Raw genomic sequence first — 57,257 nt, forward strand, 5'->3', positions numbered from 1 at the left:
GGCGCAGAGCGCCTTGCCCGGGCTACAGGTTCGCACGGTCTGAAGGTTGGGTAGCCCGGGTATGGCGTCAGCCGCAGCCCGGGGGATGTTGATGCTGATCTGCCTTTCCCGGGGGCGGCGCAGAGCGCCTTGCCCGGGCTACAGGTTCGCACGGTCTGAAGGTTGGGTAGCGAGTAGCCCGGACAGATGCGTAGCATCGCCTCCGGGAGCCGTTTACAGCTTCAACACCGCGCGCGAGTACGCGTCTATCGCCAGCGCCACATCGTCGGCGGTGACCGACTCGGCGGGGTGATGGCTGATGCCGCCTTTGCAGCGCACAAACAGCATCGCTGACGGCCAGCGCTCGGCGATAGCGATGGCATCATGCCCGGCGCCGCTCGGCAGGCTAACTGCCCCCCCCTGCACCTCCTGCACCGCCTCGTTTAATACCCGCTGCAATTCGCTATCGCAGGCGGTGGCGGCAATGCGGTAAAACTCTTCGGCGCTGAACTGCAGCTGGCGGCGGGCAGCAATTTCCTGCGCACTCGCTAGTAGCCTGTTCAACAGCGCATCGAGCGGCTGGTCGTTCGGCCCGCGAATATCGAGGGTCAGCGTCACTTCGCCGGGGATCACGTTAACCGCGCCGGGGGCGCAGCGCAGCGTCCCTACCGTAGCAACCAGATTTCCACCCTGCTCGCGGGTCAGAGTCTCTACCAGCACCATCCACTCAGCGGCGGCGGCCAGCGCATCTTTGCGATGGCTCATCGGCACCGTCCCGGCGTGCCCTGCCTCGCCGGTAAAGCAGCAGTTCAGGCGGCGTGCGCCGTTGATAGCCTCCACCACGCCCAGCGCCAGCCCTTCCTGCTCCAGACACGGCCCCTGCTCGATATGCAACTCCAGATAGGCGGCAATCTCCTCCTGGCTGCGGGCGGCAAGGTGAATACGCGCCGGATCCAGCCCGGCCAGCACCATCGCCTGCGCCACGCTAACGCCATCGGCATCGCTCTGCGCCAGCCAGCTCTCAGGCCAGGTACCGGTCAGCCCGCGGCTGCCGAGCAGCGTAATGCCAAACCGCGTCCCCTCTTCATCGCAAAAACCGACAATCTCGATAGCCTTTTTCAGCCGCCGCCCCTGTTGGTGCAAACTGTGCACCACCTCAATCGCCGTCAGTACGCCGAGCATGCCATCGTAGCGCCCGGCGTTGCGCACGGTATCAAGATGCGACCCCAGCAGGATAGCCGGTGCGCCTTCCTGTTCCCCTTCGTAGCGCCCGCAAATATTGCCGACGCTGTCCTGCCAGACGGTCATTCCGGCCTGGGTCATCCACAGCGCCGCCTGCTGGTTGGCCTGCAGATGCTGGGGCGACAAATAAACCCGGGTCAATCCCTCCGGCGTTTCGCTGATCGCGGCCAGCTCATCGGCGCGGGCCATAACCCGCGCTGCGGCCTGCTGCATCTCCGCCTGCTGGCGTGTTGTTTGACTCATTGCGCGCTCTCGCTGCGATAGTGATCCCACGCGGCCTGCATCGCGGCCCCCTGAGTGGTCGAGAATTTGAGATAGTTGAGCACCGACTCCAGCGCGCTGAGGGTGGTCATTACGCAATCCTTACGCGCATTGTAGCCCATGGTGCCGATACGCCACACTTTGCCGTGCAGCGGGCCGAACGAGGTACCGATTTCAATGCCGAAATCTTCCAGCATCAGCTTGCGCGCCTGGTCGCCGTTGATCCCCTGCGGGATCACCACCCCCAGCACGTTGTTCATCTTATGTTTCAGATCGCCGAAGGTCTCCAGCCCCATCGCCTGGATGCCTTTTACCAGTGCGTCACCGTGCAGCTTATGGCGGGCGATACCGTTATCCAGACCTTCCTGCAGGATCAGACGTGCGCATTCGCGAGCAGCAAACAGCGCCGAAGTGGCTTCGGTATGGTGATTCAGGCGCTCCGGCCCCCAGTAATCCATAATCATGCCGAGGTCGAAGTAGTTGGAGTAGATCATCTCTTCGTCGCCGTCGCGATGGGCATCGGTACGGATCCCCTCTTCCACGCATTTACGGCGGCGAATGGCCTCTTCCATGCGCGCGCTGAGCGTCACCGGCGACGTCCCGGACGGGCCGCCGAGGCATTTTTGCATCCCCGCCGACACCGCATCCAGCTGCCAGGCATCGGTTTCCAGCGGGTTGCCGCCCAGCGAGGCGGTGGCGTCGGTGTAAAACAGCACGTCGTAGCGGCGGCAGATTTTCCCCAGCTCCGCCAGCGGTTGCAGCATGGTGGTTGAGGTATCGCCCTGTACCGTCAGCAGCAGGCGCGGGCGCACGCGTTTGATGGCATCTTCAACCTGATCCGGGGTAAAAACTTCACCCCACGGTACTTCTATGGTGTGTACTTCCGCCCGGCAGCGGCGGGCGATTTCACACAGCAGATGACCAAAGCGGCCAAACACCGGCACCAGCACCTTGTCGCCGGGACGAATAGCCGAAATCAGAATCGCTTCAATCCCCGCCCGCGAGGTACCGTCCACCAGCATCGTCCAGCGGTTTTCGGTGCGAAATACGCCACGGTATAGCGCCATCACCTCATTCATATAGTGGGTCATCGCCGGGTCATACTGGCCGATAAGCTGGCTCGACATGGCGCGCAGCACGCGCGGGTCGGCGTTAATCGGGCCAGGCCCCATCAGCAGGCGTGACGGCGGGTTGATTTGCGAAAACTGAGTGATATCCATCTTTAAGTCCTTATTGATTGAGGCCGCGCACGGATGAAATAAACTGCTTCAGCTCGCTGGTCTGCGGATTGGCAAACAGCGTTTTGCTGTCGCCCTGCTCCCAGACCCGTCCCTGATGCATAAACACTACGCGGTCGCCCACTTCGCGGGCAAAATTCATTTCATGGGTCACGAGAATCAGCGTCATACCTTCCGCCGCCAGCTGCTCCAGCACTTTGAGCACTTCGCCAACCAGCTCTGGGTCCAGCGCCGAGGTTATCTCGTCACAGAGTAAAACTTTTGGCGACATCGCCAGCGCCCGGGCAATCGCCACGCGCTGCTGCTGGCCGCCGGAAAGACTGGACGGGTAGTAATCAAGCCGGTCGCCAAGCCCCACCTTTTCCAGCATCCGCTGGGCCAGTTCACGGCACTCGGCGGCGCTCTTTTTCAGTACCCGGCGCGGTGCCAGCATGACGTTTTCCAGCGCCGTCATATGCGGGAACAGGTTAAAGTTCTGGAACACCATACCGATAGAACGGCTGATTTCCCGCGCCTGGGAATCGCGGTCGGTGATGGTCATCCCGCCGAGCTTAATGCTGCCTTCCTGATAGCCTTCAAGACCATTAATACAACGCAGCAGCGTGCTTTTTCCGGACCCGCTGCGGCCGATAATCGAGATAACTTCGCCCATATCGATATCCAGATCGACGCCCTTGAGCACGTGGTTATCGCCGTAATACTTCTGCATCTGATTAATGGTGATGAGAGGCATTGAATTTGTTCTCCAGATAACGGCTGTAGCGGGACAGCGGGTAACACAGAATGAAATAGCCCAGCGCCACCAGCGCAAAGACTTTAAACGGCTGATACGTCACGTTGGTCAGCATCGTGCCCGCTTTCGTCAGCTCGACGAAGCCGATAATCGACGCCAGCGCCGTGCCCTTAATCACCTGGACGGCAAAACCCACCGTTGGGGCGATAGCGATCCGCAGCGCCTGCGGGGCCACCACCCGGCATAGAGTCTGACCAAAGCTCAACCCCAGGCAGCGCGACGCTTCCCACTGCCCTTTTGGTAGAGCGCGAATGCTGCCAAACCAGATATCGAGCAAAAAGGCGCTGGTATAAAACGTTAGCGCCAGCGACGCCGCGGTCCATGCCGAAACGTCAATGCCGAACAGCGCTACGCCGAAAAAAGCCAGAAACAGCTGCATCAGCAGCGGCGTTCCCTGAAACAGTTCGATATAGCCGCGGATCAGGCGTTTTACCTGGCGTCCACCGGTCATACGCAGCAGCAATAACGGCAGAGTGACCAGCGCACCGCCGATAAACGCCACCAGCGACAGCAGCACCGTCCAGCGCCCGGCGAGCAGCAGATTGCGGACTATGTCCCAATCAGTAAAGGTGGTCATCATGCCTGCACCCCCAGCCATTTACGCCCTGCCGCCATCAGCAGCTGGCGCATCGTTATCGACAGCACTAAATAAATGCCCGTCGTCACCAGATACACCTCAAAGCTGAGGAAGGTGCGCGACTGAATCAGGTTGGCGGCGAAGGTCAGCTCTTCATAAGAGACCTGCGACACTACCGATGAACCGAGCATCACGATAATGCACTGGCTAACCAGCGCCGGATAAATACGCTGTAGCGCGGGCGGCAAAATCACCTGAATGAAGGTCTGCGTTCGGGTCAATCCCAGCACGCGCCCTGCCTCCCACTGCCCTTTCGGCGTCACCTGAATTCCGGCGCGCACGATCTCGGTACTGTAGGCCCCGAGGTTCACCACCATCGCCAGCAGCGCGGCCTCGCCCGCCGTCATCTTTAGCCCCAGATTCGGTAAGCCGAAGACGATAAAAAATAGCTGAACCACAAACGGCGTGTTGCGAATCAGTTCGACATACCCGCCCCAAATTCGGCTGAACCACGAGGTGCGCCCGCTGCGGATAGCCGCGCCCAAAATGCCTATCGTCAGGCCGCCGATGGTCGCCAGCACTGTCAGCTGAATGGTCACCCACAGCCCCGCCAGCAGCTCCGGCCAGTGCGGCCAGAGCTCAGAAAAATGAAGTTGCTCCGTCATGCCCGGGCCTTACGCGCCAAGGTTGGCAGGCAACGGCGCTTTCAGCCACTTTTCAGACAAATCGTTCAGCGTGCCGTCTTTGACGCCTTGCTCAATCAGCGCATCCACTTTCGCTTTCAGCGCCGGTTCATTCTTTTTCAGCCCGATAAAGCACGGCGAATCTTTCAGCATAAAGCTCGGTACCGGCGCTTTATCCGCGTTCTGCCGCGAGATAGCCGCCACCACCAGGTTGCCGGTTGCCACATATTGCACCTGGCCGGAAAGATACGCCGACAGCGTGGTGTTGTTATCTTCGTAGCGCTTAATCTGCGCTTCTTTCGGCGCCACGCTGGTCAGCACCATGTCTTCCACCGCGCCGCGGGTCACGCCAACGCTTTTCCCGCTCAGCGCCGCCGGGTCTTTCAGCTCAGCGCCTTTCGGGCCAAACACGCCGAGGAAGAACGGCGCGTAGGCGCGGCTGAAATCAATCACCTTCTCGCGCTCGGCGTTTTTGCCGAGGCTGGAAATCACCAGATCCACCTTATCGGTTTGCAGATAAGGTACGCGGTTGGCGCTGGTGACCGGCACCAGCTGCAATTTGAGCTTCATCTCTTTGGCGAGGTAGCGCGCCATGTCGATGTCATAGCCCTGCGGCTGAAGGTCGGTGCCCACCGAGCCAAACGGCGGGAAATCCTGCGGCACCGCAATACGGATAACGCCGCGTTTTTCAATATCCTGGAGCTGGTCAGCCTTCGCCGCCGACAGGTTGGTTAACAGACAAGCGGCCCCGGCCAGTGCGATCAACAGTTTCTTCATGATGTTTACCCGTTACGTTAGCATGAAACAAAAGATTCTTTAAAGTCACTTTTGCAACTAATGTGCCAGATAAATCTCAGCGTTAAGCCATTAACCGAAATTCAGTTAACTACCGGGAATAAAAGAGAAAGAGATGAATTAAGAGGAAACGGAGGCGCGTCTCCTCGTTTTTTTAGCGCACCAAAACTATGCAAAGCACCACGCTGGCGCCCCATTATCGTTGTTCCAGTTCGTCCAGTTGTTGGTAAAGGGTCGCTATGTCGTGAATGCGCGGACGCCCTTTATCGAGGATTTCATGCAGGAAAGCGTTCGCCAGCAGATTGATCAGGCTGTTGACCGAGGCGTAGCTGTCGTAGGCCGATACGCTATCCAGCGGCGCGCAGAGCTGCCAGCGCGCGAGCGGAAACAGGCCATGAGCCTGCGGCTCGCACATCAGCAGAACCGGGATCCCGCTGCTCTGTAGCTGCTGCAACAGCGGGCGAATAATCCGCGGGCGTCGGCGGAACGCCATCACCACCACCAGATCTTCGGCGGTTAAATCCACCAGCTCTTCGCTTAAGCTTTGTCCTGGCTGCGGCAGCACCAGCACCTGCCCGCGCGCCTGTAATAGCTGCTGGCGCAGGTGCAGCGCCGCAGGATAAGCATTGCGCATACCGACAATAACAATACGCCGGGCGGCAACCAGCGCCTGAATCGCCTCGGCGAACTGCTGCACATCCAGCGCGTTGACCCACTGGGTCAGATTCGCCATCTCCTGTTTATAGTGGCGCGCCAGCAGCGTGTTACCCTGCACCGCATCGCGGTTGTCGGTCAGCGGCATGCCGCTCTGGCGCAGCGTGCGCAGCTCATCGCGCATATCTTTATATTTCTCATAGCCCAGACGCTTGAACAGACGGCTGACCGTGGCTTTCGATACGCCGCTAAGCTGTGCCAGCTCTGCGCTGTTGTAACTAATCAGGTCATCAAAATGATCGAAAATAAAATCCGCCACCCGCTGCTCCTGGGGCGATAAAGACGCGTACTGCTCTTTTAGTCGTTCATCAAGCTGTTGCATAAGACCTCTGTAACTTTCGTTTCACCGCATCATAACCGTATCCGCTTTCATAATGCATGCCAGTTCCGCAAAAAATGCGCGGTGTCGACAGCGGTTGAAACTTTACGTTCAGACATGGAACAGCTTTTGCAACCCTCAGCAAACGATTCTGTTAATTGAGGACACTCCATGCAAAGTCATGTTGCCGCCCACGGGATGGCGGTCGCCCCCCATCATCTGGCCAGCCAAAGCGCGCTGGCGGTTCTGCGCGAAGGGGGAAGCGCGATCGAAGCCATGGTCGCCGCCGCCGCGACGATTGCCGTGGTTTACCCGCATATGAACGGACTCGGTGGCGATGGTTTCTGGCTTATCGTCCCGCCCGAAGGCGACCCCATTGCCATTGACGCCAGCGGCGCGGCGGGTTCGCGGGCAACGCCGCAGGCCTATGCCGGACTGGCGCACATTCCCCATCGTGGCCCGCAGGCAGCGCTGACCGTGGCGGGTACCGTTAGCGGCTGGGATGAAGCGCTGAAGATTTCGCGCGATTTAACCGCAAGTGGGCTGCCGCTGACGCGCCTGCTGGAGGACGCCATCGGCTACGCGGCAAACGGCATCCCGGTCACCGCCTCGCAGGCCAGCGCAACCGCCGGTAAATTCAGCGAGCTGTGCGACCAGCCCGGCTTTGCCGAAACGTATCTGGTCGACGGCCTGCCGCCGAAAGCCGGCAGCCGCTTTTTACAACCAGCACTGGCGAACACCTTGCGTCGTTTAGCAGAGGAAGGATTAGACAGCTTCTATCGCGGGCCGCTGGCGGAGCATCTGGCCCGCGGCATGGAAAAGTACGGGCTGCCGGTGACCCTCAGCGACCTACAACAGCATCGCGCCCGCCGCCCGCAGCCATTGAGGCTCGATCATCAGCACGGCGAACTGTGGAACCTCGCACCGCCGACTCAAGGGCTGGTTTCGCTGGCCATTCTCGGCATCACCGACCGGCTGGCGATGGCCGAGGCCGATGAGGCGATGACCGTCCACCGCATTGTTGAGGCCACCAAGCTGGCCTTCGGCCTGCGCGACGCGCATATCACCGACCCGCGCCACCTGGATGTCGATATTCAAAGCCTGCTGGAGCCCACCGCGCTACAGCCGCTGGCGGATAAAATTAACGACCAGCAGGCCGCGCCATGGGGCACAGGCAAAGGTCCGGGCGATACGGTGTGGATGGGCGTGATCGATAAAAACGGCCTTGCGGTTTCCTTTATCCAGAGCCTCTACCACGAGTTCGGCAGCGGCGTGGTGCTGCCGGATAGCGGGATCGTCTGGCAGAACCGCGGAGCGTCGTTCAGCCTTGACCCGAGCCACCTGCTGGCGCTGGCCCCCGGTAAACAACCGTTTCATACCCTGAATCCCGCCGCCGCACGGCTAAACGATGGCCGGGTGATGGTTTATGGCTCGATGGGCGGCGACGGCCAGCCGCAAACCCAGGCCGCCATCTTCACCCGCTACGTGCTGCAAAATGCGCCACTGCAGGAGAGCATCACCCGGCCGCGCTGGCTGCTGGGACGCACCTGGGGACAAACCTCTGACTCACTCAAGCTGGAAGGCCGCTTCAGCGCTGAAAGCATCGCCCAACTGCGCGAGCTGGGGCACGACGTTGAAGTTCTGGCCGATTTTAGCGAAGCCATGGGCCACGCCGGGGCGATTGTTCGCCACCCCAATGGCCTGTTTGAGGGGGCCAGCGATCCGCGCAGCAACGGCTCCGCCGCCGGATATTAGGAGCCGATAATGAACACACCGCACAACGAATGGGACGCTTATCTCACACAAATGGAACAGCTGCTGGCGCTGGAGCTGGACGAAGAACGCCGCGCAGAGCTCAGAGTGCAGTTCAGCCGCATTGCCGCGATGGCCAGGCCGCTGCTGGCCTTCCCACTCGACGAACGAGTCGAAATTGCCGGAGTGTATAAAGCATGAAGCTCAATGAAATGACGATTCACGAAATACAGCGCGCGCTGACCAGCGGTGAACTCAGCGCCAAAGAAATTGCCCGCCACACGCTGGAGAACATCGCGCGCGTTAACCCGCAGATCAACGCCTGGACCCACGTCAGCGAAAAGCGAATGCTGGCAGAGGCGGAGGATATCGACACTCTGCGACGGGAAAAAAAGCCTCTGCCCGCGCTGGCTGGCGTTCCCTATGCGGTGAAAAATCTGTTCGATGTCGCCGGGCACACGACCCTTGCCGGAGCGCAGCTGCTGAGCGACCGTCCTGCGGCGACTGCCGATAGCTGGGCGGTACGCCAGCTGCATAGCGCGGGCGCGCTGCTATCCGGCATGCTGAATATGGATGCCTACGCCTACGGTTTTACCACCGAAAACAGCCACTACGGAGCGACGCATAACCCGCACGATCTTTCGCGGATCGCCGGAGGTTCTTCAGGCGGATCGGCGGCAGCTGTGGCCGCCGGGCTGGTGCATTTTTCGCTGGGGAGCGATACCAACGGCTCTATTCGCGTCCCGGCCTCGCTGTGCGGGATATTTGGCCTGAAGCCGACCTTTGGCCGCTTGTCGCGCTCCGGTAGCCATCCGTTCGTCGCCAGTCTTGACCACATCGGCCCGTTTGCCCGCAGCGTTTGCGACCTTTCAGCGGTTTATGACGCGCTACAGGGCCGCGATCCCGCCGATGGTTTTCAGGCCGACAAGGCCAGCGAGCGCACGGCTAACCTGCTGCCGCGGGGCCTGGAAGGGCTGCGCTGCGCTACCCTCGGCGGCTATTTTTCAACCTGGTGCGATAACGATGCGCGTACCGCTGTCGCCCGCGTAGCCCAGGCGCTTGGGGCGCATGAAGAGTTGATCTTCCCGGAGGCCGAGCTGGCCCGGTCGGCGGCGTTTATTATGAGTGCCTCCGAGGGGGGAAATCAGTACCTGCCCGCCCTGCGCCGCGAACCTGAGCGTTTTGAGCCACACTCCCGCGAGCGCCTGCTGGCAGGGGCGATGATTCCAGCGTCCTGGTATCTCCAGGCCCAGCGCTTCCGCCGCCACGCGCAGCAGACGTTTAAAGCCCTGTTCGCCCACGCCGATGTGCTGATCGCCCCAGCGACGCCTTGCAGCGCCACGCTCATCGGCGCGCAGACGATGGAGATCAACGGCCAGCCGCTGCCCATTCGCGCCAGTATGGGAATGCTGACCCAGCCTATCTCTTTCCTGGGGTTACCGGTGACCACGGTACCGCTGCGCACGGCGAGCGGGCAGCCGATTGGCATGCAATTAATTGCCGCGCCGTTTAACGAACAAGCCTGCCTGCGCGTGGCGCGGGCGCTGGAAGAGATGGGCATGACCGATGCCCGCCCTGCGGAGATAGCAGCATGATGACGCAAGAGCATATTAACCGCCCGCTCGTCCTCGCCGAGGTAACGGCGGCGTTTTACCGCTATGAGGAGGCGCTGGTGAGCAATGATATTGCGGTGCTGGATGAGCTGTTCTGGCACGATAAGCGCACGGTACGGCTGGGAGCCGGAGAAAATTTATACGGTATCGACGAAATCCGCGCCTTCCGCGCCGCCCGTCCTGCGGCCGGTTTGCAGCGCGAACTGCGGCACACCACCATCACCACTTTCGGTGAAGATTACGCGGTGTGCAGCACGGAATTCACCCGAGCAGGCAGCGAGCGCATAGGCCGCCAGCAGCAAACCTGGGTGCGTTTCCCCTTTGGCTGGCGCATCGTCGCCGCCCAGGTCAGCTTGATGAGTTAAGTCCTTGCGCATTTCCCGGTGGCGCTTCGCTGACCGGGCTACGGGTCAATCGCCGTCTGCGGGCCGGTAGCCCGGACAGATGCGCAGCATCGCCTCCGGGAATGTGCCTGGTCTGAAATACTCTGCGGTTTGCTTCCCCGGTGGCGCTTCGCTGACCGGGCTACGGGCCCACCACCGTCTGCGGGCCGGTAGCCCGGACAGATGCGCAGCATCGCCTCCGGGAATGTGCCTGGTCTGAAATACTCTGCGGTTTGCTTCCCCGGTGGCGCTTCGCTGACCGGGCTACGGGCCCACCACCGTCTGCGGGCCGGTAGCCCGGACAGATGCGCAGCATCGCCTCCGGGAATGTGCCTGGTCTGAAATACTCTGCGGTTTGCTTCCCCGGTGGCGCTTCGCTGACCGGGCTACGGGCCCACCACCGTCTGCGGGCCGGTAGCCCGGACAGATGCGCAGCATCGCCTCCGGGAAATCCTGCAACACTCTGCGGCCTTCCCCCGGGGGCGGCGCGATGCGCCTTGCCCGGGCTACGGGCCCACCACCGTCTGCGGGCCGGTAGCCCGGGTAAGCCGATTGCGGCGCGATCCGGGGAACAACGTTACCCACCAAACGGATGAAATTCACGCCAGTGATCGGCAATCTGCTGACGGGTACAGATCCAAACCTGGTCGTGCTGTTGAACATAATCAAGGAAACGCTGCAGGGCGCGGAAGCGGCCCGGACGCCCAAGCAGGCGGCAGTGCATGCCGATAGACATCATCTTCGGCGCGCTGGCTCCCTCTTCATACAGCACATCGAAGCTGTCTTTCAGATAGGTGTAAAACTGCTCGGCGGTATTGAACCCCTGAGCGGTGGCGAAGCGCATATCGTTGGCATCGAGGGTATAAGGCACGATCAGATGCGGCTTACGCGTACCGTCGCTGCACGCCACTTCGCTCCAGAACGGCAAATCGTCGCCGTAATAATCGCTGTCATAATCAAAACCGCCGTGTTCAACCACCAGCTGGCGGGTATTGGGGCTATCGCGCCCGGTGTACCACCCGGTGGGCGGTTTGCCAAACAGATCGGTTAATACCTGCACCGCTTTATTCAGATGCTCCCGCTCCTGTTCGATGGGCATATTCTGGTAATGGATCCAGCGCCAGCCGTGGCTGACCACGTCATAGTTCGCCGTTTTAATCGCCTCGACCACCTCGGGATGACGCGCCAGCGCCATGGCGACGCCGAACACGGTCAGCGGCAGTCCACGCTTGCTGAACTCATTATGGATGCGCCAGAAACCCGCGCGGCTGCCGTACTCATATAATGAGTCCATCGACATATGGCGGTCAGGATAGCTGGCGGCACCGATGATGTCGGACAGAAACTGTTCGGAACCGGCATCACCGTGCAGCACATGGTTTTCCGAACCCTCTTCGTAGTTCAAAACAAACTGCACGGCAACCCGCGCGTTGTTCGGCCACTGCGCGTGCGGCGGCTGCCCGCCGTAGCCGCGCAGGTCGCGCGGATAATCGTCTGCCCAAAATGCCATCTGCCACCTCTTCAATTTAAAATGGATTTAATGCCTGAAATTTGCCACTCAACGCCTTAGCTTCGGGAAAGGCCAGATCGCCGTGCTTGCTGGTCGACAGACCCAACGCCACCAGCGACTCAACCATTTTGACCGCCGCGCTGACGCCATCAATTACCGGCACGCGCAGTTCGCGAGTCAGCTCCTGAGCGATCGTCGCCATCCCGCCGCAGCCCAGCACGATAGCCCCGCAGCCATCCTCCTTTAGCGCCTGAATACAGCGCGCGCGCACTTTCTCCTGCGCCAGACCGCTGCCGTCCTCCAGCGCCAACACCGGTAAATCAATCGCGTGTAGCGCAGCGCAGTGGTCGTGAAAACCATACTGATGCAGGAGATGACGAGCGATAATTAAGGTGCGCGGTAGCGTGGTCACGATGGAGAAACGGGTGGCGACCAGCGTCGCCATATGCATCGCCGCTTCCGCAATCCCCACCACCGGCCCTTGCGCCAGCTCGCGCGCTGCCAGCAGACCCGGGTCACCAAAGCAGGCAATCACGTGACCATCCACCCCCTGCTGGCGACCGGCTTTAATCTGCTCGAGCACGCCGACGGCGGCAATGGCTTCATCAAAATGGCCCTCTATTGACGGTACGCCCTCGCTCGGGCAGACCGCCAGAATTTCAGTTCCCGGCGCGGCAACCGCCCGCGCGGCGGCACCGATGGTTTCCGTCATCCCGGGGCTGGTATTAGGATTTATCACTTGTATACAAATAGCGGCCATTACGGCTCCTTATAATCGGCAAACAGCCGGGCAAAATCAGGTAAGGTCACGCCAGAACGCTCAAAACAGAGGCTGGCGACGATATGTTCAAAATGGTGCGTTAGCGCATCGCCCAGAGGCTGCAGCGCTTTGTCACGCAATAGCTGAATAAGCTGTTCATGATCGTCACAGCGGCAGCCCTGACGCCACGGCGATCCCCACGCAGCAATAACTAATGAAGAGCGCTGGCTCAGGCGGGTCACCATCTCGGTGAGCACTTGATTGCCGGAAATCGCCTGTAGCTGTATATGAAACTCGGCGGAGTAGCGGATCGCCGCCGGGCCGTTATAGCTTTCGTGCGCCAGCTGCTCCTGACGGGTGACGGTTTCCAGCGCCGCCAGATGCGGCGGCTGGCAGCGCGCCAGCACATCCGGCAAATTCGCCACCTCCAGCAACGCGCGGGTGCGAAAGATCTCCTGCGCTTCTTCGACCGTCGGGCTGGCGACCTGTGCACCACGTTTGGGCGTCAAAGTGACCATTTGCACAGTGGCGAGTCGCTGCAGCACTTTTCTGATCCCCGTGCGGCTCACGCCAAACACCTCTGCCAGGGCCTCTTCCGGCAGTTTGCTTCCCGGCGGCAGCTGATGCTCGACGATAGCGGTCATCAGCGCCTGATAGATTGATTCGTCTTTGTCGTGCAGCTCTGGCGCGGCCTGCAGGCGATCTTGGTTGTTCATTAACCACTCCAATTTTTACTTTCTGATGCCAAATCGTATACATAAAAATTAATTATTGCATACAAAATTAACTGTTTTGGCCTGAATCCTGCAACACCTCCTGCAATCCATTTAAACGGGTTTTCATTTACAGGAGCAGGTTTCATGCCAAATACACAAAATACGCACCAGGTTAAGGCCGCTGATCCCCACGCTGGATACAGCCCACGACTTTGCAATGAGGATCTGGCGCCGACGCGCGACCAGAACTGGAGCTGGTACAACATCTTTTCTTTCTGGATGTCGGATGTGCACAGCATGGGGGGTTATGTGGTTGCCGCGAGCTTCTTTACTCTTGGCCTTGCAAGCTGGCAGGTGCTGCTATGCCTGCTGGTGGGGATTTGTATCGTTCAGCTATGCGCGAATCTGGTGGCGAAGCCCAGCCAGATGGCGGGTGTCCCCTACGCAGTGATCTGTCGTCAGGCATTTGGCGTCTTCGGGGCCAATATTCCGGCGGTGATCCGCGGGCTTATCGCCTTCGCGTGGTACGGCATTCAGACTTATCTGGCGGCCAACGCGCTGATGCTGGTGCTGCTGAAGTTCTGGCCGTCGCTGTCAACGCTCACCGAGGCCAGCTTCCTTGGCTTGTCGCATCTGGGCTGGCTGTGCTTCGCCACCATGTGGCTGCTACAGGCAATGGTGTTCTGGCACGGGATGAGCGCCATTAAGCGCTTTATCGATATTGCCGGTCCGGCGGTCTACGTAGTGATGCTGGCGTTAGCGGGATGGATTGTATACAAAACTGGTTTTGACGGGATCTCCTTTACCCTCGCCAGCAAATCGCTGAGCGCCGGGGAGCAAACCTGGCAGATGATCACCGCCACCGCGCTGGTGGTCTCCTACTTCTCCGGTCCGCTGCTCAACTTTGGCGATTTCTCGCGCTACGGTAAAAGCATGGGCGAGATCCGCCGCGGCAACCGCTGGGGCCTGCCGTTCAACTTCCTGCTGTTCTCTATCGTGACCGTAGTGATTGTTTCCGGCACCCAGTCGCTGTTTGGCCGCATGATCACCGACCCGATTGAAACCGTCAGCCGCGTGGGCAACGACCTGGCGGTCGCCATTGGCCTGCTGACCATGATCACCGCCACCATCGGGATTAATATCGTGGCTAACTTTGTCTCTCCGGCGTTCGATTTCTCGAACTGCTCGCCGCAGAAAATCAGCTTCCGTACCGGAGGGATGATTGCCGCCGTCGGGTCAATCCTGTTGACGCCGTGGAACCTGTTTAACTCACCGGAGCTTATCCATTATACCCTCGACGTCCTGGGGGCGTTTATCGGCCCGCTGTTCGGCATCCTGATCGTCGATTTCTACATCATTAAGCGCGGGCAGGTTTCGATCAACGACCTGTTCGATGACACGCCTAAAGGCCAGTACTGGTACCGCAACGGCTTTAACCCGAAAGCTATCGCCGCGTTGGTACCTTCCGTTGCTATTGGTCTGATCATCAGTTTTATTCCGGCCCTGCACGAAGTGGCTAACTTTAGCTGGTTTATCGGCGTATTCCTGAGCGGCGCGGCCTATCGCTGGATTGCCCGCGACGAACGCATCGGCACCGCTGCCGGTTTTAGCGCCCTCGCCCAGAAAGAGTGATTCTCCTTCCCCCGCCGCGGCATCCTGTCGCGGCGGTTCTCCTCCTGCGCAAACTGGCATCAATCTTGCTCAATTAACCTATCCTTTCGCTAATCCACAAGGCAGCCAAAGATGATGGACTACCATGCCGCAGTTCGCGGCGCATTTTTCGATATCGCCGCTGTTGCCGATAGCGCTGACGATATCGCCCGCCACGCGCGCTATCTGGAGGATGGTATTTTGTTTCTCCGGGACGGATGCATTCAGGCGCTGCTGTCCTGGCAGGAGGGCGAACAATATTTGCATCCGCTGAAGGGCTATCGCGACCTGCGCGGTAAGCTGCTACTCCCCGGCTTTGTCGATGCCCACGTACATTATCCGCAGACCGAAATGATTGGCGCATTCGGCGAGCAGCTACTGGAGTGGCTCACTACCTACACGTTTCCGGTGGAGAGCCAGTTTGCCGACGCCGACTACGCCGCGGAGATCGCGCAATTTTTCGTTAACCAGTTGCTGAGCCACGGCACCACCACCGCGCTGGTATTTTGCACCTTGCATCCGGAATCGGTCGATGCGCTGTTTAGCGAAGCGCTACGGCTGAATATGCGCCTGCTCGCCGGGAAAGTGATGATGGACCGCCACGCCCCGGATTATCTGAGCGAAAGCGCAGAGCAAAGCTACCGACAAACTCGCGAGCTGATCCAGCGCTGGCACCAGCGCGGCCGCCTCGGCTACGCCATTACGCCACGCTTCGCGCCAACCTCGACGCCGGAGCTGCTGGCGGCGGTACAGCAGCTCCGGGAGGAGTTTCCCGATACCTGGCTACAAACGCATCTGAGCGAAAATCTCAATGAAGTCGCATGGGTAAAAAGCTTGTGGCCGGAACATGAGCACTATCTTGATGTTTACCATCACTATCAGTTGACCGGTGAGCGCAGCGTATTCGCCCACGGTATCCATCTGGCGGATGCAGAGTGGCAGTGCCTGCACGATACCGGTTCGGCGCTGGCCTTTTGCCCGACCTCAAACCTGTTTCTCGGCAGCGGGCTGTTTCGTTTACCGACCTGCTGGCAGAAAAAGGTGCGGATGGGTATCGGTAGCGATGTTGGCGCAGGCACGACGTTCAATATGCTGCGCACTCTCGGTGAGGCGTATAAAGTGAGCCAGTTGCAAAGCTATCGCCTGCGCGCCAGCGAAGCGTTCTATCATGCCACTCTCGGCGGCGCGCGCGCCCTGCGTCTCGATGAGAAGATTGGTAATTTCCAGCCTGGAAAAGAAGCCGATTTTGTGGTTATCGATCCGGCGGTCACGCCTCTTCAGCGCTTACGCAACGGGCGTTGCAAAGATATCTATGAGCAGCTGTTCGTCCTGATGACCCTGGGCGATGAGCGTAATATCAGCGAGACGTGGGTGAACGGTGAGCGCGTATGGGGTGATGCGGCTGCGGTATAGTTCTTTTCCCGGAGGCGGCACGTTGTGCCTGTCCGGGCTACCAGACCACAGACAGTGCCGAACGCGCAGCGCCGCCTCCGGGGGAATTTAGCTGCCGCGATAGGTCGACCAGCCACCGGGAGCAATTAAAAACGGTAGATGAAAATGGTCGTCCGTCGCCTTGCGGATGGCAAAATCAATCTGCGCCTTCAGATACAGCGTCTCGCGCCCGCTGGCGGCAAACCATTCGCCAATCTCGGCAACCAGCCGGTAACTCCCCACCGCCAGCGGCCCGGCCCCCAGCTCGCCAATGCGGCCATGACTATCGGTCACGCCGCTGGCAATCCGCGCCCCTTCTCGCTCCAGCACAACCTTAACGCCCTGCGCCGGGCGGCCGGTTGAGACGTCCAGAATATGGGTACTTAACGTGCTCATTCGCCAATAACTCCTTCCAGTCTTAATAAGGTGATTTCGCGCAGCTGCGCTAACGCGTCCTGTACTTCTTCGCTATCGCTGTTACGCAAACGACGCGACAGCATCTCTAAGATCTCATCCCCGCTGCGCCCTTTGGCGCGAATCAAAAAGACCCGACCAAAACGCGCTTCGTAGCGGGCATTACCCTCTTTCAGCGCCTGGGCCAGCCGGGCATCGCGATCGTTAACGTTCCCTTGTTCCTGACGTGAGAGCGCCGCATGCGCCTCTTGCCCTGCGGGCTTCTCGCCGATACGCGGATGGGCGCTCAGCGCCTCGTTCAATTCCGCCTCTCCCCACTCCTGCATCAGCTGCTGCGCGGTGCTGAGCAGCACGGCAAAATTCGCAAATGGTCGTGCCTGTATCAGCGACGCTGACCAGATTGGAAGCGCTACGCAGGGCTGAAGTACAGCGCGAGCATCGTCTTGACTGAGCTGATTAAAGCGTTCCAGAGAAATCATCGTGGCTCCTTTAGCCTCACTCACAACCTGAACCTTGCATAAACCACGCCAAACTCCCCCACATGAAACAATAGATTCCCCATAACTCAATTAGCAATTTTTGATTCATAAAAAGGCACTCACGGTGGCAAAACGCACTACTTTGGCGCATTTACGCCGCCCTTTGCCGTAAATATCGCCGTTCAACAGGGTGGTACGCAAATTGCTCAGCCAATAATGACCCAGGCAAAGGAGAAGAAAATGAAAGCATTAGTTATCGGCGGCGGAATTGGCGGCCTGAGCGCAGCGGTGGCGCTGAAAAATGCAGGTGTAGGCTGCGAAGTGTTTGAAGCAGTTAAAGAAATTAAGCCGGTGGGCGCGGCTATCTCTATCTGGCCCAACGGCGTGAAGTGTATGCAGCATTTGGGCATGGGCGAGATTATCGAGAACTACGGCGGCCCGATGCATTTTCTGGCTTACAAGGATTACCTGCAGGGAGAGAACCTTACCCAGTTCAGCCTTGCTCCGCTGGTGGAGCGCACCGGAGGTCGTCCCTGCCCGGTGTCCCGCGCCGAGCTGCAGCGAGAAATGCTCGACTTCTGGGGGCGCGATGCCGTGCAGTTTGGTAAACGGGTCACCCGCTGCGAAGAACACGCCGACGGCGTTCGCGTCTGGTTTACCGACGGGTCAACGGCTGAGGGGGATTTTTTAATTGCCGCCGACGGTAGCCATTCAGCGCTGCGCCCTTACGTCCTCGGCTTTAGCCCGGAGCGGCGCTACGCGGGCTACGTTAACTGGAATGGTCTGGTAGAAATCGATGAGGCGATTGCGCCGGGTAATCAGTGGACGACCTTTGTTGGCGAGGGCAAGCGCGTGTCGCTGATGCCGGTCTCTGATGGACGGTTTTACTTTTTCTTTGATGTGCCGCTTCCGACAGGGCTTGCTGAGGATCGCAACACGTTGCGGGCGGATCTCAGCCGTTATTTCAGCGGTTGGGCGCCGCAGGTGCAGAAGCTGATTGCCGCTCTTGATCCGCAGACCACCAACCGGATTGAAATCCATGATATTGAGCCGTTTGATAAGCTGATCCGCGGTAAGGTCGCCCTGCTTGGCGACGCCGGGCACAGCACCACCCCGGATATCGGCCAGGGCGGCTGCGCGGCGATGGAAGATGCGGTGGTGCTGGGAGATCTGTTCCGCCAGAGCCACGATATTGCCGGGGTATTGCAGCAGTATGAAGCACTGCGCCGCGACCGGGTTCGCGACCTGGTGCTGAAAGCGCGTAAACGTTGTGATGTGACCCATGGCAAAGATATGGCGCAGACGCAAGCCTGGTACCAGGAGCTGAAAATCGAGACCGGTGAGCGGATTATCAACGGTCTGTGCGAAACCATTCAGGGTGGCCCGTTAGGGTAAAGGCTGTGGTTCCGAGCCCTTCCCGGGTTGCAGACGGCAATAAACCCGTAGCCCCGGTAAGCACAGCGCCATCGGGGAAACAGGTTGCAGGAAATTTCGGATTAGGCACATTCCCGGAGGCGGCGCGTTGCGCCTGTCCGGGCTACCAGTCCGTAGTCGGCGGTGAACCCGTAGCCCGGGAAGCCGCAGCGCCACCGGGGAAGCAAAGCGTAGAGGATTTCAGGCCGGGTAGAATCCCGGAGGCGGCGCGATGCGCCTGTCCAGGCTACTCGTCCGCAGGGGACGGCGTCTGCATCTCCTCCATCACCGCGGTGAGTTTCTGAATCGCCATTTGCGCCGGGCGGGAAAGCTGGCGCGAGGGAGCGGTACACAGGGCCAGGGTGAGAGGTCGTAGCAGCTTGTTGCGCAGTGGGACAAACGCCAGCAGCCCGCTTTTTACCTCATCCAGCACGTCCAGGCGGCTGAGGACGGTCACGCCGCTGCCTTTGAGCACCAGCGACTTAATCAGCCGGATATCGTTGCAGCTGATGCTGTTCGCCGGGGAAAAATCATAATGCCGATAGAGCATCGCAACCCGTTCATGGACGATCAGCGGCGCACCGGGAAGAATATGCCGCTCCTCGCTTAGCTCCCCCAATGAGAGCCTCGCAGTATGCGCCTGGGGATGAGCTGGGCGCATCACCACGCCCATCTCCAACTCTGCAAAGGCCAGCACGCTTAGCCCGGCCTGGCCTTCGGGGTCCAGAATCAGGCCAAAATCGAGATCCGCTTGCCGCACCTTCTGGCTAACGGTATGGCTGTCCGCTACCTGCAGATTCAGCTCCAGCCACTGCCAGCTGGCAATGATCTCCGCCAGCGCGGCGGCAAAGCTCCCTTCCGCCAGCGCCTGCACCATACCAACGCTAACGGTACCGCGCTTCAGCCCCTGTAGCTCATCAAACTTCTGCCGTGTCAGATGAAACTCCTTTTGCCAGCGCAGCAGGTTGTCGTACAGCAACTCTCCGGCGGTGGTCATGCGCAGCCCTTCCGGCAGGCGCTCAAACAGCGGCGTGCCGAAATCCTCTTCCGCCTGCAAAATTTGCCGGTTAATGGCCGAGGCGGAAATATGCAGTTTTTCCGCCGCACGCCGCAGGCTGCCGCTGCGGGCCACCTCGGCAAAATAGAGAGCAAAACGCGAAAATGGGCTCATCTTTACCTGTTCTCTTTTTTGCAACAGCTAACTGAATTAATGGCGATGGATGTCAACACCCTAATATGGCAACAATAAACTCACAACAATTAAACAAATGTTTTTGTGAGCAGGAAGAGAAGCCATGAACAAACAACAACCCACCCCACCCGCCCATTGCACCTTTGAGCCTGAAGACTGGTTGCGCCTGGCAAAATGCTGGCACCCTGTCGCCCGCGCCTGCGATATCGGCCCCGCGCCGGTGAAAGCCGTTCTGCTTGATGAGCAACTGGTTATCTATCGAATTAAGGGACAGGTGGTGGTCGCTCGCGACGTCTGCCCCCATCGCGGCGTACCGCTGACGCTCGGTTTTCATGATGAAGAAGGGATCGTCTGCCCCTACCATGGCCTGCGCTTCGGCGAAGATGGCCGTTGTAACCGCATTCCTTCCAGTCCTGACCAGCCGGTACCGGCAAAGCTTAACCTCACCTCTTTTGCGGTGGAGGAGCGCTATGGTCTGATCTGGACCTGCCTGGCTTTCGACCCGGAAAATCCCATGCCGCTGCCGGTGATGCCGCACTGGCACGATGACGGCTTTCAGCAAATTAACTGCCCGGCATTTGAAGTCAACGGCTTTGCGGGCCGCCAGGTTGAGGGCTTTCTGGATGTCGCCCATTTTGCGTGGATCCATACCGATACCTTCGCCGACCCGGATAATCAGGTGGTGCCGAACTACAACCCACAGGAAACAGCGTTTGGTTTTATCGCCGATTACTGGAGTTCAGTCGGCAACTATCCCGCCAGCTCCGAATTTCGCGCGCCGGAAGGCTTCCAGTGGCTGCGTCATTTCGAGATGCATCTGCCGTTCACCGCCACGCTGACGATCCATTTTCCCGGTGACGCCAGGCTGGTGATTATGAACGCCGCCTCGCCGGTTTCCTCACGGATAACCCGAATGTTCGCGCCCATCGCACGCAATTTCGACCTGCACGTGCCGGTGGAAGATGTCCACGCGTTTAACCTGCGCGTCTTTGAGGAAGATCGCCTGATGGTGGAGACCCAGCGCCCGGAAAGATTACCGCTGGATTTAACCCTCGAAGCACATATCCCTGCCGATCGCAGCTCTATCGCCTATCGGCGCGGGCTGAAGAAAATGGGCTTCGGCGACTTTTTCCTCGTCTGAGTGGAGAATCATCATGAGCGATATAGTAGAAGTTATCGTTGACGGTCTCTGGCGTCAGGGGAGTCAGAGCCTCGCCGTCAGGCTGGTAGCGCAAAACGGTCAACCGCTTCCCGGCTGGCAGCCCGGTGCGCATATTGATGTGCATCTGCCCTGCGGGATTATCCGCCAGTATTCGCTTACCGGCCCTGAAAATCCTGATGACGGCTACCTGATTTGCGTCGCGCTGGAGAAAACGTCCCGCGGCGGATCGCGCTATATTCATCAGCAGTTGCGTCCCGGCCAGACGCTGCTGATTTCCCGCCCACGTAATCTGTTTCCTTTACACGCGGCGGAACGAGTGACGCTGCTGGCCGCCGGGATCGGGATTACGCCGCTGTATGCGATGGCGCTCAGGCTGGGCGCAGAACAGATACCGTTTACGCTGCACTATTACCTGAAAAACCGCCAACAGGGGGCGTTTGTACGCGAACTGCAGCAGCGGTTCAGTACTGAAAGCGTAGTGATTCACAGCTCTTACGAAGGAGATAGCGCCCGGCACAATTTGGCCGCAGCGCTGAAGGATGCGCATGACGGGCATCCGATATATCTCTGCGGGCCAGAGGGTTTTATGACCACCGCGCGTCGGGTGGCGCGGGAAAAAGGCTGGACCGAAGCGCTGATCCATAGCGAAGCCTTTCAGCCTATCGTAACGCCAACCAGTGCTCAGGAGGGTGAAACCTTTAACGTGACGCTGGCGTCATCGGGCGAACAGTGGCCGGTACCCCCGGATAAAACTATTGCTCAGGTACTCCAGGAGAACGGCGTCGCCGTCCCGCTCTCCTGTGAAATGGGGATTTGCGGTGCTTGCCTGACGCCGGTCATCGACGGGGTTGTCGATCATCGCGACACCGTGCAGTCGGAGGCGGAGAAATCCGCCAGCGCACAGCAGATTGCCCTGTGCTGCTCGCGCAGTCGGTCGGCAAATCTGTGCATTGATTTATGACGTTGCGACGTTAACCAACAAAGACTCGCGCCTTGCCCACGACGTCAATTCGCACCGCCGCCCCCACTCTCCAGCCGCGCTGGCTGACGGTTTTGACGATCAGCGGTTCATGTTGACCGGGAAGCGCCAGGGTTAACGTTGACAAGTGGCCGGTAAAATCGACATCGCGGATGGTCAGAGGCTTTTTATCTGCCGGGCAGGAGGAAATAACCAATTGTTCCGGGCGCAGCATCACCCGCCCCTGTCCGACGGCATCAGGATTGTCGGTGAACACTTCGCCAATCGCGCAGCTCGCACGTCCGCCGAGAAGCTCGGCAGGCAGCATCAGCGCATCGCCGAGAAATAGCGCGGTCTCTTCATCAACGGGATGGCTATATATCTCAAACGGCGTACCGACCTGGGCAAATCGCCCCTGACGCATTACCGCAACCTGGCTGGCAAAAGAGAGCGCCTCATTCTGATCGTGAGTCACCAGGATCGAAGCGACTCCAGCCTGTTCCAGGAGATCTGCCGTGGCTTTACGCGTGGTCGCACGCAGCCCGGTATCGAGAGCCGAGAAAGGTTCATCCAGCAGCATCAGGGCGGGCCGCTGGGCCAGCGCGCGCGCCAGAGCAACGCGCTGCTGCTGACCGCCGGAGATTTCATGCGGCCAGTGGTTCGATAGCTGACTGTCCAGCGACACCATCTCCATTAGCGCCGCCACCCGCAGGTATTTCTTCTGACGACTACCGTCGAGACCCCAGGCAATATTGTCCGCGACGTTAAGATGGGGGAACAGCGCGCCTTCCTGCGGGACGAAGCCTACCCCACGCTGATGGGCCGGGATAAATGTCCCCTGCGTAAATAGCGTTCGCCCCTGCAACACGATGCGCCCGCTGTCCGGCGTTTCGAAGCCCGCGAGGATCCGCAGCAGCGTCGTTTTACCGGAGCCGGAGGGGCCAACAATCGCCGTCCGGCTGCCTGCGGCCACCGTCAGATTCAGGCCATCGAGCACGCGCGTACCGGCAAAAGATTTTGAGATTGAGGAGAGTTCGAGCATTTTACAGGCCTGCGATTTTTTTCGACTGTACATAGAGAATACCGGTCAGCGGCAGCGACAGCAGAATCATCAGCATCGCGTAAGGCGCGGCGGCGACATAATCAATCTCGCTGGTTAAGGCCCAGAAGCCGGTTGAGAGCGTGCGGGTACCGAGCGGAGAGAGCAGCAGCGTGGCGGTCAGTTCATTGGTCACACCGAGGAATACCAGCGCCGCCCCCGCCGCCGCGCCCGGCGCCGCCAGGCGCATCGTCACGCTCCACAGCGCCCGACCGGGGCTGCGGCCTAAACTGCGGGCGACGTTTTCCAGCTCGACGGGAGCCTGAGCGACCCCGGCGCGCAGGTTGATAAGCGCCCTGGGCATAAACATCAGCAGGTAAGCCAGGAACAGCGTGATTTCAGTTTGATAGATGGGCCGCGCGTAGTGAATGGTGACCGTTACCAGCGCCAGCGCCGTAACGATGCCGGGCAGAGAGCTGGTCACGTAGTTACACCCCTCCAGCAGGCGAAAAAGACGCTGCGGATAGCGAACGCCCAGCCAGGCGATGGGGACCGCGCAGGCGGTGGTGAGGAGAGCGCCCACCGCGCCAAGAAATAGCGTTTGCCGCAGAGAGTGCCAAAGGTCGGCGTTCATCCAGCTCGCCATTCCGCCCAGCCATAGCCAGCGGCAGAGCACCATCAGCGGAACCCCCAGCGCCAGAATAACCAGCGTCAGCAGCGCGAGCTGTAGAGGGATCGCCGCCCGCAGGCTCAGCCGCCAGCGTTTTTGTTCGCGTGCCGCTCCAGACCCAATTCTGGCATAGCGCGCTTTGCCCCGCGATGCTCCTTCCAGCAGTAGAATGGCCAGACAGCAGAGCGCCAGCACTCCGGCCAGCATATTCGCCTCCGGGCCGCTGAAGGTCGACTGGAACTGGTCGTAAATAGCGGTCGTGAAGGTATCAAAGCGGACCATCGCAAACAGGCCGTACTCCGCCAGCAGGTGTAGCGCCACCAGCAGCGCGCCGCCGCATATCGCCAGCCTGAGCTGCGGTAAAACCACGCGCAAAAAGACGCGCCACGGCGGCGAGCCTAATGAAGCGGCGACATCTTCCAGCGTGGGATCCAGACGGCGCAATACCGCGGCAACCGGCATATAGATAAACGGATAATAGGCCAGCAGCGAAAGGAACACCCCGGCGGAAAGACCGTGCAATGAGGGCACCGCGCTGACCCAGGCGTAGCTTTGCACGAAGGCCGGTATCGCCAGCGGCGCAACCGCCAGCACCGACCAGACTCGCCGCCCGGCCAGCAAGGTCCGCTCCGTGAGCCAGGCCAGAGCAACGCCCAGCGCAATGCAAAGCGGTACCGTCAGCGCAATAAGCCACAGGGTATTACTCAGCAGCTCACCGACGCGCGGGCGAAATACCAGCGTTTTGATAGTTTGCCAACCGGTTTCAATGCCTACGGCAACGACAAATCCCAGCGGCAGCAGCGCCATCAGGGAAAACAGAATAGCTAAAGCGATCATCGGAAAGGCAGGACGCCTGCGCTCGGGCAGGCGTTGTGCTTTTTTTCCGAGCGCGAAACTCAGAGAAGACATGGCGTATTCACTTTTTCTGGCAATTACAGCAGGCCAGCCTGGGTCATCAAATCAACCACTTTCTTGCTGTTCAGTGAAGACGGTTCAACCTTCGGCGCATCCAGGTCTTTCAGCGGCGTCAATTTCGGGTTGGATGCGGCGTTAACACCCACGGCATATTCAAAGGCGTTGTTGGTACGCAGCTCTTCCTGGCCCTGCTTGCCGGTTATCCACTTGATAAAGGCCTGCGCCTGTTCCTGATGTTTGCTGGAAGCCAGAACGCCACCGCCGGAAATGCTGACAAAAGCGCCCGGGTCCTGGTTTTTAAAGTAATAGAGACGGGTGTTGTCGCTGTTCTCGCCGGTTTTCGCCTGATCGACAAAGCGGTAGTAATGGTAGATAACGCCGCCATCAATCTGACCGGCATTCACCGCCTTCATCACCGTGCTGTTGCCTTTGTAGGCCACAAAATTGGTTTTCATCGCTTTGAGCCATTCGAGCGTAGCCTGCTCACCCTTCAGCGCCAGCATCGCGCTGACGATGGCCTGGAAATCCGCGCCCGATGGCGAAGCGCCCCAACGGCCTTTCCACTCCGGCTGCGCCAGATCCATCAGCGATTTTGGCAGCTGCGCTTCGCTGATTTTTGCCGGGTTATAGACGAATACGGTACTGCGGGCGGCAATGCCAATCCAACGTCCGTGTTCAGGGCGATATTCCGGCGCAACCTGCTTGAGAGTTTCAGGCGCCAGCGGTGCAAACAGCTTCGCGTTATCCACCAGCACCATCGCGGGAGAGTTTTCCGTCAGGAAGACATCCGCCGGGGATGCGGCCCCCTCCTGTACCAGCTGATTCCCCAGCTCGCTATCGCCGCCGTTACGCAGCGTCACTTTAATTCCTGTCTCTTTAGTAAAGCCATCCACCCATGACTTAACCAGATTTTCATGCTGCGCGTTATAGACGACAATTCCCTCGCTGCTGTCAGCAGCCATAACCTGCGGGGCAAGAAATGCAGAAGAAGCAAGCAACGCAGCGGAGCAATAAGACGATAAGCGAAAACGCATAAGCTAATCCTTAGAGCCTATCCCAGTAGGCGCAATTGTTGTAGTCAGTTTGGACACGGACAGCGCGGAACAACCGGAGCGTACACGTAGTACGTGAGGATGATTCGCTACGCTCACCCTTCGGGCCGCCCTGAAGGGCGTTCAAAACTCTGTGAGTTTTGGGTGAGCACTGCCCAGGGCCAAAATGGCAAATAAAGTAGCCTAATGGGGTAGGCTCTTAGTATATGTGGGCAAATTAAACAAACCAGCCGGCGGAAAGGATTAAAACACAGTGAAATGTGAATGATAATGAAAACAATTACCATCCAATAAAAAGAGCGAAATATACTGAGCACGGGTATTTTAGGGCGGGAAAATTCTTTTAAAAAAGAATGGAAATAATGAACATTAAAATAACCTTAAGGCGACTTAATTTTTAACAGCTATTAATTAAAAACATGATCATCATCGCACTAACGTGATACAGAATACATCCGTAACTAGCGAAAACTCCACTGAATGCTGACAACAAAAACGGTCGGGATAATAATCCCGGTTTCAATACCAAAGTAATCGGTAAAGTTGTACTGAAAACCATGATAAATATAGGGAGAAAAGCCGATCCCGGTGGCATCTTTAAAATCCTTATAAGAACCATGGTCACCACAGTGCTCAAAAGCATCGAAGAAGAATTCACCCACGTAGCCATAAATGCCCTTAAATACCCAACCGTTGCCGAAGGATACCCAGTCGCGGCGCACGCCAAGCGCAATGCAGCGGTCGTCAAAGCTGTTTTTCATCGTCCCGGCCAGCAGGCTGTACTTTGAGTCCTCAGAAAACTTGCGCTCGACGGAGGCAAACTGGTTATCAAAACCTTCAGTGTACTGCCCGTGGTTGTTCGACAAATGATAAATCCATGAGCCGGTATTAACTGAATAGAGATTGATTCCATCCGCCTGCACGAGCGTCGCCGAGGCAAACAAAGCGGCAGTCGCCATTGCGCACTTCATTTTTCTGTACATCCACATCATCTCTTGGTTCAGGCATCAGATAATGAGAGTATAGAAACCGCCGCGCAGGTCTGCTGCACAAATGACTGATTTTCTGCAACTTGATGTTTCAATAAATTTTATGCATGCAAGTTTTATCAAAAATAATTCCCACCTGTTATTTACTCGGCAACAGGATGGATGAATTTAATGCTATTATATTTATTCTCAATACTGAACTAGAAAAACAACAATAAATACCCGGCGTCTGACCAGATATTTATTGAAATATATTTAACGCTGGCAAATTTTAATTAGCAGTTCCGCCATCCAGCGATGGCTTCTCTCCTGACCGGCAGTTTCGTGCCATGAGAGATAGCAGGTACGGTTGCTCATTTCTAATGGCAAAGTCAGCAGTTGCAGTTCAAATTGTTCTTCAAATTCCCTGGCTAACCATTCTGGGGCAATGGCGACCATATTAGTTTGTGACACGACGCTGAGCACGCTGACCAGCGCGTTGCCGTGAAAAGCAACGCAGGCCTGCTGCTCTTCCGAGCTATACCAAGGGTGGCTAAACGACGCGTAGCGATCCAACGCCACGGAGGCATGCTGCTCCTGATAAATATCCCGCTCGGTCAGCGGTCCTGAAATGCGCGGATGATTTCGGCGGGCCACTAACACCATTTCATCGTTAAACAACGGGATGCTGGTGAATTCAGGATGGTTAAACTTGTTGTAATCAAGAACAAACTCAACTTCCTGATAGCGCAGCTGGTTCGTGACCTGTTGGCTCAGCGAGGATTTAAATGACAGGCTTACCCTTGGCGCGATCTCACTAATCTTATTAAATATCAGCGGGGTCAGATAGTTATCCAGCGGGCTGCAAACGCACAAATTATAAATACGTTCACAGTCCAGCGGATCAAAAAGGGTATCGGGCAGTTCATTTTGCACCAGCTGCAGCGCGCGGCGCACCGAAATGAAAAGCTGAAATGCACGGTCTGTCGGTTTAATCCCGCGCCCATTACGGACAAACAGTTCGTCTTTAAACAGTACTTTTAGCCGAGAAACTGCGCTGCTGACCGCTGGCTGAGACATCCCCAGCGTTTGCGCCGCTTTGGTTAAGCTTTGTTCCTGCATCACGGTATCAAAAATAGTCAATAGATTGAGGTCGACTTTTCGTAATACAGGTTGAATAACTTTCTGTTCAGAGGTTGGTTTAGACGTTGTGTTTTCATTCATGTAGGCAACTCCACCAGCACATTAATCAGCGATCCTGCTTCGTAACACGGAGACTTTCCGCCAAAGAAAAAAAATGGGTAGATAAATCATCATCGGCCAAAACAGCCATGTGTTATCTGTTTCCAGCAGTACGCTCAAATGTATAAAACTTATTATTAATATGGAAAAAAGCATAACAATATGAAGCGTATTATGTTTTCTGGAGAAAACGGCATAACGGTGCAGCATTATTTTTCCCTTCGTTCACTCCTTGAACAAAGGATAATACCATATAAAAAGTAGTGAAATTTCTGAAAAGTACGCGAATAAATCCTAATAAGTAAATCCTCAATCACTCTTATTCACAGAGTAATCGCATGATTTATACGAATTCAATATGTAGATCGTAGTGGTGAATTTTGCAGAAATTGTTGAAATAGATATTTTTTGCTGTTTTTCTTATGCAGCCACAGCGGGATAGTCAGAAGCTTGAAACTAAGAGCCTATTCCAGTAGGCGTTATTGTCACAGGCAGTTTGAACACGGACAGCGCGGAAAAACCGGAGCGTACACGTAGTACGTGAGGATGATTCGCTCCGCTCACCCTTCGGGCCGCCCTGAAGGGCGTTCAAAACTCCGTGAGTTTTGTCTGAGCACTGCCCAGGGTCAAAATGGCAAGTAAAATAGCCCTAATGGGATAGGTTCTAAGCATCTATGCAGAATGGATAATGAATGGTGCCGACTACCGGAATCGAACTGGTGACCTACTGATTACAAGTCAGTTGCTCTACCTACTGAGCTAAGTCGGCATTGGGCCGCCATCGAGGCCTCGAACCCCGTTCCCTACAACGTATGTCGTTCGCTCTTCCAGATGAGCTAATGGCGGTTATATGTAATGAGTAAATTCCCGAAAGGGCTAATACTCATTAGCGGCGCGCATGATACCCAGAATCATTAGCCATGTAAATAATTTCTAAAGAGAATAATCTGAAAGCGCTCTGCTATCTGATATAAATTACTGTAATCATGGCCATTTGGCCCCCAGTCCTTTTGAGACCCTGGGTTTTCAGTTATCAGTTGGAGAGTTTATGGAACGCTTATTTGTCTACGGCACCCTACGCCCAGGTCACGTTAATGCCCATATTCTGCAAGATATTGGCGGAGAGTGGCTACCAGGTTACGTAACGGGCACTTTTTTTGAGCGTGGCTGGGGAGCGGCGGCAGATTTTCCGGGGATCGTGCTTGATAAAAGCGGCCCTCGCGTCCACGGTTATCTTTTCCTGTCCGCGAATCTTAACGCTCACTGGTCAATGCTGGACGAATTCGAAGATGGCTACGACCGCGTTGCTGTTGAAGTTACCACGGAGGATGGTCAGCACGTGGCCGCGTGGACCTATCAGCTACAGCCAAAGATGACCTCGTAAAACAATTTCGCCCCGCATGCCGAACGTCTGCAGGGCGTTACACACTTCACATTTATGCGTCGCGCCAGCCCAGCGCCGGAGCAACATGTTTCAGAATAGATTCAATCACATGCGCGTTATAATCCACGCCCAGCTGGTTCGGTACCGTCAATAATAGCGTATCCGCTTCAGCAATTGCTTCATCCTGTTTCAGCTGTTCTATCAGCTTGTACGGCTCTGCGGCGTAGCTGCGCCCGAAAATCGCCCGAGTCTTCTCATCAAGAAAACCTATCGAATCGCTCTCATCACGACCTGAGCCAAAATATGCCCGATCGCGATCGTCCATCAGTGCAAAAATACTCCGACTAACCGAAACCCGCGGCGTACGCGTATGACCGGCCTCGGCCCACGCCTCACGATAAGCGCGGATCTGTTTAGCCTGCTGAATATGGAACGGCTCACCGGTTTCATCGTCTTTCAAGGTCGAACTTTGCAGATTCATCCCAAGCTTTGCCGCCCACATCGCTGTCGCATTTGACCCCGCCCCCCACCAGATTCGATCGCGCAGCCCTTCAGAATGAGGCTCAAGGCGCAACAGGCCAGGCGGGTTGGGGAACATCGGCTGCGGATTAGGCTTCGCAAAACCTTCGCCCCGCAGCGCGTCCAGCAACACTTCAGTGTGACGGCGGGCCATGTCCGACTCGTTTTCGCCTTCAGCGGGGACGTAACCAAAATAGCGCCAGCCATCAATGACCTGCTCCGGGGAGCCGCGGCTGATGCCCAGCTGTAAACGACCGCCGGAAATGAGATCCGCAGCGCCTGCATCCTCTGCCATGTACAGCGGATTTTCATAGCGCATATCGATAACGCCAGTGCCAATTTCAATACTTTTGGTTTTCGCACCGACTGCTGCCAGTAGAGGAAACGGCGAGCTGAGCTGGCGAGCGAAATGATGCACTCTGAAGTAAGCGCCATCCGCGCCCAGTTCTTCGGCGGCAACGGCCAGGTCAATGGATTGCAGCAGCGCATCGGCGGCTGAGCGCGTACCGGACTGCGGCGACGGCGTCCAGTGACCAAATGATAAAAAGCCAATCTTTTTCATGACGTGGGTATCCTGGTTTGCAGGGGAATCGTCAACAGGCGGCGGATTATCGCGCGTGAAAAGCCCGTTCCTGTCGAGTTATCCCCCTACTCTACGCATTACCAGGTGAGAATAAATATCCTTTGTTTAACCGAATACATCAAAAAAATTGACTGATTCAGTTTACTGGCGGGTAAAGCGGCACGGTCTGCCAGCGTTATCCGAAAAAGAGGTCTCGGTCGATGCCTCTAACTCTGGTCCTATATACCGCCCGCGCGGACGAATCACCTTACCAGTATTGATTTGCTCCATGGCGTGGGCCAGCAGCCCCACGCTGCGAGCAATGGAAAACAGCGCAAATGCTGCATCGCCCTGCAGACGATAACGGGCCACCAGCGCGGCCAGTACCACATCAATATTGGGCTGAAGGCCGGTCAGCGTTATCACTTTTTCAATAAATTTCGCAATCTCCTGCGGCGGCGCAAACTCTGCCAGCAGCGCAATGGCGCGCGGATCGCCATCGGGATAAAGATGATGGCCGAACCCCGGGATCGGGAGCGCAGAAGAGAGATAGCGGTTAACCACCCGATCGGCATTCGAATGCTCAACCTCATCAAAAAGCGCTTTAACCCGCTGGGTTGCATCGCCGTGTAGCGGCCCGGTAAAAGTCGCCAGCCCGGTGAGCAAACAGGCGGGTAACGATGCGCCGTTAGACGCGGCAATTCGGGAGGCAAACGCGGAGCTTGTTAATTCATGGTCAGCCAACAGCACCATTGCCCTGCGCAGGATATTGGCCACCTCTTTCTCCATGCCCCATCCCAAAGCAAGACGCTGGTGTACCGACATTTCGGGTTGATTGAGTGCGCCAAACGTCGAAGCCAGGTGGCCCACCAGCGTCGCGGCTTCGGCATGCAGAACCTTAAGCGTTCGCCCATGCGTCGAATGCCCCGAGGCGGTTGCGGCAGCCAGAGCAATAAACGCATGGGATCGTTCCGGCGGTGAGGAAGGATAATCCCGGGTTGGGACCGAAAATCCGGACGTGATTTCAGCGTTCCAGAGCAAACGCGCCGTCTCTTCAAGCGTCGCGTTTTCAGAGAACGCAATGACATCTTTTCCCCGGTAATACAAATGACCTTTAGCAAAGGTGGAAATAGCGGTTGGAATGCTCGGCTCGGTACCAAACAGCGTGTTAACAGCAAGCGTTTCGCGTTTTCTTCCCTGCTGCTTTTTCTGCTTCAGGTTCTGAATATTTTCTGCGCTATACAGGCTGCGCCGCGTATTCTGAGGGTCGGGATGCGATGCGATTAACCCACGGCTGACATACGCATAGATAGTCTGGGGACGAACGCCGAGAAATTCCTGAACCTCATCCAGTGTGAGCCAGGGCGCTAACTTCATCTTTGGTTGCATGGTTTAGCTCAAATACCTATCAAATGAGAGATCGGGTAAGCGGGATGCTGTCGTCCTGTACAAAAATGAGTAGATAAAATCCAGCCCTGATAATAACCGCTTATTTTATATTGATAATCTTTATCAGGATGAACATGTCAATTTTAGATAGATATCGTCTTCTGTTCCGCCGTAAGGGGCAGTAATGTGAAGTCTGAAGGTAAAAAAACCGGCCCCATTATTTGCCGTCGTCGGCCAGCATGGCATTAATCTTCTTCAGCCAGTCATCACCATTTTTATCGATGAATTCATGTTCTATCGCCGGTTTCATCACCTCTCTGAAGGGTTTGGGATCAACGTCATTAACCTGCAATCCCGCGCGTTTCATTTGGGCAAGAAATATCGCTTCATTCTCATTGGAGAAGTTCCGCGTCGCCACCGCGCCAGCGTAGGATGCGCTAAGCAAAATATCCTGCTGCGGCTTACTCAGGGAGGTAAAGGTGACGCTATTCATCACCTGGATAAGCGGACCATACATGTGGCGGGTCAGCGAGAGATAGCGTTGCACCTCAAAAAGCTTGCGCGCATAGATGACAGAAATCGGGTGCTCCTGGCTATTGATAGTGCCTTCCTGAATAGCCGCATAGATAGCGCCGGACGGTAAGGGCTGCGTATCGATACCCACGCTTTGCCATAATGCTTCATGCACCTGATTGCCCGGCATGGTGCGAATCTTCAGGCCGCTGAAATCAGCGGGATGAGTGACCGGTTTGACATTGTTGGTAAATGAACGGATACCGTTTTCCCAAAAGCTCAGCCCTTTTAGCTTTTTCTGATCCAGTACATCCAGCATTTCACACCCAAAGTCACTGTCCATTACCCTGTAGGCCTGTTCAACATTTTCAAACAGATAAGGAATATCAAAGACATTGATCCGCCCGTCTAGCGCCGCAAAATAACCTGCCCCGCCGAGAAAGATATCCAGTTCTCCCTGCTGGGCCATATCGACCATTTTCGGGCCATTGCCAAGTTTCGCGTCGGGATAAAGTTCGAACACCATTTCTCCTTGCGATAATTGCTCGGCAACACGAACCATTTCCTGGATGCCAACGCCCTGCGAGCTTGCCATCGAGCCTTCAAAACCGATGCTAAAGCGACGCTTTTCACTGTGTTCTGCTGTCGAAAATACCATTTCTGTACTCTCCCATATGCCGTTGTGGGCGTGCGATAAATCGAATCGAATGAGAAAACTGTACGTTTCCATTTTCGCCCAATCAAGATTGATTAATTAAATCAACTGATAGATAGATCGCAAAATGGCTGAATACGTTTCAGAGCAAGAATATTAGCCATGCGCCATTTCAGAATAAGCACTCAATGCCGAAAACTATTTTTTCAACTCCCTTTTAGCCTGTGGTGTCAACAAACAATTTCAATCTATCGCTACCGCGTCACACTCCGGAACTATCGGCGAAAATATTTGCATTGATTTTTTTAATCAAGATTGATCCCGGCAAGGCGTTATTTTAACGTCAGCCCAATCAATGGTCATATGCAGTGAAGCCTGACAAATTGATGCCCTGAAAAACCACAAACACAGCAAGCGACGGAATCGACAGAAAAAAGCGTTTACGCGGGTTTAATCTCCCGGCAAGAAGACGTATCAATTTTTTATTTGTAGAACCGTTGCTCATGAAAATCGATGGGCATTTGGGTTGGATTGACACCTTACGAAATAATGATTAACCCGCTATCAACAAGGGTTAAAGAATAAAACGTATACCTACAAATCCATGAAGGACGAAAAATATGAGTAATATGCAACAGCAAGAACTGACTGAGGCATCGATAGATGCCAGAGCGGTTCCCCAACAGAAGGCGACGCGCATCAGGTATTACATGCTGGCCCTTATTCTCTTGGCGACAATTATCAATTTTGTCGACAGATCGAGTCTGGGTATTCTGGCGCCATTTATCAGTAAAGACCTCCAACTGGATAAAGTTCAGATGGGGCAAATTTTCGCCGCATTTGGTCTTACTTACGCGTTTGCGCTCATTCCCGGAGGAATTATTGCGGATGTCTTAGGTTCACGTATTGCCTACGCGTTTTCCCTGATAACCTGGTCGCTGGCCACCATGACGCAAGGTGTCGCCAGCGGCTTTAATATGCTGTTTGGTTCTCGTCTGGCAATTGGCGCGCTTGAAGCCCCGGCCTTCCCATCAAACGCCCGCGCCGTCACCATGTGGTTTCCAACCGGTGAGCGCGGCTTTGCCACCAGCGTTTACGTTATGGGGCAATATATCGGCACGCCGTTATTCACCGGCCTGCTGCTGTGGATTGCCAACGGCTTTGGCTGGCGCTCCGCCTTTTATTTGACCGGTGGCGCAGGCGTAATATTCGGTATTCTGTGGTATCTCTGGTATCGCGATCCGTTAAATCATAAAGCCGTCAACGCAGCCGAATTGAAGCATATTCAAGAGGGAGGCGGTCTTGTTGGGAAAAAAACACGGGATCGTTTTGACTGGAAAAATGCGCTCCGCCTGCTCAAGCATCGTCAGATTCTGGCTATTTGTCTGGGCAAGTTTTGCAATAACGCTATTCTGGTTTTCTTTACCACCTGGTTTATGACGTACCTGGTTGAAGAGCGCCAGATGACTATGATTAAAGTCGGTATATTCCAGGCTTTACCGTTTATCGGCGCAACCGCAGGGATATTATTAGCGGGTTTTTTCTCAGATTTCTTTATTCGCCGCGGGTATTCGATCTCGGCCGCCAGAAAAGCACCATTAATTATCGGCACGCTGCTGGGCTCATCAATACTACTCGTTAACTTTGTCACCTCTAACGAGATGATCATTGTTATTTTAACCATCTCTTTCTTTGCTCAGGGCGTGGGTTCTTCGTCGTGGGCAGCGGTGTCTGAAATAGCACCAAGGCAATATATTGGATTAACCAGCAGTATCACCAGCCTCGCGGCTAATATTGCTGGCGTCACTACACCGATAATGATTGGTTATATCCTTCATGCGACTGGCCAATTCTTTTGGGCGCTCAATATGATGGGGATTATGTGTTTAATTGGTGCATTCGCTTATTCATTCCTGCTGGGGCCATTGTCCCGCATCGAAATGGACTAATAAGTCAACGCTGATTCACCCGGTTTGAGCCGCTATCCGCGTTCGTCTGTGGCTCAAACCGGTTTTATAGACAGAGGAGTGAACGTGTCAAAATACACCTGGGATCATTTGCAATTGCGCAGTCCTGACCCTGAACTGACCGCTGCCTGGTTCGAGCGCTGCCTGAACGCAGAGATCGTTCGCAAGCCCGGCAAGGTAGATATCCGCTTAGCCGGAATCAATATCTTTATCGCCCCGGTGAGCGAAGGAGACGGCGTTGCGCCACCGCCGCTGCCGCCCTATCAGGGGCTCGACCATTTCGGTCTGACGGTCGACAACCTGGATGAAATCGCCGCCGAGTTAAAAAGCAAAGGTGTGGAATTCACCCAGGAACCGATCGCTATTCGTCCTGGCGTACGCGGCTGTTTTATTCGCGGGCCGCAAAACATCTCGATTGAAATACTTGAGCGGCGCTTGAGTTAATCACCCCCGGCAAACGTAAACATAAAAATTTAGCCAGCCATTTATTGGCCGCAACTATGGATATAGCATAATGAAACCCAGCATCCTGCAGTTAAATCCTATCCTTATCCCCGCGATTAGTGAGAAATTAAACGCGCTGTATACCGTGCATCGTTTCTTTGAGCAGGAAGATAAAGAAGCGTTTATCAAAGAATATGGTAACACTATTCGCGGCGTCATTTCTGGTGGTCACACCGGCATCAGCAATGCATTAATGGCGCAATTGCCCGCGCTGGAAGTCGTCGCTATCAACGGCGTTGGCGTTGATGCTGTCGACCTGGACTATGCACGTAAACGTAAGATTCACGTCACCGCTACCCTCGGCGCGCTGACAGAAGACGTTGCCGACCTGGCCATTGGCCTGCTGATTGCCACCTGCCGGGGTATTTGCTCAGGCGACCGCGTGGTGCGCAACGGCGAATGGGCGAAAAATCCGCATCCCGGAGCGATTCCCCTCTCCCGCCGCTTTAGCGGTATGCGCGTAGGAATTGTTGGCATGGGCCGGGTTGGACGCGCCATCGCTACGCGCGCCTCAGCCTTTGGCTGCCCGATTGCCTATACCGATCTTCACCAGATGACCGACCTCGACTATCCGTTTGTCGCCAGCCTGCAGGAGCTGGCCCGACAGAGCGATGCGCTGATCCTCGCGGCCTCGGCAGACAAAGCGGAAGGTATCGTCAATGCCGCCGTACTTGAAGCGCTCGGTGAGAACGGTTTTCTCGTGAATATCGCCCGCGGGAAGCTGGTCAATGAACCTGACCTCGTGGATGCCCTGGTTGCCGGACGTATTCAGGGGGCGGGGCTGGATGTTTTCGTTGATGAGCCGAATGTTCCCGCCCCGCTTTTAGGGATGGATAACGTTGTTCTGCAGGCTCACCGTGCAAGCGCCACGATTGAAACCCGAACCGCCATGGGCGAAATGGTGCTGGCAAGCCTTGCACAGGCGTTGAGCGGCCAGCGTCCTGAATGCAGCCTGACGGCCTGAGAGTCAACATTTTAGCCAACCATTCCAGTAACGTTAATGAAGCAGAAGGATGTAGCTATGTTCACTTCAAGTAAAATCGCCCTCGTCACCGGCGCAGGCAGCGGGATTGGCAGAGCGACGGCTGTCGCCTTGTCGAATGCCGGTTATTTTGTGGTCCTCGCCGGACGCCGTCTGGAACCCTTACTGGAAACCGTTGCAGCATTTGGCGGCAGCGAACAGTCAATGGTGGTACCAACCGACGTTACCAGTCCGGAATCCGTGACGGCTCTGTACGCCCGGATCCATGAAAAATGCGGTCATCTTGACGTGCTATTCAACAACGCGGGGACTAATTTCCCGGGTATTCCCTTCGAAGAGTTGAGCTACGAGAAGTGGACGGCGGTTGTTGATGTCAATCTGACGGGGATGTTTCTCTGCGCCCAGGGCGCCTTCCGCCTGATGAAAGAACAAAGCCCTCAGGGCGGGCGAATCATCAACAACGGTTCGATTTCCGCCCACGCCCCGCGTCCTGATTCAGCGGCCTATACGGCAACAAAGCACGGCGTGACCGGCCTGACGAAAAGCATCTCCCTTGATGGCCGTAAATACGGCATCGCCTGCGGTCAGATTGACATTGGCAATGCGCACACCGAACTGTCGCAGCGCATGTCAAAAGGCGTCAAACAGGCCAATGGAGAAGTGGCGGTTGAAGCGATGATGGATGTCTCACAGGTTGCCAACAGCGTGGTTTACATGGCTGGCGTCCCGCTCGACACCAACGTGCAGTTTATCACCGTGATGGCGACCACCATGCCGTTCGTTGGCCGTGGCTGATTGGAAGTAACACCATATGGGCTGGGTCTCTCAGCCCATAAAAACGTCCTCAATAGCGCCTTGTCAGAAGACCGTCAGCCTGACGACAGTCGGCTTACGCCAGAATAACGTTAAGTACGTGACGTTTGCTGATTGAGGGAATAAACATCATGAGAACAGTAATTAGCGCATTTCTGACGATGATGGTCATCGGGTTGACGGGGTCGACCGCTTTCGCATCGGAGAATATTACCGGGCCGTACCGGACGTTGATTGTCTATTTCTCTCCGCCGGAGGAGTAGCCACTGCGCATGGCTTTCGCTCAAGTTTTCGTGATTGGTGCAGCGAATATGGTTACTCACGGGATCTTGCTGAAAGAGTACTCGCACACGCAATTCAGAGTAAAGTTGAGGCCGCTTACCATAGGACGGATTTACTGGAACAACGTCGCCCGATGATGCAGGCATGGGCAGATTATGTAACACGATCAGGTGATTGAATTGCCACAAGCCGGGATTGCATACTATTCCATCGGAGGTACACGATAGTACCTCTTTTTTCTGAAGTATTAACCGGAGCGGCTCCACTGGCAGTTAAGTGCCAGAAGCGGAAGTTTACAGTGTCCTGAAAGTCGATGGAGATATTGCTAACATTACCACATATTAATAACACTAATGGCTCGCTCACCACAAACCTTGCAACAGTGCCAAAAATATTAACCTGATTTATTCAGGGTAAAGTCATTAACGAAGTCAGTGAACATGCGCGCCTGTTCGGACAATTTATGATTTTTCCGCGTCAGAATATAATACGCCTTATGGTGACGTACTTTTAATTCAGGAAACGGCAGAACAAGAAGACCTGAATCCAGATATTCACGGACCAGAGTAATCCCACATAGAGCGACTCCCACCCCAGATATCGCGAGTTGCATCAAAATATTGGATTCTCCCACGATATGACCACCATTCAGATTTATGCCTTTACAAGGATGGTACTTCAGCCAGAAGCGCCAGTCAGAGTAATCTCTCTCATGAAGAATCTGAACTCTCGCAAGGTCCTCAATTGAGGAAAGATTATTCTGCTGCATATAGGCAGGTGAGCACACAGGATAATAATCAAGACCGGAAAGATATTGCGCATCAAAACCAGGCCATACACCTTCTCCCCACTTTATTGCGAGTTCTGTACCGACAGAAAAATCAAGGTGATGAGTTGTCAGAGTCTGACGAAAAATAATATCCTTATGTCGGGAAAGAAAACGGGGAAGTTCAGGGGAAAGAATCACCCGGTTCCAGACAGGCTCCGTTTCAATTACCAGACTTTTGCTTGCAAGCCCCTGATTATAGCTCTCAAGAACGTCCAGAATCTCATCGAATGGCGACTGGATCTGATCCAGTAACATTCTTCCTGCATCTGTCAGCTCAACTCGTTTTGAGTTTCTGAAGAAAAGTTGTGTACGCATCAAGTCTTCAAGCTTCGCTATGCGTTGACTGACTGCTGACTGAGTGAGGCTCAAGTCACGTGCTGCGTGTGTAAAACTTGCATGTTCAACCACACTCTTGAATGCAAGGAGCCAGGAAAGCTGCGGGACTCTTGTCATTTTCGTTTCCATAAACCCTCATGAATTAGGATATGTAATACTTCTATAAGGAAAAAGGCGTTGTACGTAAGTTGCCAGTTTAATTTAATGATAAATGAAAAAGTAGTTCCCTGCTGAATTGAATCGAATGGAAGATACTATGGAAATGAATGAAAGATCTACACCTGAAAAGAGTCCTCCCGTCAGAAATGACGTATTTCTTATCACAATAAGCATAGTAGTGGTTATCAGCACGATTATTCTTCTCATGCTATATCCGGCCTCTTCGCAGAAGATGGCAGAAAGCCTTTTTAATGGATTAACGACCTCAATAGGTTCTGTTGTTCAGCTACTTGGTTTCGCCTGTGTTGTCATGGCATTGCTGATTGCCGGTAGTCGTTTCGGGAATATCAAGCTAGGTGAAGGAATGCCTGAATACTCTAATATCAGTTGGATATTCATGTTTATTTGTGCAGGATTGGGGTCTGCAACAATGTACTGGGCATTTATGGAGTGGGCTTATTATTATAATACTCCTGGCCTCAACATTACACCAGAAAGCAAGGAGTCATTACGAGCAAGTCTGTCTTATGTATTCTTTCACTGGGGGTTAACTCCGTGGTCAATTTATGCTATTGCATCACTGGCAATGGCCTACCATTTTTATATTAACAAATCAAAAGGTCTTAATTTATCATCTCTCATATCATCAATAACAGGTATTTCTGACAAAGGTCCGTTGGGGAAAATCATTGACCTGATATTCCTCTTCTCCACCTTTGGTGGACTGGTTCTGACCACGACTATTACAGTTGGTACTGTTTCTGTCGGGCTATCGACAATGTTCGACTTTGAAAACACATTTGGTCTTAAGGTGATTCTTCTCGCGATAATTACGCTGACTTTCTCCTTGAGCTCATACATCGGTATTGACGGCGGTATGCAGAAACTTGCAAAAGCTGCATGTGGTATGACCTTGTTGTTTGGCGTTGTAGTTTTGTTTCTTGGTAAGACGACATTCATCGTCGACAATTTTGTCAATTCACTTGGACTCACATTTACCAATTTCGTCCATATGAGCTTGTTCACAGATCCTATTGACCAGGGAACATTTAATAAAGACTGGACAGTATTTTACTGGCTTTACTGGATAACATACACACCTGGGGTTTCTATTTTCATCACACGTGTTTCCAGAGGCAGAACGGTAAGAGAATTAATTCTTGGCCTTATCCTGGGTGGATGCGCCGGATGCTGGTTCTTCTTTGGTAGCATGAGTGGTTTCGCTATCGACTTATTTAATTCTTCAGTAGTTAATGCGCCAGCATTATTACAAGCTAACGCGGGTGAATCTGCTGTAAGTGAACTCCTTTCTCAGTTACCTTTTGGTTCCTTTTTCTCTCTATTCTATTTCCTTTTGATGCTGGTATTTCTGGCTTCACACCTCGATGCAACGGCTTATACTGTAGCGGCAGTCAGTACCAAAGGATTACAACAGGGTCAGGATCCAAAAAGAGAGTTAAGGGTGTTCTGGTGCATTATGCTGGGATTAATACCTCTGGCAATGCTGTATATAAATGCATCGCTATCCACATTGAAAACAGCTGTCACACTGACGGCCGCGCCATTCATCGTCATTTTGATTATCTGCGCTTATGGCTTAATTAAATGGCTTAAAAATCATAATTTTGAAAAGGATGTAAAATGAAGATTACAGATATTGATGTCATTTGGTTACGAGTTCCTGAACTGAATCATGTCTGTGAATGGGGTGAGGATGCGGTCATTGTTAAAATCAGCACTGATGAGGGGATTACAGGCTATGGTGAGTCAGACAGCTCTCCTCTGGTAGTTAAATCATTTATTGAAACACCCTCTTCTCACTCGACCTGCAGGGGATTACGAGAGATTCTCTTAGGAAAAAATCCTCTCGAGATAACACGTTTGTGGGATGAAATGTTTACTGGTAGTGAATATATGGGACGCAGGGGAGCTGGCGTACATGCTATCAGTGCCGTGGATATTGCTTTATGGGATATCGCTGGCCAGTTTTATGGTGTTCCGGTTCATACTTTACTAGGAGGCAAATATAGGGATCACATTGATGCCTATGGTACATTCATCCCTTCAGACAACGATGATGAAAGTTGTTCCAAAGCACTAAGTCTGATTCGTCAGGGATTTCAAAGCATTAAATTTGGTGGAAATAAGTTCGGCATTGACCCGAACAGAGATTACGAAACGGTAAGACGCATACGTGAAGTGGTCGGTGAAAAAATCGATATAGAACTGGATCTGGTTGGATTATGGAGAAACTTCTCATATGCGCAGACCCGCTATGAAATGCTTAAGGATTTCAATATTAACTGGATAGAAGAACCCGTTCCCTCCGACAGTCTGAAATGTTACCGCAGGCTTTCGGAAGCCTTACCTGTTAAAATTACAGGAGGAGAGGCCCTGACCAGTTATGCTGAATTCAAACAATTTATCGAGGAAGCAAATCCAGCTATTGTACAGCCAGACATCACCAGGTGTGGTGGTATTACAGAGATGAAAAGAATAAATCAACTTGCTGAGTCCAATGGTGTCAGTCTGGTTCCACATGGCTTCAGTACAGGTATCCTGTTGCATGCAACAATACATTTTCTTGCATCAACCCGATTTGGAGATTTGATTGAATATTCTCAGAGCGAGAGTCCCATCTATAAATATCTGGTAAAAAATAAAGTTCCTGTAACAGACGGGAAAGTGACAGTTCCTGATTTACCCGGTCTGGGACTACACCTGGATGAAGATTTTATCAAAGAATATCGTGTTGTAGATTTCTAAATCCAGTTGATATCCTCCCCGCCTTGAGGGGCGGGGATTCCATTTGGAAATTACAGAGTATTACACCGATACCGCAGGCTTCACTGAGCCCAACGTCCGATTTTCACTCAGGCTGTATGAAAACCACTGATCACTTTTTGGCCTAAGCAATACGCTCGTATGATCAATTATTCTTGCCAGTTTCGTGTAGAGATATGCTTTTTTAGTAAAATTAAAAAGTTATGAATAAAGCTCGCAGGGGCGATATGACCCACCACATTGAAGGTTTGGGCAGATATCAGGCAACCATGCTAAAGCTCTATATTTATGGATACCTGAACCGTATTCAGTCTTCCCGGCGGGTAGGTAGCGAGCTTCAGAATAGATTTACGGTAATTGAAGATGGTTTAGAACTGCAAATATACTTTAATAATATCGCATGTCGTGATTGCAGCCAGCGGTCAAAATGCACCACATCAAAACGGGGCGACTCACTTCCTGATGCGACGATTTAAAAATGTCAGCACAGAAATTAGTCTACATGTGCTTGCCTATAACCTGAAAAGAATGATGAGCATCTGGGGCACTGAAGGGCTGAACGTCAAGTTGCGGGAGCAATTCAATTAACGACGATAGTCGCTTTAACTGTATTAGCTTAGTGCCTAATAACAATCCAGTAGCATTCAGTATAAAGCTTTAAAAACCCTGAACTGATCCTGAAAAGAACTCACATCTTATACGGTAAATATCAGGGGAATTATTATATCTCTGGCCGTAAATAGTGTTCAGATGCTACAAAAAACGAATTTTCACACAGCCTGTGCCAGAATCGGACAATGCAATAATTTGAACAAGTGTGGTTCGGAATTGTTTCCTCTGTAAATATTTTGCGCTTTTGTCTATATACCAGTAATACCAAATTCGATAATCGTAATAATCCCCCCGCATCAGCATGCAGGGGTAACAGGAAAGAACTTCTGTTTTTAATAATGAGGGTTATAACAAAGGCTGACCCTGGTACAGATACAGTATTACAACCTTACTGGGCTGACGGTGGCTCCAGTTTTTTTTCTACCGTGCTTTTAAGTTCAGCCGCTGGCAGTCGCGGCTGAGAGCGTTGCCAGCCTGAACCATAGCGGGTGTACTGTGCCGGGACCGGAAGGGTAACGTTCAAATCGTCTGCAGCGGTTCGTGCCCAGAAGGGATCTTTCAACATATCGCGGCCAACCAGAACGATATCTGCGCGGCCATTCTGCAGTATTTCTTCTGCCTGACGGCCCGTTTCGATTAGACCTACAGCTCCGGTTTTAATACTCAGTTCCCTGCGCAGCAATTCAGCTGCCGGAACCTGGTAATTGGGATATGTGTTTACCGGTACCATCGCAATCCCACCGGTCGAACAGTCAATCAGGTCAATCCCCTGCTCTTTCATCCATTTGCCGTAGATCAGGAAGTCTTCCGGACGGTTTCCCCCTTCTACGTAATCGGTTGAAGAGATCCGCAGGAACAATGGACCTTTCCACTCGCTACGCACCACATCGATAACTTCACGCACAATTCGGTAGCGATTCTCGTGGCTACCACCGTACTCATCAGTGCGCTTGTTCGCCACAGGCGACAGGAACTGATTAAGCAAATAGCCGTGGGCACCGTGGATTTCGATAACGTCGAAACCCGCTTCACGCGCACGGCGTGCACCCTGTCTGAATGCCTCTACTACCTCTTTGATCTGCTCAATGCTCATCGCCTGCGGCACGCGGGATTCCACTGTAAACGGAATGGCAGACGGCGCGATGGATGGCAGGTCAATACCCAGCTGGCGACCTGCGTGGCCGAGTTGCGCACCTGCTTTCGCACCAAAGCGGTGAATGGCGTCCGTCACGCGGGACAAACCGTCAACGTGGCTGTCATCCCAGATACCGATGTCGCCAGGACCGATTGGGCCATTCGGTAATACAGAGGCCGTTTCCAGCATGATCAGACCTGCTCCGCCCAGGGCTCGCGCGCCGTAGTGGATAACATGAAAATCATTAACCTTACCGTCGTCAGACGCCGAGTGCATGCACATCGGGGACATGGCAATACGGTTGCGGAATTCAACGCCGTTGATTGTGATGGGTTCAAAAAGCAAAGCTGACATTTCTACTCCAGAAAGTGATTGATATTTAGCCCGCTAAAAGTACCATACTGAGAAAATTCGTTTATACACTAAAAAAATACACATACTTACCAAAAGGTAACCATGATGTTTTTATGAAGAAATTACGTAACTACGATTCGGCACCAGGCTGTTCAATGGAAGCGGCACTGCATATCATGGGCGGGAAATGGAAAGGGGTGATCCTCTATCATTTATTTAAGGACGGTACGCTTCGGTTTAGCGAACTCCAGCGGTTTTTAACCAGCATTAATCAGCGTTTACTGACGAAGCAACTGCGTGAACTTGAAGAGGATGGCCTGATTATTCGCCAGGTTTATCCCGTTGTTCCACCAAAGGTTGAATACTCGTTGAGTGACGAAGGACGGGAGCTGAACAAGCTGGTTCTGGATCTCAGTATATGGGGCAGAAACTGGCTGGAACGCCGCGGTCTTAAAACCGCGGTTGAAGAAGATATCGAGGAGCTGAAAAAGGTTCTTGGCGATCCGAAGTAAGCCGCCTTCACGGGTATCTAAGGACCAAAATGGGTGATGCAGAAATCGATAAAACTGCGTAATCGCGGAGTCATTCTTCTGTCCTGGGCATAAAGCACATGGACTGGTCGACCGGGTAGTTCATAATCGGGCAGCATCCGCACCAGCCGCCCGGCGGCGATTTCCGCGCTCATCAACGGATGCGGTTGCATAATGATTCCCAGCCCTGAGAGGGCCGCCGCAAGCAGGGCTTCGCTGTTGTCCGTTTTAAACCTGCCGGTTACAGGTACCGAGATTTGTCCGCCAGGGCCTTCAAATTTCCATTCCGTCCGCATTGATGTGTGGGTAAAGATCAGGCACTGGTGCCGCGTCAAATCCTGCGGCGCCAAGGGCGTGCCAGCCTCATCGAGATAAGCCGGGGCGGCACAGATAACCATCTGATAGGGGGCAAGCGTTCTTGCCAGTAGCTGGCTGTCCGCCAGTTCCCCCGTACGAAATACGGCATCAAAGCCCTCTTCAACCAGATCGACAGTGCGATTCGACAAACAGAGTTCGAGCGAGACTTCGGGATTTTGTTTGAGATATTCCGGCAGTTTTGAGGCCAGCAGCTGACTGCCAAAGGTAATGGGAGCGCTGATCCTGAGATTACCACGGGGGATCGCACGGGTTTCAGCAATCACGGCTTCCGCTTCTTCCATTTCAGCCAGAATATTTTTCGCTCTTTCATAAAAGAGACGGCCGCTGTCCGTCAGGCTCTGGCTCCGAGTCGTACGGTTGATCAGCTGAATGCCAAGATTTTGCTCAAGCATGCGTAACTGCTTACCTGTCAGCTGGGAGGACTGGTCCAGTTCACCCGCAGCGGCAGAAATGGAGCCTGACTCGACCACCCTAATGAATGTCTGCATGCAGGTTAAACGATCCATTTGAAATGAAATGTTCCAGGTGATGGTTATTTACGTAAATTTATCGCATTACGTTTTCAATGTACATTGCCCGTCAACCTGGCTCGCTTAACCGTGAGCATCCAATCATTAACAAAGGTGTTCCTGACATGAAAAATCTCTCTCTTTCCTTACTAATGGCGGCCTCCATGAGCTGTTCAGCGCTGGCATCTACAGCTGATGTTAAAGCTGTGAAACCTACGGTTGTGCTTGTGCATGGCGCATTTTCAGATGGTTCAACCTGGAATAAGGTCATTCCTTTGCTTGAGGCTAAAGGGCTGAATGTCGTTGCCGTACAAAACCCACTCACCTCCTTTGCTGAAGATACCGACACAACACGTCGCGCACTGGCACGAGTAAAAGGTCCTGTTGTGCTGGTCGGCCATTCCTATGGTGGAGCAGTCATTACAGAGGCAGGCGCAAAAAATGAGAACGTCAAAGCACTGGTTTATGTTGCCGCTTTTGCGCCATCGGCCAGAGAGTCTGTCGGTGATTTAACAAAAGATTATCCTACGCCATCAGGTTTCAGCCATATTGATGCCGATGATGCGGGTTATCTGAAGCTCACTTCTGAAGGCGTTTCCAGGCACCTGGCGCAGGATGTTACTGCAGAACAGGCGAGACTGATCTATGCCACTCAGGGCCCAACTAACGGCGCAGTATTTGGCGAAAAAGTGAATGACGCGGCATGGGAAAATAAACCTTCCTGGTATATTGTCAGCGAACAGGATCACATGCTCGACACTGACTTACAGAACGCGATGGCGAAGAAAATCCACGCGACTGTGACTACCCTAAACGCCAGTCATGCCCCACATATTTCTCAGCCAGATGCCGTGGCAAGTGTAATTCTTCATGCGGTCAGCGCCGTAAAATAAACAATGTCGTGGTTGATAATTAATCATTACACGAATAAAAGGGAACAGTAAACACTGCTCCCTCTTTATTCTGTTAGGTAAAGGCTTCGGCTGGACATTTATTCTGAATATTGTGCTAACCCTGCTGGGCTACATCCCCGGCCTGATTCATACTTTCTGGGTGCAAACACGCAATTAATCCACGATCCTGTACGGCGCCGCAGCGCCGTTTTTATTTGTTTGGTGATACCGGGTCTGTCCGTGGTTTATATTCATGGCACAGGGGATTCCATCATGCCAGCGACTTTATGGATAAACATAAATACCTAGTAAGTTTTGGCCAAAAGATAATTTTCAATAGCCTGGTGACCCGCTAACCCGGAGTATAAATCGAGCAATCGTTTAAATAGAATTTCATTATATTCTCGTCGCGCAGCTGGGTCTGATGAAATCATTAAGTTGACAACCGCAATCACATCGTCCAACTCCTTTCTGTAAACATATGGCACAATAATATCATTAATCTCTTCACGCATGGCGCTATAATCAAAGTCATTATTTTTTAAACTACTGTTTAACCATATCGCAAAGATCAATGAATCCAGTTTTTCTTTCGCTTGCCGATACTCTCTCATCAAGACCTCCACCGGTGTGGCACAAAACAAAACACCTTATTTTACTTTCCAGTTCAATATTGTTTTTAATGCTAAACTTATTCAGAAGCTTACTTCTGTCATAATAAATCCTCTTAATATCTTTGTTATAAGCGCTGGCTATATCTTTTAGCTTCACTCCCGCCAGGATAAAAGAAATTAACAACGCTTCTTTTTTAGATATTTTGACAAACCTTGATGCTGACGCATAAATGATATCGACCGCAGATACCGGTATTCGCCTTTGTATCAACACTGAGCATACGCCCGAAAATCCCACATTCAATTTAGCCCCAAGGATTTCAAGATAAGACGCCTCCAAATCATTGAATCTGTACCCTCCGTTTGAATATACAACTACGCTAATAAGTGGGAAGTGTATTTTTATATATAGCGCTGACTGAAGGACTTCGATATTGCTCCATGGATAATCGATGATGAGACATTTTAGACAATACTTATCTGATACAGACATAGCTTTACTGACGATATTTTTAGGATGCTCAAACGAACAATATAGGATTTTTTCGATACATTCTACTCTGCACCTCTCCCTTGAAAAATAGCTACTAAAACCCAAATCAAAATATCCAGATCCAGAAACAACTAATAACATTGCTTACTCTCCATACAATATCGCAACACATGACCTCAAGTGCATTTCAATGGTAATTACTTATCCTATGTTGACTGTGTAAGCGACAGATTCTCCTCTTACCCCACGAATTTAATTATAGGTAACCACAAATGTCGCACTGGCATTAGCCTGGCCGGCGGTAACCGTCGATTCAGTCTGAATGTATCTTGCCTGATACTGGAAACTGTAGGTCGACTCACTTCCTTTACTTCCCGACCAGATTGTCGCAGGTTCATTCAACGCTATCGGGACGCCACTCTTTAATATCTGAACGCCAACTCCAGTCGCGGCAATGTCATCACCAATATCATCGAGTTTTATAATCCCGTTTACCGCATTACTGCCATCAGTCGTCGCATTAAATTGCATAAAGATGTTACCGACATTCTCGCAGGTTGTAAGGTCTATATTGAACGGTACCATATTTGTGGTACTCCCAGCCCCCATAAATACGGCCTTATTGTGTCTACCCAGATTGACTTTAATATCAGCATTACTGATTTTGCAAGTTGGAGATTTCACCGTAATGCACAATCCATTCACACTAAACCTTAAAGCATTGGCACCCTCAAGAAAAATATCACCGAGATAATCATTCAGGCAATATTGGCCTGGAGGTGGTAAACCGTTGGCATCAGGGATTCGCCAAAAATAAATTGTTGGCTTTTTGCTTTCTGAATTAAAATACTTTGCACCAGAAAATGGATGTGCTGCCGGATAAGGCATAAAAAGTGAATCGAAATCAATACCATCCTGCTCACCCATTTGAAAACTATAACCAATTCCAGGCAGACGATCGATACTATAAACATATCCAGGCTTGCTTTGATAAGCCGGTCCAATGGGAGCACCACCAATACTTTTGTAGCCACTCGGTTCAGAACCACTACAATTGATATTCCAGCTTGCATTATTAGTCAGAGTCATTCCACCATATGTGAACAATAAATCTCCAGTCTGACGATTAAGAACATCCACCGTAAAATCTTTATTACCCATATTGACACTATATTCAATTGTTTTGCCACTGGTCATTACGCATGCAAGTACTGCGGGGCTATACCCTAGATACAGGAAAACAGATAACCCCAGAATCGTTTCTCTCTTCATTTATTGTCTTCCTTAAGTATTTATTTGCAAACGTGACGACTGGTTTCTTGATTTACGGAATATGAAAGCTGGCAACGCTGATGGCTCTTTTTTCCCCACACCACATGTAAAGCGCCACTGCTGTCTGGGACTCTGGCATATAACATTCCCCCTTGTCCCACGACTCCGATTGCCATGTCATTGTTGTCATAGACCTCAGCCCCCAATGGCGGCGCATTACCATCACTGAGGGTTACACTGGCAAACCATGGGTAGCCAGTACGGGTCGCAAATTTTACCTTCACGGCCGCACCGGAGTCAGGAACGACGACCGTGCTGCTTGAGACGATCTCAACTTGATCGCTAATTCCTTGTGGATCGAGATCCAGCCAGTTTTCTGTAAACGGGTTCAGATAAGGGACAATGGTATAACCACGATTATCCACTGGACGTCCAATGCGATTCGCCACCGTCGCACCGGAAGCCCAGGGGGCCTGTACAATGGCGAATGTTTCACCAATATCAGGTGTTGCAATCACCCCTCCTTCATGTGCAACTAACGCACCGGAAGTCCCAAGGGAATACTGTTGCTGATTCTTGCCAGTGCTGGCACTCGCATTCAGATAGGCATAATTCGTTCTGTAACTACCGTTTGCCCCAATTGAATTCTCATGGCCCCCTTCCTTTGGCATATCGTAACTGGTCGTCAAACCATAGCTAAGTTCGTTCTTTTCACCTTGGCTCCCGGTGTAAGTAGCTTGTAACTGGTTGCCGTTATTCTTGTCGTAATTTAAACGAGTATGAATATTGTCATTACCGCCAATAGGTATAGAAAAAGAAATGCCAACTATTTGGTTATTTTTATAGTTAGCATCCTGACTTTTCTGTGCATAGATATAGTAGCCCAGGCGTTTAAAATTATTCGAATAGCCTAGCTGATAGGAGCGATATGTACCGTGCTTCCAGTTTTCACTCCATATTCCATAAAATGACAAGCTACCACCACCAATTTGTTGCGACAGGTTGGCTGTGTACCTTGTCATTTCGCGGTAAGTATAGTTGTCACGATCGTTAGCCGATGCCGCATCACGAATTGAAATATACCTTGCATCGTTACTGTGACTCATCGATAAGGAAACTCTGGTATCACTGGTAAATGATTTTGTTGCCGAAATGCGCCAGCGATAGCCATCCTTCCAGTCATCTTCAACCGTTTTCCAGGAAGAACGCGTAACATCAACTGCCAGTGCTCCCCAGTAAGTATTTAATGCACTACCGACAAGAGTGGAGTAATACCCCTCGGTTCCGTTTGCCCCCATATAGCCGCTAATATAGTCATTAAAACCATACTGCAGCGTTAATTCTCCGAATCCCGGACGCTCTGAGATATCACTGTCATCCAGATATCCCATCGACAAATCATAATACAGCGCTTCCTTACGAACCAGACCAGGTATGGAAGCATAAGGCACAGTAAACGTATCCTGGCTGCCATCGGCCTCATTAATCGTCACAATCAGATCGCCACCTGAATTCGTTGGATAGAGGTCAGCAAAGGCAAATTTACCTGGCGGAACGGTGGCCTCATAGAGTAATGAACCATTTTGAGTGACAGTGACGCGCGCGTTTGTCCGGGCGATTCCCGTTACCGTGGGTGCAAAACCACGTCGTGACCCAGGCAGCATCCGTTTATCAGTCGCAACCCTGGCGCCAACGAAACTGACGCTGTCGAAGAAGGTTCCATCTGTCCATCCCTGTCCGAGCCTAAGGGTTGAGCTCAAATCGAAAAGACTCTTCTCGGCGTATGTCGAAATATTATCCCAATGCGCATCGCTGTCGTTTGCCTGATAACTAGACTGATGGTAAAAGCGCCAGCCGTAAGCACGAAAACTACCATCAAGCCCAACGTAACTGTAATTATTACTTTCGCCATGATTAATGCTCTGATAGCTGTTCGCCTGATAACGTAACACGGCTGCTGGTACACCAACATCGATACTCTCCGGATTAACCTCGCCTCGATACTTTGGTTGTTGTAACTCCTGAGGGACGGTTAAATTTAACGCATTCTCCCCGACATCATAACTCCATGAAATGCCCACATTGAGTTGCGATAAATGGATACATAAAGCCTTTTCTGGCCATGTTTTATCTTTAAGTCTCATCATTCGAAATAGTGTTGGTGTTACACAGAGCTCAATTTTCTCTCCCACTTTCTGTAGTTCGAATTCAACTTCACTCGCATACGAACCATTTATGTAAAGTTTACTGCGATAATTCCCGATATTCATCGGGTTACCATACTTAAATTTCTGGAGATCTATATGTGTCGCATTATGCAAATGTGCACTATTGAAATTAAACGCCTCTTCTGACCATGCGACACTCCATGGTATTATCACTATTAATCCAACATTGATCTCCCTTAGTTTCATAATAACTTCCTTTACTGAGGATAATTATGAGTCACAACAGCACCATAATCATTGATGGTTGTGAAACTGAACTTGCTTGGCATTGTTTTAAGTGCACGCTCTTTACTATTTATGCTCATCGTTGAAAATGGCGCCACCATACCCGCAGATTGTTTATTCCCATTAATGGTGATGCTATCAATAGTGACGTGCCATGGAGATGGGTTATTCACAGTGAGTGTGTTATTTTCCTTGTGAAATCTCCAGATTAGCGATTTGGCAGCCTCGCTGACATTTCCCTTTAATGTTATCGGACGATAAAACAATTTAATGCGGGAACGAATCGATAACTGTAGATAGTTGCCATCTTGACTATTTTTAGGTTCTGGAGGTATATCCAACATGTTAAACCAGTATAATGACTCACGATCTTGTGGAAGAGCTGTACCGCTATAAATCAAACGATAGGACTGTCCCTTTCCTGGTTCAACGCGAATTATTGGCGGCAGAACCACAAAAGGAGCCAGATCTTTTCCTGTATTATTTTGTATCGTACCACCATCAACCCATACTTGCGTCAGTGACGGCATATCTCCTGAATTAGTAACCCTGATTGATACCTCTTTCCGGTCAGATGGAAAGATAACTCTGGTCCCATCAATAACAACACTTGCATTCGTGAAAGGTATACATACGGATATAAGAAACGTAAAAACATAACGAGTCATATTTCAACACCTCCCTGTTCTCAGGACAGGCAGCCCCTAACGGAGCTGCCTTAACGTGTTACGGATAAACGATAGTGAAGTTAATGTAGGAGCTCACCCTCCCAGCCTCAGCGGCATTCGTCGCAAAGTAACGGGCATAGAAAGGTAGTGTCGCAGAACCATCGACAGGTGTGACAATAGTAGAATTACCACCTGTTATTTTTCCAGTCGCTGTATCAATAGTCTGGTTTGCAAGATCAATTACGCCATAATTATTATTCAGTAGCTCGATATCAACGTTATCCGCGCCATTATCTGAACCACCAGTAGGAATAGAATTTTTTAGTCGCCCCTCCGTAGAGACATACTCATTCGGTTCAAAATAGACCGAAACGTCCGAAGCACTTGCACAATTCTCAAGACCAATAGTGAAAGGTGTTGTCCCCGCAGTCTGATTGGCGGCAGACAATGCAGACGCCTGGACTGTTGGTAGTGTGACAATCTTATCTTTATCACCGCTGATGACAGTACAGGTATTAGTAATAATCTCACCATTGAAGGTCACTTTGCCATCAGCAGCCTGTGCCGATATTGGGGAACAGATCATTACTACCGCTGCTGACGCAATTCCTTTGATGAATATGTTCATAATTAACCCCTTATCTGTAATTTTCAAAAATTTACATAACACTCATCATCAAGCCACATAAAAAACACAGCGGCCCTCCGACGCATCATATTAAAATATTGAAATGCGTATTCTTCATTACCTCTGATACATTTTGAAACATGCTGTGCAATTGCATCTAATCATTGTTCCAGGCATTTATTCAAGGCTTAAAAGTAAGATATGTAATGATAAAATTTAAATAATCCTAAACACCTGAGTTTAAAACGCAGATAATGAAGGATTTTCATCATGAAAAACAACGAATTATTATCAAGATTGTTATTTCAGCTAAAAATATAAAAATGAGGCGTTGCGCACTAATTATAATTAGAGACCTTCTCATCCCCCAATCTACGCCGTCAGATTTTACTAAAAAGAGTATGTCATATTCACACTCAGCACTTACGGTGACCTACATTAGTTGTCTTTTCATTGCGACATAGATGTGCATAAAAGGAGTGAATCGTGCTGATAACCTTATCTAATTCCTACTATTTTAACTTTGCTCTGAGTAGCTATTTTTCTGATACTCGTAATGAAGAATCACTGATTGATGAAGTATGTAGCTATCCATCCATAGCAAAAGATGAATTAATGCATGATCTACAGAACACATTGCGCGGTAAAAAATTAAAGTTTATTGTTGTCGATCACACCGCGATAAACATTGAAACATTACAGTTCATCATTTTTTTACGTACATTTTATCCGTTAGCACGTTTATTTATTATAAAGAAACCTAATGTGGTTTTTGATGAGCTTGTCAGATTATATATAACAATTCTTGATGCTAAAATTTGCCTTAGTTTATCAGAGATTTTTATTTCGATAAACGATGTACATGCTCATTCCATACCACCTGCGGATAAAATTTACCTGGCTACAACGTTAAAATTTGGAATAACAAAAGAAGAAGCGTCGGTGATTTGTTTGATGATGAGTGGAAGTCCATTATCACAGATTGCAAAAAATCAAAAATGTGAACTCAATAAAATATATTACCATTGTGCCAGAGCTCGAAATAAAATGCAGGCCAAAGATAATAATACACTAGTAAAATTAATCCATTCAGAGTTACTTAGTTATTACATAACATATAAAGAATACTAAAAAATGGGCCATAATGCCCTCTCGTTACTTTCCTGAAGGAATAATGCGTTAAGTTATTTCTTTCAGTGACAGGCTGGTCTGCTTTAGTTCTGCATTATTATTTTTTTATATTTCGACATTAATCAAATCACTTCCATTATCATTCTGAAGTCCGTCGAAGCCGGACGTACCGTTAAGGATGTCTGCTGTGAAGCCAGTATCTCAGAAGAGAGTTATCACAACTGGAAAGCAAAGTTTGGCGGTATGGAAACCTCTGATATCAAAAAGATAAAAGAACTTGAGGACGAAAATCGTCGTCTCATACAGGTGTTTGCCGATTTCAGCCTTAAATGCCGGGCCCTGAAAGACATTATCGCTGAGTAGGGTAAGGCCTGGAACCATAAACGCATTTATCGCATTTACTGTCTTCGAAACTGGATTTTCGCCGCAAGGGAAAGAACGGGTCTCACTGGCGCTGGCACAATGGGTTGAGGAATATGGTGTGTTGCTTGAATTTATCAAACCGGGTAAGCCTACACAAAATGCTTTTATCGAACGGTTCAACCGGGCATACCGGACAGAAATTCTGGATTTTTACCTGTTCAGAACACTGAATGAAGCACGGGAAATTACCGAGCGCTGGCTGATGGAATATAACAGCGAGCGTTCTCATGAATCCCTGAATAATCTTACACAGGAAGAGTACCGGCTGATGACAGAAAAACCGGAAATCTCAAAAGCGCGAGGAAGTAAAACAGGTGTGCTTATACCTAAAAATGCTGAGGTTCGCATGATCCCGCATAATAACTTCAGTTAATGAGGGTTCGTTGAAAGGATGGACATAATCATCGCCGGAGCCTACCAGAAGATGCATCAACACGTAGCTAAAAGCTCATTCTTCTTCCAATGCAAGCTAGCCGGGAACACTCTAAGCCAAAGAGAAATGGCACAACAGAAATCGTATAAAACAAAAAACCCCAAGCTAATTAATAGCTTGGGGTTTAGATTTGGCGGAAGCGTAGAGATTCGAACTCTAGAACCCTTTCGAGTCGCCGGTTTTCAAGACCGGTGCCTTCAACCGCTCGGCCACGCTTCCAATGAGGCGCACTATAAACACCTCCGTTCGGACTGTAAAGCACGATTTTATTCAACCGCCTTAAAAATAAACAAAATCGTGCTATTCGCCTGAAATTCAGGCGGTTTGCGCAGAATTTCAGCGAAAAAAACCGTCTCTGCGTTAGTGTTTTTTGATGTACATATCTTTGGTGTAGTAATACCCCAGCTTGTCAGGCATGAACCCACCCACCCACGGCTTCACCAGGTGTGTGCGCACATAGTGATAAACCGGAACGGCAGGTACATCCTGCCCCAACATATCCTCGGCCTGCTGGTAGAACTTACCCCGGGTCGCCGCATCGGCTGCTTTGGCCGCATTGTGCAGAGCCTCATCGTAGGCAGGATTGCTGTATTGGGTGGTGTTTTCACTATCGCCAGTACGGAAGTTATTAAGGAAAGTCGCCGCGTCATCATAATCGGCAATCCACGAATAGCGCACAGCGTCAAAATTATGTGTATGCATGGTATCGAGCATGGTCTTCCACTCCTGGTTTTGCAGCTTAACCTCAACGCCAAGATTCTTTTTCCACATCGAACTGGCAGCAATGGCAATTCTCTGGTGCGATTCCGAAGTGTTATAGAGCAGATTAAACACCAGTGGATGGGCCTCATTATAGCCCGCCTCATTCAGTAGCTTTTTCGCCTCAGCAATACGTTTATCGCGCGGCCAGCTGGCGTACTCCGGGTTTTGCAGTTTGACCCCTCCAACTTCCGGCTGACTGATAAGCCACGCCGGACGCTGTCCCTGCCCCAGCACCTTCTCGGCGATAATATCTTTGTCGAGCGCCATATTCAGCGCGCGACGTACACGGGGATCGTTAAACGGCGGACGGGTAGTATTGAACTCGTAATAGTAGGTTGCCAGCTGCGGCGAAACGTCCAACTGATTGCCAATGGTTTTCTTAAGCTGGGCAAACTGATTAATCGGCACGGTATATACAATGTCGATCTCACCCGCTTTATAGCGGTTCACATCGGCAGCTTCGGAACTTATCGGCAAATATGTCACCTTATTGATAACGGTATGCGCATTGTCCCAGTAGCGCGGATTGCGCTCGGCCACGATGCGCTCATTCACTACCCAGCTTGAGAGCTTATAGGGACCGCTGGTCACCATATGCTCCGGCTTAGTCCACTTATCGCCATAACGCGCGATGAGCACTTTATCGAGTGGAACCATCGAAGGGTGTGCCAGCATTGCCAGGAACGCCGCATTCGGCTGATTCAACGTTACCTCAAGAGTCGTGTCATCAATGGCTTTCACCCCCAGCGTCTCAGGCGTTTTTTGCCCTCGCGCGATCTCCGCAGCGTTGACCATATGAATGTTGCCAGGATAACTCGCATAAGGGGAAGCGGTAAGCGGTGAGACCAGGCGCTGCCAGCTCCAGACAACATCCTGCGCGGTGATTGCCGAACCGTCGGACCAAGTCACTCCTGGGCGTAAATGAAATGTCCAGATGGTGTTATCCTTATTTTCCCATTTTTCCGCCAGTCGAGGCTGGATCTCCCCCGCCGGTGAAACGCTAACCAATCCTTCAAAGAGATCGCTGAGGATATTAAACTCAACGTCACTTTCGACTTTATGCGGATCCAGCGATGATGGCTCGCTACCGTTATTTCTGACTAACTCCTGTTTCTCTGCCAATACCGTTCCCGGCGGCACCTGAGCGGCCAGCACCGGGATTGCCATTGAGAACAGGCCGACCGCCAGTAGCACACGTGTGATGTGATTATATTTTTGTGATTTCATATCCCTTGCCTTTATTACGTTTGGTTTGTACCCTCTCCAGACTTAGTCGCAGAATGGCGATAACACAATATTTTTCAGTTACTTATCAGATTTAGATCTAATTCTTCAAACTGAACATACGAACATGCTATTCACGTGATATTTTACGGAATAATATGCTATATAAAGCCGTTCAGGGCTAAGTAAAGATGGGTAAAAGCACTATGGCTTCAGCTCTGCTTTTTTTATGCTTGGTTATTAATTACATCTGTCATAAGAGAGTGACTCATGGATCGTATAATTACATCGTCGCGTGACCGTTCATCGCTTCTCAGCACGCACAAAGTTCTGCGAAACACCTATTTCCTGCTTAGCCTAACGCTGGCATTCTCCGCCATTACGGCGACGGCCAGCACAGTGCTAATGCTACCTTCTCCGGGTCTGATTTTGACGCTGGTCGGTATGTATGGCCTGATGTTCCTGACCTATAAAACAGCGAATAAGCCAGTAGGTATTCTGTCGGCATTCGCCTTTACTGGCTTCCTGGGTTATATCCTGGGGCCAATGCTTAACGCTTACCTGTCTGCGGGCATGGGCGATTTGATTGGTCTGGCGCTGGGCGGTACCGCGCTGGTGTTCTTCTGCTGCTCAGCATATGTGCTGACCACGCGCAAGGATATGTCCTTCCTTGGCGGGATGCTGATGGCGGGCGTGGTGGTCGTACTTATCGGTATGGTCGCCAATATTTTCCTGCAGTTACCGGCTCTGCATCTGGCGATCAGCGCGGTGTTTATCCTGATTTCTTCAGGTGCCATCCTGTTTGAGACCAGTAACATCATCCGCGGCGGTGAAACCAACTACATCCGTGCGACCGTTAGCCTGTACGTCTCGCTGTACAACATCTTCGTCAGCCTGTTGAGCATCCTTGGCTTCGCCAGCAGAGACTAACCTTTTCCCCGGCTGTTCCGAGGCCCCGCTTATGCGGGGCCTTATTTTTTGCTACACTGCCGCCAGTTTCAGCAGTATGTGAAAAATTATGTTTATCTTCGAAGACAATGAAATTGAGACCGATAACGACGGTTATCTGAAAGATACCACCCAGTGGAATGAAGCGATGGCGATAGTTATCGCTGATCAGGAAGGGATTACTCTGTCCGCCGAACAT

General features: G+C 52.4%; 52 protein-coding genes, 2 tRNA genes and 4 pseudogenes (1 of these 58 only partly in view). 26 read left to right on the forward strand and 32 right to left on the reverse strand.

The window, feature by feature from the left end; all coding sequences use genetic code 11:
* Positions 1-213 precede the first annotated feature (213 nt).
* The 7 genes from hpxK to hpxU all read right to left on the reverse strand — a co-directional run bounded on the left by hpxK (position 214) and on the right by hpxU (position 6,604).
* Entirely contained in the window at positions 214-1,464 is a 1,251-nt protein-coding gene (gene hpxK, locus QVF11_RS03795) for an allantoate amidohydrolase (protein WP_287855252.1), read from the reverse strand.
* On the reverse strand, positions 1,461-2,702 hold the full coding sequence (locus QVF11_RS03800; protein WP_287855253.1) for a pyridoxal-phosphate-dependent aminotransferase family protein: 1,242 nt from the start codon (positions 2,700-2,702) through the stop codon (positions 1,461-1,463). The genes hpxK and QVF11_RS03800 overlap by 4 nt, the downstream gene beginning before the upstream one ends.
* A 10-nt stretch (positions 2,703-2,712) precedes the next feature.
* Complete coding sequence (locus tag QVF11_RS03805) at positions 2,713-3,453, reverse strand: amino acid ABC transporter ATP-binding protein (RefSeq protein ID WP_004131222.1); 741 nt, start codon at positions 3,451-3,453, stop codon at positions 2,713-2,715.
* Positions 3,434-4,090 carry an amino acid ABC transporter permease gene (locus tag QVF11_RS03810; protein WP_167492880.1) on the reverse strand — a complete coding sequence of 219 codons (657 nt, stop codon included), beginning with the start codon at positions 4,088-4,090 and terminating at the stop codon, positions 3,434-3,436. Before QVF11_RS03810 ends, QVF11_RS03805 begins: the two co-directional genes overlap by 20 nt.
* Positions 4,090-4,755 carry an amino acid ABC transporter permease gene (locus QVF11_RS03815; protein WP_112215231.1) on the reverse strand — a complete coding sequence of 222 codons (666 nt, stop codon included), beginning with the start codon at positions 4,753-4,755 and terminating at the stop codon, positions 4,090-4,092. The genes QVF11_RS03810 and QVF11_RS03815 overlap by 1 nt, the downstream gene beginning before the upstream one ends.
* A 9-nt stretch (positions 4,756-4,764) precedes the next feature.
* On the reverse strand, positions 4,765-5,550 hold the full coding sequence (locus QVF11_RS03820) for a transporter substrate-binding domain-containing protein (RefSeq protein ID WP_139541124.1): 786 nt from the start codon (positions 5,548-5,550) through the stop codon (positions 4,765-4,767).
* Positions 5,551-5,764: 214 nt separating this feature from the next.
* On the reverse strand, positions 5,765-6,604 hold the full coding sequence (gene hpxU, locus QVF11_RS03825) for a MurR/RpiR family transcriptional regulator HpxU (RefSeq protein ID WP_142512372.1): 840 nt from the start codon (positions 6,602-6,604) through the stop codon (positions 5,765-5,767).
* A gap of 168 nt (positions 6,605-6,772) precedes the next feature.
* On the opposite strand from hpxU, the gene hpxW reads away from it, so the two are divergent.
* Genes hpxW through hpxZ form a run of 4 tightly spaced genes read left to right on the forward strand, consistent with a single transcriptional unit; the run spans position 6,773 to position 10,331 of the window.
* Positions 6,773-8,356, forward strand: a complete 1,584-nt coding sequence (gene hpxW, locus QVF11_RS03830) for an oxamate amidohydrolase (protein WP_287855254.1) — start codon at positions 6,773-6,775, stop codon at positions 8,354-8,356.
* A gap of 9 nt (positions 8,357-8,365) precedes the next feature.
* Entirely contained in the window at positions 8,366-8,554 is a 189-nt protein-coding gene (gene hpxX / locus QVF11_RS03835) for an oxalurate catabolism protein HpxX (RefSeq protein WP_287855255.1), read from the forward strand.
* Positions 8,551-9,948, forward strand: a complete 1,398-nt coding sequence (locus QVF11_RS03840) for an AtzE family amidohydrolase (RefSeq protein WP_287855256.1) — start codon at positions 8,551-8,553, stop codon at positions 9,946-9,948. Before hpxX ends, QVF11_RS03840 begins: the two co-directional genes overlap by 4 nt.
* Positions 9,945-10,331 carry an oxalurate catabolism protein HpxZ gene (hpxZ, locus tag QVF11_RS03845; RefSeq protein ID WP_167492792.1) on the forward strand — a complete coding sequence of 129 codons (387 nt, stop codon included), beginning with the start codon at positions 9,945-9,947 and terminating at the stop codon, positions 10,329-10,331. The genes QVF11_RS03840 and hpxZ overlap by 4 nt, the downstream gene beginning before the upstream one ends.
* Positions 10,332-10,926: 595 nt before the next feature.
* On the opposite strand, the gene puuE is transcribed toward hpxZ, so the two are convergent.
* The 3 genes and pseudogenes from puuE to QVF11_RS03860 all read right to left on the reverse strand — a co-directional run bounded on the left by puuE (position 10,927) and on the right by QVF11_RS03860 (position 13,335).
* On the reverse strand, positions 10,927-11,826 hold the full coding sequence (gene puuE / locus QVF11_RS03850) for an allantoinase PuuE (RefSeq protein ID WP_287855323.1): 900 nt from the start codon (positions 11,824-11,826) through the stop codon (positions 10,927-10,929).
* Positions 11,711-12,619 (reverse strand): annotated as a pseudogene (hpxA, locus tag QVF11_RS03855) (allantoin racemase). Before hpxA ends, puuE begins: the two are co-directional and overlap by 116 nt.
* On the reverse strand, positions 12,619-13,335 hold the full coding sequence (locus QVF11_RS03860; RefSeq protein WP_287855257.1) for a GntR family transcriptional regulator: 717 nt from the start codon (positions 13,333-13,335) through the stop codon (positions 12,619-12,621). Before QVF11_RS03860 ends, hpxA begins: the two are co-directional and overlap by 1 nt.
* Positions 13,336-13,479: 144 nt before the next feature.
* Here QVF11_RS03860 and QVF11_RS03865 point away from each other — a divergent pair, with 144 nt between their 5' ends.
* Complete coding sequence (locus QVF11_RS03865; protein ID WP_142512365.1) at positions 13,480-14,967, forward strand: NCS1 family nucleobase:cation symporter-1; 1,488 nt, start codon at positions 13,480-13,482, stop codon at positions 14,965-14,967.
* A 111-nt stretch (positions 14,968-15,078) separates the two neighbouring features.
* Positions 15,079-16,398, forward strand: coding sequence for a guanine deaminase (guaD, locus tag QVF11_RS03870; RefSeq protein ID WP_287855258.1), 1,320 nt, complete (start codon positions 15,079-15,081; stop codon positions 16,396-16,398).
* Positions 16,399-16,485: 87 nt separating this feature from the next.
* Here guaD and uraH read toward each other — a convergent pair whose 3' ends face one another.
* Entirely contained in the window at positions 16,486-16,812 is a 327-nt protein-coding gene (gene uraH, locus QVF11_RS03875; RefSeq protein ID WP_142512363.1) for a hydroxyisourate hydrolase, read from the reverse strand.
* The gene (uraD, locus tag QVF11_RS03880) at positions 16,809-17,309 is read right to left on the reverse strand and encodes a 2-oxo-4-hydroxy-4-carboxy-5-ureidoimidazoline decarboxylase (protein ID WP_287855259.1); all 501 of its coding nucleotides are present in this window, start codon (positions 17,307-17,309) and stop codon (positions 16,809-16,811) included. Before uraD ends, uraH begins: the two co-directional genes overlap by 4 nt.
* Before the next feature lie 240 nt (positions 17,310-17,549).
* Here uraD and hpxO point away from each other — a divergent pair, with 240 nt between their 5' ends.
* A complete protein-coding gene (gene hpxO / locus QVF11_RS03885; RefSeq protein WP_287855260.1) occupies positions 17,550-18,704 on the forward strand; it encodes an FAD-dependent urate hydroxylase HpxO in 1,155 nt (384 codons plus the stop codon).
* 265 nt (positions 18,705-18,969) lie between these two features.
* Here the strand turns inward: hpxO and hpxR are convergent, their stop codons facing one another.
* Positions 18,970-19,893 (reverse strand): LysR family hpxDE operon transcriptional regulator HpxR, encoded by a 924-nt coding sequence (hpxR, locus tag QVF11_RS03890; protein ID WP_287855261.1) that lies wholly within the window; start codon positions 19,891-19,893, stop codon positions 18,970-18,972.
* Between the two features lie 124 nt (positions 19,894-20,017).
* Here hpxR and hpxD point away from each other — a divergent pair, with 124 nt between their 5' ends.
* The gene (gene hpxD, locus QVF11_RS03895; protein WP_287855262.1) at positions 20,018-21,055 is read left to right on the forward strand and encodes a molybdenum cofactor-independent xanthine hydroxylase subunit HpxD; all 1,038 of its coding nucleotides are present in this window, start codon (positions 20,018-20,020) and stop codon (positions 21,053-21,055) included.
* Positions 21,056-21,068: 13 nt separating this feature from the next.
* Positions 21,069-22,037 (forward strand): PDR/VanB family oxidoreductase, encoded by a 969-nt coding sequence (locus QVF11_RS03900; protein ID WP_287855263.1) that lies wholly within the window; start codon positions 21,069-21,071, stop codon positions 22,035-22,037.
* Between the two features lie 10 nt (positions 22,038-22,047).
* Here the strand turns inward: QVF11_RS03900 and QVF11_RS03905 are convergent, their stop codons facing one another.
* The 6 genes from QVF11_RS03905 to QVF11_RS03930 form a co-directional block, all read right to left on the reverse strand.
* Positions 22,048-23,076 carry an ABC transporter ATP-binding protein gene (locus QVF11_RS03905; RefSeq protein WP_287855324.1) on the reverse strand — a complete coding sequence of 343 codons (1,029 nt, stop codon included), beginning with the start codon at positions 23,074-23,076 and terminating at the stop codon, positions 22,048-22,050.
* A 1-nt stretch (position 23,077) separates the two neighbouring features.
* Complete coding sequence (locus tag QVF11_RS03910; RefSeq protein WP_287855264.1) at positions 23,078-24,652, reverse strand: ABC transporter permease; 1,575 nt, start codon at positions 24,650-24,652, stop codon at positions 23,078-23,080.
* A gap of 23 nt (positions 24,653-24,675) precedes the next feature.
* Complete coding sequence (locus QVF11_RS03915) at positions 24,676-25,692, reverse strand: iron ABC transporter substrate-binding protein (RefSeq protein WP_287855265.1); 1,017 nt, start codon at positions 25,690-25,692, stop codon at positions 24,676-24,678.
* A 479-nt stretch (positions 25,693-26,171) separates the two neighbouring features.
* Positions 26,172-26,669 carry a hypothetical protein gene (locus tag QVF11_RS03920; protein ID WP_287855266.1) on the reverse strand — a complete coding sequence of 166 codons (498 nt, stop codon included), beginning with the start codon at positions 26,667-26,669 and terminating at the stop codon, positions 26,172-26,174.
* Positions 26,670-26,954: 285 nt separating this feature from the next.
* On the reverse strand, positions 26,955-27,902 hold the full coding sequence (gene leuO, locus QVF11_RS03925; RefSeq protein WP_112215251.1) for a transcriptional regulator LeuO: 948 nt from the start codon (positions 27,900-27,902) through the stop codon (positions 26,955-26,957).
* 711 nt (positions 27,903-28,613) lie between these two features.
* A tRNA-Thr gene (locus QVF11_RS03930) sits at positions 28,614-28,689 on the reverse strand.
* A gap of 279 nt (positions 28,690-28,968) precedes the next feature.
* On the opposite strand from QVF11_RS03930, the gene QVF11_RS03935 reads away from it, so the two are divergent.
* On the forward strand, positions 28,969-29,304 hold the full coding sequence (locus tag QVF11_RS03935; protein ID WP_287855267.1) for a gamma-glutamylcyclotransferase family protein: 336 nt from the start codon (positions 28,969-28,971) through the stop codon (positions 29,302-29,304).
* Between the two features lie 52 nt (positions 29,305-29,356).
* Here the strand turns inward: QVF11_RS03935 and QVF11_RS03940 are convergent, their stop codons facing one another.
* The 3 genes from QVF11_RS03940 to QVF11_RS03950 form a co-directional block, all read right to left on the reverse strand.
* A complete protein-coding gene (locus QVF11_RS03940; protein ID WP_287855268.1) occupies positions 29,357-30,385 on the reverse strand; it encodes an LLM class flavin-dependent oxidoreductase in 1,029 nt (342 codons plus the stop codon).
* A gap of 162 nt (positions 30,386-30,547) precedes the next feature.
* A complete protein-coding gene (locus QVF11_RS03945; RefSeq protein WP_112215255.1) occupies positions 30,548-31,762 on the reverse strand; it encodes a citrate synthase family protein in 1,215 nt (404 codons plus the stop codon).
* Positions 31,763-31,991: 229 nt separating this feature from the next.
* Positions 31,992-32,945, reverse strand: coding sequence for a DctP family TRAP transporter solute-binding subunit (locus tag QVF11_RS03950; RefSeq protein WP_287855269.1), 954 nt, complete (start codon positions 32,943-32,945; stop codon positions 31,992-31,994).
* Positions 32,946-33,562: 617 nt separating this feature from the next.
* Here QVF11_RS03950 and QVF11_RS03955 point away from each other — a divergent pair.
* From QVF11_RS03955 to QVF11_RS03980, 6 genes and pseudogenes are all read left to right on the forward strand, one after another.
* Positions 33,563-34,891 (forward strand): MFS transporter, encoded by a 1,329-nt coding sequence (locus QVF11_RS03955; RefSeq protein WP_287855270.1) that lies wholly within the window; start codon positions 33,563-33,565, stop codon positions 34,889-34,891.
* An 84-nt stretch (positions 34,892-34,975) separates the two neighbouring features.
* A complete protein-coding gene (locus tag QVF11_RS03960; protein ID WP_287855271.1) occupies positions 34,976-35,353 on the forward strand; it encodes a VOC family protein in 378 nt (125 codons plus the stop codon).
* Positions 35,354-35,423: 70 nt separating this feature from the next.
* Positions 35,424-36,377, forward strand: coding sequence for a 2-hydroxyacid dehydrogenase (locus tag QVF11_RS03965; RefSeq protein ID WP_287855272.1), 954 nt, complete (start codon positions 35,424-35,426; stop codon positions 36,375-36,377).
* 57 nt (positions 36,378-36,434) lie between these two features.
* Positions 36,435-37,190 (forward strand): SDR family oxidoreductase, encoded by a 756-nt coding sequence (locus QVF11_RS03970; protein WP_112215260.1) that lies wholly within the window; start codon positions 36,435-36,437, stop codon positions 37,188-37,190.
* A gap of 149 nt (positions 37,191-37,339) precedes the next feature.
* Positions 37,340-37,471 carry a hypothetical protein gene (locus QVF11_RS03975; RefSeq protein WP_287855273.1) on the forward strand — a complete coding sequence of 44 codons (132 nt, stop codon included), beginning with the start codon at positions 37,340-37,342 and terminating at the stop codon, positions 37,469-37,471.
* Positions 37,462-37,668: pseudogene (locus QVF11_RS03980) on the forward strand (tyrosine-type recombinase/integrase); the annotation flags it as partial. The gene QVF11_RS03975 and the pseudogene QVF11_RS03980, both read left to right, overlap by 10 nt.
* 216 nt (positions 37,669-37,884) lie before the next feature.
* Here QVF11_RS03980 and QVF11_RS03985 read toward each other — a convergent pair.
* Entirely contained in the window at positions 37,885-38,784 is a 900-nt protein-coding gene (locus QVF11_RS03985; RefSeq protein ID WP_112215261.1) for a LysR substrate-binding domain-containing protein, read from the reverse strand.
* A 127-nt stretch (positions 38,785-38,911) separates the two neighbouring features.
* Between QVF11_RS03985 and QVF11_RS03990 the strand changes: the two genes are divergently transcribed.
* From QVF11_RS03990 to QVF11_RS28680, 3 genes are all read left to right on the forward strand, one after another.
* On the forward strand, positions 38,912-40,459 hold the full coding sequence (locus QVF11_RS03990) for a BCCT family transporter (RefSeq protein WP_287855274.1): 1,548 nt from the start codon (positions 38,912-38,914) through the stop codon (positions 40,457-40,459).
* Positions 40,456-41,580, forward strand: a complete 1,125-nt coding sequence (locus QVF11_RS03995) for a mandelate racemase/muconate lactonizing enzyme family protein (RefSeq protein WP_287855275.1) — start codon at positions 40,456-40,458, stop codon at positions 41,578-41,580. Before QVF11_RS03990 ends, QVF11_RS03995 begins: the two co-directional genes overlap by 4 nt.
* A 245-nt stretch (positions 41,581-41,825) precedes the next feature.
* Positions 41,826-42,074, forward strand: coding sequence for a hypothetical protein (locus tag QVF11_RS28680; protein ID WP_462660138.1), 249 nt, complete (start codon positions 41,826-41,828; stop codon positions 42,072-42,074).
* Positions 42,075-42,598: 524 nt separating this feature from the next.
* Here QVF11_RS28680 and namA read toward each other — a convergent pair.
* Positions 42,599-43,699 carry an NADPH dehydrogenase NamA gene (gene namA, locus QVF11_RS04005; protein ID WP_287855276.1) on the reverse strand — a complete coding sequence of 367 codons (1,101 nt, stop codon included), beginning with the start codon at positions 43,697-43,699 and terminating at the stop codon, positions 42,599-42,601.
* A gap of 113 nt (positions 43,700-43,812) precedes the next feature.
* Between namA and QVF11_RS04010 the strand changes: the two genes are divergently transcribed.
* The gene (locus QVF11_RS04010; RefSeq protein WP_048211800.1) at positions 43,813-44,211 is read left to right on the forward strand and encodes a winged helix-turn-helix transcriptional regulator; all 399 of its coding nucleotides are present in this window, start codon (positions 43,813-43,815) and stop codon (positions 44,209-44,211) included.
* 17 nt (positions 44,212-44,228) lie between these two features.
* On the opposite strand, the gene QVF11_RS04015 is transcribed toward QVF11_RS04010, so the two are convergent.
* The gene (locus QVF11_RS04015; protein WP_287855277.1) at positions 44,229-45,113 is read right to left on the reverse strand and encodes a LysR substrate-binding domain-containing protein; all 885 of its coding nucleotides are present in this window, start codon (positions 45,111-45,113) and stop codon (positions 44,229-44,231) included.
* Between the two features lie 128 nt (positions 45,114-45,241).
* Between QVF11_RS04015 and QVF11_RS04020 the strand changes: the two genes are divergently transcribed.
* Positions 45,242-46,009 carry an alpha/beta fold hydrolase gene (locus QVF11_RS04020; RefSeq protein ID WP_287855278.1) on the forward strand — a complete coding sequence of 256 codons (768 nt, stop codon included), beginning with the start codon at positions 45,242-45,244 and terminating at the stop codon, positions 46,007-46,009.
* 61 nt (positions 46,010-46,070) lie between these two features.
* A pseudogene (locus QVF11_RS04025) lies at positions 46,071-46,187 on the forward strand (YqaE/Pmp3 family membrane protein); the annotation flags it as partial.
* A 368-nt stretch (positions 46,188-46,555) separates the two neighbouring features.
* Here QVF11_RS04025 and QVF11_RS04030 read toward each other — a convergent pair.
* From QVF11_RS04030 to QVF11_RS04050, 5 genes are all read right to left on the reverse strand, one after another.
* Positions 46,556-47,257 (reverse strand): hypothetical protein, encoded by a 702-nt coding sequence (locus QVF11_RS04030; RefSeq protein WP_287855279.1) that lies wholly within the window; start codon positions 47,255-47,257, stop codon positions 46,556-46,558.
* Between the two features lie 111 nt (positions 47,258-47,368).
* Positions 47,369-48,388: a fimbrial protein gene (locus QVF11_RS04035; protein WP_287855280.1), complete on the reverse strand. Its 1,020-nt coding sequence runs from the start codon at positions 48,386-48,388 to the stop codon at positions 47,369-47,371.
* Between the two features lie 20 nt (positions 48,389-48,408).
* Positions 48,409-50,802, reverse strand: coding sequence for a fimbria/pilus outer membrane usher protein (locus QVF11_RS04040; RefSeq protein WP_287855281.1), 2,394 nt, complete (start codon positions 50,800-50,802; stop codon positions 48,409-48,411).
* A gap of 11 nt (positions 50,803-50,813) precedes the next feature.
* On the reverse strand, positions 50,814-51,509 hold the full coding sequence (locus QVF11_RS04045) for a fimbrial biogenesis chaperone (RefSeq protein ID WP_142512349.1): 696 nt from the start codon (positions 51,507-51,509) through the stop codon (positions 50,814-50,816).
* 58 nt (positions 51,510-51,567) lie between these two features.
* Positions 51,568-52,137 carry a fimbrial protein gene (locus QVF11_RS04050; protein WP_142512348.1) on the reverse strand — a complete coding sequence of 190 codons (570 nt, stop codon included), beginning with the start codon at positions 52,135-52,137 and terminating at the stop codon, positions 51,568-51,570.
* Between the two features lie 486 nt (positions 52,138-52,623).
* Between QVF11_RS04050 and QVF11_RS04055 the strand changes: the two genes are divergently transcribed.
* Complete coding sequence (locus QVF11_RS04055; RefSeq protein WP_287855282.1) at positions 52,624-53,268, forward strand: hypothetical protein; 645 nt, start codon at positions 52,624-52,626, stop codon at positions 53,266-53,268.
* Positions 53,269-53,385: 117 nt separating this feature from the next.
* A pseudogene (locus QVF11_RS04060) lies at positions 53,386-53,956 on the forward strand (integrase core domain-containing protein); the annotation flags it as partial.
* A 299-nt stretch (positions 53,957-54,255) separates the two neighbouring features.
* Here QVF11_RS04060 and QVF11_RS04065 read toward each other — a convergent pair.
* Positions 54,256-54,343 (reverse strand) — tRNA-Ser (locus QVF11_RS04065).
* A 141-nt stretch (positions 54,344-54,484) separates the two neighbouring features.
* On the reverse strand, positions 54,485-56,113 hold the full coding sequence (locus QVF11_RS04070) for an ABC transporter substrate-binding protein (RefSeq protein ID WP_287855283.1): 1,629 nt from the start codon (positions 56,111-56,113) through the stop codon (positions 54,485-54,487).
* 267 nt (positions 56,114-56,380) lie between these two features.
* On the opposite strand from QVF11_RS04070, the gene yccA reads away from it, so the two are divergent.
* Both yccA and tusE read left to right on the forward strand, forming a co-directional pair.
* A complete protein-coding gene (gene yccA, locus QVF11_RS04075) occupies positions 56,381-57,040 on the forward strand; it encodes an FtsH protease modulator YccA (RefSeq protein ID WP_112215297.1) in 660 nt (219 codons plus the stop codon).
* 88 nt (positions 57,041-57,128) lie between these two features.
* Positions 57,129-57,257, forward strand: the beginning of a protein-coding gene (gene tusE, locus QVF11_RS04080) for a sulfurtransferase TusE (RefSeq protein WP_112215298.1). It continues 201 nt past the right edge of the window; only the first 129 of its 330 coding nucleotides appear in the window; its start codon is at positions 57,129-57,131; the stop codon falls past the right edge of the window.

Origin of the sequence: Klebsiella sp. (assembly GCF_027492335.1) — a bacterium.
Taxonomy (GTDB): Bacteria; Pseudomonadota; Gammaproteobacteria; order Enterobacterales; family Enterobacteriaceae; genus Klebsiella; species Klebsiella huaxiensis.

Excerpts from the sequence above, each read along its gene's own strand:
- QVF11_RS03945 (WP_112215255.1), bottom strand. The coding sequence starts at position 31,762 with ATGAAGTTAGCGCCCTGGCTCACACTGGATGAGGTTCAGGAATTTCTC.
- QVF11_RS03805 (WP_004131222.1), bottom strand. The coding sequence starts at position 3,453 with ATGCCTCTCATCACCATTAATCAGATGCAGAAGTATTACGGCGATAAC.
- QVF11_RS03820 (WP_139541124.1), bottom strand. The coding sequence starts at position 5,550 with ATGAAGAAACTGTTGATCGCACTGGCCGGGGCCGCTTGTCTGTTAACC.
- QVF11_RS04050 (WP_142512348.1), bottom strand. The coding sequence starts at position 52,137 with ATGAACATATTCATCAAAGGAATTGCGTCAGCAGCGGTAGTAATGATC.
- uraD (WP_287855259.1), bottom strand. The coding sequence starts at position 17,309 with ATGATTTCTCTGGAACGCTTTAATCAGCTCAGTCAAGACGATGCTCGC.
- uraH (WP_142512363.1), bottom strand. The coding sequence starts at position 16,812 with ATGAGCACGTTAAGTACCCATATTCTGGACGTCTCAACCGGCCGCCCG.
- hpxK (WP_287855252.1), bottom strand. The coding sequence starts at position 1,464 with ATGAGTCAAACAACACGCCAGCAGGCGGAGATGCAGCAGGCCGCAGCG.
- namA (WP_287855276.1), bottom strand. The coding sequence starts at position 43,699 with ATGTCAGCTTTGCTTTTTGAACCCATCACAATCAACGGCGTTGAATTC.
- QVF11_RS03865 (WP_142512365.1), top strand. The coding sequence starts at position 13,480 with ATGCCAAATACACAAAATACGCACCAGGTTAAGGCCGCTGATCCCCAC.
- QVF11_RS04045 (WP_142512349.1), bottom strand. The coding sequence starts at position 51,509 with ATGACTCGTTATGTTTTTACGTTTCTTATATCCGTATGTATACCTTTC.
- hpxU (WP_142512372.1), bottom strand. The coding sequence starts at position 6,604 with ATGCAACAGCTTGATGAACGACTAAAAGAGCAGTACGCGTCTTTATCG.
- QVF11_RS03905 (WP_287855324.1), bottom strand. The coding sequence starts at position 23,076 with ATGCTCGAACTCTCCTCAATCTCAAAATCTTTTGCCGGTACGCGCGTG.
- QVF11_RS03985 (WP_112215261.1), bottom strand. The coding sequence starts at position 38,784 with ATGGAAACGAAAATGACAAGAGTCCCGCAGCTTTCCTGGCTCCTTGCA.
- QVF11_RS03955 (WP_287855270.1), top strand. The coding sequence starts at position 33,563 with ATGAGTAATATGCAACAGCAAGAACTGACTGAGGCATCGATAGATGCC.
- QVF11_RS03910 (WP_287855264.1), bottom strand. The coding sequence starts at position 24,652 with ATGTCTTCTCTGAGTTTCGCGCTCGGAAAAAAAGCACAACGCCTGCCC.
- QVF11_RS03940 (WP_287855268.1), bottom strand. The coding sequence starts at position 30,385 with ATGAAAAAGATTGGCTTTTTATCATTTGGTCACTGGACGCCGTCGCCG.
- QVF11_RS04020 (WP_287855278.1), top strand. The coding sequence starts at position 45,242 with ATGAAAAATCTCTCTCTTTCCTTACTAATGGCGGCCTCCATGAGCTGT.
- hpxO (WP_287855260.1), top strand. The coding sequence starts at position 17,550 with ATGAAAGCATTAGTTATCGGCGGCGGAATTGGCGGCCTGAGCGCAGCG.
- QVF11_RS04035 (WP_287855280.1), bottom strand. The coding sequence starts at position 48,388 with ATGAAGAGAGAAACGATTCTGGGGTTATCTGTTTTCCTGTATCTAGGG.
- leuO (WP_112215251.1), bottom strand. The coding sequence starts at position 27,902 with ATGAATGAAAACACAACGTCTAAACCAACCTCTGAACAGAAAGTTATT.
- QVF11_RS03815 (WP_112215231.1), bottom strand. The coding sequence starts at position 4,755 with ATGACGGAGCAACTTCATTTTTCTGAGCTCTGGCCGCACTGGCCGGAG.
- QVF11_RS04010 (WP_048211800.1), top strand. The coding sequence starts at position 43,813 with ATGAAGAAATTACGTAACTACGATTCGGCACCAGGCTGTTCAATGGAA.
- hpxZ (WP_167492792.1), top strand. The coding sequence starts at position 9,945 with ATGATGACGCAAGAGCATATTAACCGCCCGCTCGTCCTCGCCGAGGTA.
- QVF11_RS03860 (WP_287855257.1), bottom strand. The coding sequence starts at position 13,335 with ATGAACAACCAAGATCGCCTGCAGGCCGCGCCAGAGCTGCACGACAAA.
- QVF11_RS28680 (WP_462660138.1), top strand. The coding sequence starts at position 41,826 with ATGACCCACCACATTGAAGGTTTGGGCAGATATCAGGCAACCATGCTA.
- QVF11_RS03900 (WP_287855263.1), top strand. The coding sequence starts at position 21,069 with ATGAGCGATATAGTAGAAGTTATCGTTGACGGTCTCTGGCGTCAGGGG.
- hpxR (WP_287855261.1), bottom strand. The coding sequence starts at position 19,893 with ATGAGCCCATTTTCGCGTTTTGCTCTCTATTTTGCCGAGGTGGCCCGC.
- QVF11_RS03800 (WP_287855253.1), bottom strand. The coding sequence starts at position 2,702 with ATGGATATCACTCAGTTTTCGCAAATCAACCCGCCGTCACGCCTGCTG.
- QVF11_RS03975 (WP_287855273.1), top strand. The coding sequence starts at position 37,340 with ATGAGAACAGTAATTAGCGCATTTCTGACGATGATGGTCATCGGGTTG.
- QVF11_RS03995 (WP_287855275.1), top strand. The coding sequence starts at position 40,456 with ATGAAGATTACAGATATTGATGTCATTTGGTTACGAGTTCCTGAACTG.
- QVF11_RS03965 (WP_287855272.1), top strand. The coding sequence starts at position 35,424 with ATGAAACCCAGCATCCTGCAGTTAAATCCTATCCTTATCCCCGCGATT.
- QVF11_RS03840 (WP_287855256.1), top strand. The coding sequence starts at position 8,551 with ATGAAGCTCAATGAAATGACGATTCACGAAATACAGCGCGCGCTGACC.
- QVF11_RS03915 (WP_287855265.1), bottom strand. The coding sequence starts at position 25,692 with ATGCGTTTTCGCTTATCGTCTTATTGCTCCGCTGCGTTGCTTGCTTCT.
- hpxW (WP_287855254.1), top strand. The coding sequence starts at position 6,773 with ATGCAAAGTCATGTTGCCGCCCACGGGATGGCGGTCGCCCCCCATCAT.
- QVF11_RS03970 (WP_112215260.1), top strand. The coding sequence starts at position 36,435 with ATGTTCACTTCAAGTAAAATCGCCCTCGTCACCGGCGCAGGCAGCGGG.
- QVF11_RS04040 (WP_287855281.1), bottom strand. The coding sequence starts at position 50,802 with ATGAAACTAAGGGAGATCAATGTTGGATTAATAGTGATAATACCATGG.
- QVF11_RS04070 (WP_287855283.1), bottom strand. The coding sequence starts at position 56,113 with ATGAAATCACAAAAATATAATCACATCACACGTGTGCTACTGGCGGTC.
- QVF11_RS03810 (WP_167492880.1), bottom strand. The coding sequence starts at position 4,090 with ATGACCACCTTTACTGATTGGGACATAGTCCGCAATCTGCTGCTCGCC.
- hpxD (WP_287855262.1), top strand. The coding sequence starts at position 20,018 with ATGAACAAACAACAACCCACCCCACCCGCCCATTGCACCTTTGAGCCT.
- yccA (WP_112215297.1), top strand. The coding sequence starts at position 56,381 with ATGGATCGTATAATTACATCGTCGCGTGACCGTTCATCGCTTCTCAGC.
- guaD (WP_287855258.1), top strand. The coding sequence starts at position 15,079 with ATGATGGACTACCATGCCGCAGTTCGCGGCGCATTTTTCGATATCGCC.
- QVF11_RS04030 (WP_287855279.1), bottom strand. The coding sequence starts at position 47,257 with ATGTTATTAGTTGTTTCTGGATCTGGATATTTTGATTTGGGTTTTAGT.
- QVF11_RS03990 (WP_287855274.1), top strand. The coding sequence starts at position 38,912 with ATGGAAATGAATGAAAGATCTACACCTGAAAAGAGTCCTCCCGTCAGA.
- QVF11_RS03920 (WP_287855266.1), bottom strand. The coding sequence starts at position 26,669 with ATGGCGACTGCCGCTTTGTTTGCCTCGGCGACGCTCGTGCAGGCGGAT.
- QVF11_RS04015 (WP_287855277.1), bottom strand. The coding sequence starts at position 45,113 with ATGGATCGTTTAACCTGCATGCAGACATTCATTAGGGTGGTCGAGTCA.
- QVF11_RS03950 (WP_287855269.1), bottom strand. The coding sequence starts at position 32,945 with ATGGTATTTTCGACAGCAGAACACAGTGAAAAGCGTCGCTTTAGCATC.
- QVF11_RS03935 (WP_287855267.1), top strand. The coding sequence starts at position 28,969 with ATGGAACGCTTATTTGTCTACGGCACCCTACGCCCAGGTCACGTTAAT.
- hpxX (WP_287855255.1), top strand. The coding sequence starts at position 8,366 with ATGAACACACCGCACAACGAATGGGACGCTTATCTCACACAAATGGAA.